The sequence below is a fragment of the Psychrobacter sp. AOP7-A1-24 genome (assembly GCF_052376235.1).
Taxonomy (GTDB): Bacteria; Pseudomonadota; Gammaproteobacteria; order Pseudomonadales; family Moraxellaceae; genus Psychrobacter.
The window spans coordinates 1-43,117 of record NZ_JBQSVM010000027.1 but is presented as its reverse complement, the minus strand read 5'-3'; the positions used below and the strand labels follow the sequence as shown (position 1 = coordinate 43,117).

Here is a 43,117-nt window from a genome sequence, read left to right as displayed (position 1 = left end):
CAAATTTATAGTTTTTTCAATGAGTTATGCATTTGGCTTATTTATCCTTTTAAAAAACTAGCGTGAGATATGATTTAGTTCACTAACTTGTGATAATAGGAAGCTTTGTTTCATTCTTACAATTGGAGCTTGTCATTATGCAATATATAGGCACTTTCTTGAACCAAGTTGTCTCTCATACTTTTAATTGTTGATATTTATATAAGTAGCACTATATAGAGGCTAAGTTACTTAGATTCACATGCTGTCTCCAATATTGTGACTTATCTTATATAGTGCCTTATCTAAGAATACCTCCATTGTGTAACATATCTTTTGCTTGTTACTCGTTATCGCTTAATCCCTTGGTATGTAGTGTTGAGAGATGGTTTTTGTTATAATAGGTATTTTACTGCATTACTTATATATGTTGGCTGTTGTATTACTCTTATAGCGAAATGCACTTTGCTGTGATGCTATGGATTAATTGGCTTTAAGCTCTGTATCAGCTCTAGTATATATAGTTATAGTAAAGCTCTAGGTAATGCGTCCCTTTCACAACATATCACGATGATTAGATATAATTGATGTGGTCTCACGGTTATATGATTGATGGTTGCAGTCATCACTGCCAACGGACCCAATAATAGGCGAATAGATTATGGTAGCGATTACTTTACCCGATGGTAGTGTAAAAGACTTTGAAGGTCATACAACAGTCATGGAAGTGGCTCAAAGTATTGGGACAGGACTCGCTAAGGCGACAGTCGCTGGACGAGTAAATGGTCATCTAGTAGATGCACATGATTCTATTGTCGCTGATGCCAATGTTGAAATCGTGACGCCAAAAGATGATGACGGTGTTGATATTATTCGTCACTCGTGTGCTCACCTATTAGGTCATGCGGTTAAGCAGTTATATCCCGATGTGAAGATGGTCATTGGTCCTGTTATTGATGATGGCTTTTATTATGATATCTTTAGTGAAACACCATTTACGCCTGAGCATATGGAAGCGATCGAAAAGCGCATGATGGCGCTGATCAAGCAAGATTATGACGTTATTAAAAAGATGACGCCGCGTGCTGAAGCGATTGAGATATTTGAATCACGTAATGAAGACTATAAGTTAAAACTTATTAATGATATGCCAGGTGAAGAAGCCTTTGGTTTATATCATCATCAAGAATACGTCGATATGTGCCGTGGCCCGCATGTGCCAAATACTCGCTTTTTGAAAGTATTCAAATTGACCAAAATGTCAGGTGCTTACTGGCGCGGTGATGCGAAAAATGAGCAGTTACAGCGCATTTATGGTACTGCTTGGGCAGACAAAAAACAGCTAAAAGCTTATATTCAACGTATTGAAGAAGCTGAAAAACGCGACCATCGCAAAATAGGTAAAGCGTTAAACCTGTTTCATATGCAAGAGCAAGCGCCAGGCATGGTGTTCTGGCATACAAATGGCTGGACTATTTATCAAGTACTTGAGCAGTATATGCGCAAAGTGCAATACGATAATGGCTACGAAGAGATTAAAACACCTCAAATCGTCGATCGCAGTTTGTGGGAGCGCTCGGGGCATTGGGGTAACTATGCAACCAATATGTTCACGACTTCTAGTGAAAACCGTGATTATGCAGTAAAACCGATGAACTGTCCTTGTCATGTGCAAGTGTTCAATCAAGGCCTAAAGTCTTACCGTGATTTACCATTACGTATGGCTGAGTTTGGCTCTTGTCATCGTAACGAGCCATCAGGTTCATTACATGGTTTGATGCGCGTACGTGGTTTTACTCAAGATGATGCGCATATCTTCTGTACGCAAGCTCAAATTCAACAGGAAGTTGCTGACTTTATTAAGCTAACGCTTGCTGTCTATGAAGATTTTGGTTTTGACAATATTATTATGAAGCTCTCTACTCGTCCTGAAAAACGTGTTGGTAGTGATGAGTCTTGGGATTTTGCAGAAAAAGCGTTAGCAGATGCGCTTGATAGCTCAGGGCTAGACTGGGATTACCTACCTGGCGAAGGTGCATTCTACGGACCAAAAATTGAGTTTAGTCTAAAAGATTCGTTAGGACGCATTTGGCAGTGCGGTACTATTCAGGTTGACCCAAACATGCCTGATCGTCTCGATGCCGAGTTTGTCAATGAGCAAAACGATCGTGAAGTACCTATTATGTTGCACCGTGCAATCTTAGGTTCGTTTGAGCGTTTCATCGGTATTTTGATCGAAAACTACGCGGGTTGGATGCCAGTATGGCTAGCACCGCAGCAAGTTGTGGTTATGAATATCACTGATAAACAAGCGGATGCCTGTGAAAACGTGGTTAGTGAGCTTAGAAATGCAGGTTTGCGTGCTATTAGCGACTTGCGTAACGAAAAGATTGGATTTAAGATACGAGAGAAAACATTAGAACGTATTCCCTATATGCTAGTATTAGGGGATAAAGAAGTTGAATCGGGCAGTGTCAATGTCCGAACTCGCGAAGGTGAAAACCTTGGCGTCATGAGTATTTCTGAATTTATTACATTAGTACAGAACGCTGTCAGTAAAAAAGGCCGACAGACCCCAAAAACAGATGAGGAGTAATACCTATTAAACAGTCCAACCGTTTGAACATCAACGAAGATATCAATGTCAAAGAAGTCCGTCTCGTCAAAGAAGATGGCGAGCAAATGGGCGTGGTTGATATCGCAACCGCGATGAAAGCGGCACGTGATGAAAATCTAGATTTGGTTGAATTAGTTCCTGAAGCTAAACCGCCAGTATGTAAGATCATGGATTACAAACATTTTCTTTATGATCAAAAGCAAAAGGCTAAAGAAGCTAAGAAAAACCAAAAGCAGACTCAGCTCAAAGAGATGAAGCTCCGTCCTAGTACTGAAGAGGCCGATTATCAGGTTAAACTGAGAAAAATCGTAAGCTTCTTGGAAGACCAAGACAAAGTCAAAATCAGTATCCGTTTCCGCGGACGTGAAATGGCGCATCAAGATATCGGTCGCAAACAACTTGATCGTATCATTGAAGATACGGCTGATATCTCAAATGTCGAACAGTACCCTAAGATGGAAGGTCGTCAGATGGGTATGCTGCTTGGGCCCACTAAGAAAAAGTAATCTGAATTATTGGATTCCTTTGAGTGGTCGCTGTTAGTCTATATAGCTGTTTATAACTCTAACCATCAATATGCTGCGGGATATTGATGGTTTTTTATTATTTGGACTCAAAAGTTGCTGTAATGAACATAGCTATACTAAACATAATAGCCTAGCATCATTGACTGACGCTATTTTACAAAATCTACCTTCTCAACTTTCTGATTACACGGTAATCTAAAGGTCTACTTTATATTTGCTAATCAGCATTTAATGATAATGAATGACTGTTTTATAAAAGCCGATATGAGCCAAAGACAATTTATAAGTGTATAAAAACAATATCTACCACGGCTGCTAGAGTCGTTAATAACAAACACTTCCTTTCTCCGATATCAGAGGATATTTCATGCAAGAATTGACGCCGCCAGAAAACGCCACAACTCCTAGTATCTCGCTAACAGCACCTGAACCTGTGAAAGAAATACAGAAAAGTGAAGCAGATCAGATGGTCAAATTGGATGAAAACCAGATTCCTGAGCTCGATGCCAAGGTTGATGCTTTTGTCGATCATGTACTTACTAATTCTGTGCATAGCGATGAATTTCGTCAAAATGTTCAATCTATTCATAATCTAGGTACCAAAGAGATTCGCGAATCTGCACAAGTATCTAATCGAATGTTAGATTTACCAGCAAAAAGTCTTAATGATAGCTTGTTTGACAACTCCCCTATTGCCAAATCGCTGACAGAGCTTCGCGGTATTGTCGAAGACTTAGATCCAAGTAAAAAAGAGCTAACCAGCTCACGCAAACTATTTGGTCTTATTCCGTTTGGTAACAAAGTGCAAGATTATTTCCGTCAATACGAGTCGGCACAGTCACATATCAATGCGGTTGTTACCAGTCTCTATAATGGTAAAGACGAATTACTCAAAGACAATGCAATGATTGAGCAAGAAAAAGTCAATATGTGGGAGCTGATGCAGTCTATCCGTCAATATGTCTATGTTGGCAAAAAGATTGATGAGCAACTAGAGCAAAAAGTTTACGCGATAGAAGCAACAGATCCAGAAAAGGCTCGCATCATTAAAGAAGAGATGTTGTTTTATGTCCGTCAAAAAAACACGGACTTTTTAACTCAGTTAGCAGTGAATGTACAAGGTTATTTGGCACTTGATACCATTCGCCGTAATAACTTAGAGCTGATTAAAGGTGTTGATCGCGCAACCACGACGACTGTATCTGCACTGCGCACGGCTGTTGTTGTTGCCCAAGCAATGACCAATCAAAAATTGGTATTAGATCAAATCACTGCGTTAAATAAAACCACCAGTAGCTTGATTGAATCAACCTCAGCCATGCTCAAGCGTCAGTCGGGTGAGATCCATGAGCAAGCGACTAGCAGTAGCATTGAGCTTGATAAGCTGCAAAATGCCTTCAATAATGTTTATGACACTATGGATATGATTAGTAATTATAAAATTGAAGCGCTAGATAACATGAAGCAAACGGTCAATACTTTGACCACGGAAGTAGATAAAGCACAAAAATACTTGGATAAATCAAATCAGACTACAGTATTAGAAGTCTCAAAAGAGCTGGATAGTAAAAAAATCACTAACCAGTCAAGCAATGTCGATATCGATATTTGATTTGTCTCTATAGCGGTCGTTAGTAAACTGACCACTTTTTGCTATCAGATACACATAAGACAATTGACGCAAGATATTGCAACGTCGTTCGTGTTAAGATAGCCACTATTAATAATTTTAAAAATAGATACGGTAATTTATGAGTTGGAATGATCCAAACGCCTCAAGTGAGGCAAAAAGATATGACAATCCTATCCCTAGTCGTGAGCTGATACTCAGCACGATTACTGAGCATGGTGAAGTCACACATCAACAGTTGGCAAAAGCCTTTAACATTGATGATCCTGATCAGTTTGATGCTTTGGGCAATCGCCTAAAAGCGATGGCGCGTGATGGACAAGTAAACCGAGAAGGTCGTCCTTATCGTTATCGTACGGTGACCAAGCAAGATATCGTTTCAGGTACAGTGTCTGCACATCCAAAAGGTTTTGGATTTGTGGTATTAAGTGATATGCCAGATTTGTTTTTGCATGAAAAACAAATGCGTTGGGTATTCAATGGCGACACGGTAGCAGCTGTCGGCACTTCAACAGACAATCGTGGACGTACCGAAGGCCGCATTGTTGACGTTGTCGAGCGTCGTCAAAATAATTTTATTGGTACACTTGCTCGTGATGAAGACGGCTACTGCGTCGAGCTTGGTAGTCCAAATAGTCATCAACCGATTACGGTTACTGATGACAATGTTCAAGCGTTTGATGTCAAACAAGGCGCGCCTGTTAAAGTAGATATCATTGATTGGCCAAACCAGCATGAATTTGCCACTGGTAAAATCACTGAAGTGCTATCTGATGATAATGATCGCGAACTGATTATTGAAACGACTCTGCTCAACTACGATATTCCATCAGATTTCAGTGAAGCTGCGCTTAAGCAAGCTGATGACTATCAAGAACCAACTGAAAAAGATATAAAAGGTCGTACAGATTTACGTCATCTACCACTTGTCACTATCGATGGTGAAGATGCACGTGACTTTGATGATGCTGTATTTGCTGAAAAACGTTCAGGCGGTAATTATCGCGTGGTCGTTGCGATTGCAGACGTTAGCCATTATGTGACACCAAACTCACCACTTGACCAAGATGCTTATGAGCGAGGTACGTCCGTGTACTTCCCGCATCGCGTGATTCCGATGTTGCCTGAGGTACTATCTAATGGTCTATGTTCACTGAACCCAGACCTAGATCGCTTGTGCATGGTTGCTGATATCAAAATATCGCGCGCAGGTAAAGTGACCGGCTATGAGTTCTATCCATCAGTGATACACTCGCAAGCACGCTTGACCTATAATCAAGTGAACGATTATTTCGTTAATCCAACTGATAAACGCTTGCCTAAGTCGTTGACGGGTAATAAAGACGTTAAAAAATCTATCAATACGCTACATCAATTGTATGAGCTCTTGCTCAAGAAACGTGAAGAACGTCATGCAATGGAATTTGAAACGGTTGAAACGTATATCAAATTCAACGAAAAAGGCGGGATTGAAGCGATTTTGCCGCGTACTCGTGGTGACTCTCAAAAGCTTATCGAAGAATGTATGCTCCTTGCTAACACTTGTGCCGCAAACTTCGCACTTAAACATGAGCTACCAGTCTTATATCGTAACCATGATAAGCCTGATGGTGAGAAGTCAATGCGTATTCATGAATATGCGAAAAACTTTGGCTTACCATTTCCAGAAGAGAATCCAACTCAAGCAGATTATCAGCGGATTATCGAAGCGACCAAAGACAGACCAGATGCGATCAGTATTCATAGCATGCTACTTCGTTCGATGATGCAAGCAAACTATGCACCTGACAATATTGGTCACTTTGGTCTGGCCTATGACGAATATAGCCACTTTACTTCACCTATTCGCCGTTATCCAGATCTCATGCTGCATCGCGGTATTAAAGCCCAAGTAACGAATAGCAAGCAGCCTGTCATGGACTTCTCGCTTGAAGGTGCTGGTACGCAAACGTCAGATACAGAACGCCGTGCAGAAAAAGCGTCACGCTTTGTAGAGTCTTGGCTCAAGTGTCACTATATGAAAGACCACGTCGGTGAAGAGTTCGAAGGCGTGGTAACGACAGTTACTAGCTTTGGGCTGTTTGTGACGCTAACTGACTTATATATCGATGGTTTGGTCCACATTTCAAACGTTGGCGATGATTTCTTTGTCTATGATGAACAGCAACAGCAGCTCATCGGTAAGGACAAAGGCACACTATTCGGGCTTGGCGATTCGGTAAAAGTACAAGTCGCTGGGGTCAACATGGACCTGTTGCAGATTGATTTTGATCTAAAAGAAAAACTTCAGTCTAGCGCTATGAACCAGACCAAAAAACAGCCTGCCAAAAAAGAGCAGCCTAAAAAAACCCCTGCGAAAAGAAGTAGTAATCGCAGAGGGTCTAGTAAAAAAAGTTAAGCGTAGACTGATATCAAAATACCAATATTGCAATACAAAAAAAGGCTAACGTGATCGTTAGCCTTTTTTTTGCTTTGTACTTTTCAAGTATCAATGATATAGCTACTTATAGAGCCTATTGTGCATCGTCTAATTGAGCGACACGCTCTTGCTCAGCTTGTTGTGCTTGGTCAATTTTGCTAGTAGCACTATCTACGATTGCTTTTGGCTGTTGACTAAGTGGCTGGCTAGCAATATCTGTCTCAGCGTTAACTACTGTAGCTTCAGTCTGTTCAGCGGCTACGCTACTGGCTGAAACCTCTCTGTGTTGTTCGTGACTATTACCGTTAATAATATTGAAGCCGAGCAGCGCTACGATACCAATTACTGCAAAAATAATAACGTGTTTCATTTCCATAAAAAGTCCCTTATTTGAATAACCACCAAATATAGACTATGTTGCACTTTTTATGCCTAAATTTTATTTAACGTCTAATACCTATTCTTGCGGGCTATTATTATTCAATAAATCAGTCTCATCTGAGCTTTGAGCAATTTCTTGTTCAACCTTTTTCATCAGCTTGTCATCAGGACGAGCATCGAGTACATCATCAGCATTGTGACCTTGTAAAATAGTCTTAGCTCGAGCCTTTGCCTGCTTTTTATCTTGGTCATCCGACTGATTGTTTTCAGCAGATTCAGGCATAGTCGGAGTAACGGTTAGATCAGATTGAGGGTTATCTGCACTACCTCGTATGTGTTCAAAAGCTTTCTCTAACTTGTTGTTGAAGCGCAGACGATAGATCGGCTCAGGTAAGCTAAAGCCTTCATTTTCTAGTGCATGTTTGGTTTCACGAATAGCGATACTGCGTGCTTTAGCAAAGTCGGTTTCTGATTGATCTACCCAAATCTGAAACTCCAAAACAATATTAGAATCACCCACATTAGTAATGACAGCAATTGCCTTAGGCTCATCTAAAACAAACGTTAGCGTATGTATCGCATCTAATCCCACTTTAATCGCTGCTAACGGATCGTCATTGGCATCAACACCCAATTCAAAAGTAAATCGCCGCTCAGGGTTTTTGGTGTAGTTTAGGATTGTACCTTTAAAAACTTCGGAATTAGGAATACGTAATTGATTGCCATCTAATGTCATCAGTATCGTCGCGCGCGAGGTCAAACGAACCACAATGCCTTCCTGCCCATTAATCACAATATGATCGCGGGCGCGAAAAGGTTGGCGAATACTCAGCATTAATGAGGCAATGTAATTTTCAATCGTATCTTTGACTGCGAAACCAACCGCAATACCGATGACACCTGCCCCACCAAGCAATGTACCTAAAATAGTTTCTGCACCTATCAGACTTAGTCCTAGTATAAGACCAAAAATAATAAAAATGACTTTGACCGTTTGTGATAACAGCTCAGCGACAAATGGATTGGGCGTCAGACGCTGCCACATCTTTTTGCGATTAGACAACCAACTACCAAACCATGCGACCAAACCAAATATAACGATGCCAACTAATAGTAGCGGTAGCGCCTTCACAAGATTGGTCACTTGCGCTTTTAGACCTTGATAGACCGTTGAGACATTCTCTTGAACATCTAGCGTGCGATTAATTCTGTCTTCTACTGTGACCACATCTGTTAGTCGGTTGGTTAAGTTAATCGCTTGCTGTGCTTTTTTTTCGTTAGCCGTCTCTCCCGTTAGGGTAACGACCCCTTGGGTGACACTAATATTGACAGCTTGTAGGCCTTCGATCTCAGAGAAGATACCGCTGATACGTTGACGGATATCATTGTCTTTTTGCGGTGTAGGTGTGGTTTCGATTTGAGCATTATTAGTGCTTTCACCACTGATTACTGGAGGCGGAGCAGGCGTTGGCAATGAGCTGGTGGATTCTATGTTATCACTTGTTGATGTCTCATTTTCTGATGTAGCAGAGTTATCGTTAGATACGCTTTCCTCTGTCGTATCTACACCTTCAGCCGTCTCTAAACCTAATGCTGCTGCAATGCCAGAAGTTTCTTCATCGGCAGCATGCGCTGAAAAAGCAACAAGGATGCTTAGTAGCAACACCATTTGACCCCACGCTTTTATAGAACTGCGTACTATTGGACGGTCAATGTAAGTGGCCATAAGCATCCTTTATTTTTTAAGATTCTTTCTCGCTTATCTTGTTACTGATAATTAGCTGTCTGACTTTGACTATCTACCTTTAATTATCTAAGTAAAGCTGCGCTTCGCTCAAGTTCAGCGTACCTTCATAGATAGCACGGCCAGTGATAATACCTTCAATACAGTCACCATATGGCTTTAACAGCTCAATGTCTTTTATATCGGTAACACCACCTGATGCAATCACAGGTAAACCGCCTTCACGCGCCAAGTTAACAGTTTGCTCAACGTTGACACCTTGCATCATACCGTCACGAGCGATATCCGTATAAACAATTGATGACACGCCTACATCGGCAAAACGCTTGGCAAGCTCGGTCGCTTTGGTATCTGTCACGTTTGCCCAGCCATGAGTGGCTACCATACCGTCTTTGGCATCGATACCAACGATGATATGCCCTGCAAATTCGCGGCAAGCTTCGGCGACAAACTCAGGGTCTTCGACGGCTTTTGTACCGATGATGATGTATGTCAAACCTGCAGTAATATACTGCTCGATAGTGTTCATATTACGTACACCGCCACCTAGCTGGATTGGCAAGTTCGGATAGGCTTTAGTGATGTCATTGACCACTTGTCTATGTACTGGTACGCCATCAAAAGCTCCGTTCAAATCGACCAAATGTAAGCGACGCGCGCCTTCATCTACCCAACGCGCTGCCATGGCAACTGGATCATCAGAGAACACCGTATCATCTTCCATACGGCCTTGTTTTAAACGTACACACTTACCATCTTTTAAATCAATAGCCGGGATAATGACAGGCACAGCACACATATAGCATTCCTTATAAAGCACAAGATTGGCAATAAAGTTAGTAAATTAAAATTTTGAGAATGAAACGTCATCGAAGAATCAAATAACGAGAGAACACGCTGCTTGAAAGTAGCATAAATCATAGACAGATCGAAAACCAAGACATTGCCAGGTTAGCAATCTGTTTGAATACAAATAAAAAAAACAGAAACTAGAAAATCATAACCATAAGTTTTAGTACATAGAATTACTACCAACAATCGTTAAATTGTATTACTGACTGGCAATTTTAGGTCAATTTAGCGTATAATCCTAGGTAAATTTTTATTTGTTTCTATGTGATAGTAACCATGTGTTACGCTTTTTGTTGAGTTGTTACGACTCACTGATACAACATGGTGATCAGGATGGATCGAGCAATCGCTCAATAGACCAATAAAATATTGGCTAAGAAATTGCTAAAAAGGGCTATCTGAAAAATCTCAACCAATAGTCTCTAAACCATCGATTCTGCGGTATTTAACCCCAATTAGATGTCTTGCAAGTCCCTATCACTAGCTAACTATATTAAAACCGTTACGATTAAAACTATAGCAGCTTGTAATAAGTGATGTTTGCTTATCAATTACTTAGCTAGTTTGTCTCTTAATCAGTATATCATCTACCTTAATAGATCGTTATTTGGCCACATTCTTATTATATTGAATATCTTCAAACGGTATTAGTGAACGAGAGACGGTCAAACATACTGGTGTTACAAGTTTTAAATTTCAATGAAACGTGTGATAAAGCCATTTTACTTAAACCAATCTCTTTTAGCCATGCGCTGTAGCGATTGTTTTCGACGAAACGGTTTTAGCATACACCTTGGTAGCCAGTCGCCACTTTGGTAATTCGAATAAGACGTTAACGTGTTGTTAAGGAGTCTAAGGTCAGCGTTAATACTCTTACTAGTAGTTATGATCATGTATTATCTTCACAGAGCTTTCATCCCTATTTTGCTATAAAGAAAATAGACGATTGAAGGCTCTATTGAGTGATACAAATGTTCATGCTACCGATATACCAAACAGGACGTCTGGTATCGTTTTAGACTATGGACTAAGTTTTCGCTTATGATTACCATCAAAAAAGGTTTGGATTTGCCCATCACTGGTGAACCCTCCCGCGAGATATCTGAGCACCAACCGACACATGTAGCACTTGTTGGCTATGATTATGTGGGTATGAAGCCCACTATGAATGTCAAAGAAGGTGACATTGTAGCCAAAGGTCAGCCCGTTTTTGAAGACAAAAAACGTGTTGGCGTGATCTACACTGCCCCTGCTGCCGGTAAGGTCGTCGCTGTTAAACGTGGCGAACGTCGAGTGTTTGAGAGTCTTGTGATTGCGGTCGACCCAAATGGTGAAGAAGTAGACTTTGAGCGCTATGACTCACAGCAGCTTGCTGACCTAGACTCTGAAGTCGTTGAAACCCAACTGATTGCCTCCGGCGAATGGACAGCGTTCCGTACGCGTCCTTATAGCCGCGCACCTGAAATCGGCGCTCGTCCACATGCCATCTTTGTCACAGCGATGGATACCAATCCACTCGCCGCTGACCCGATGCTTGTGATCAATGAGCAGCTACAAGCGTTCAATGATGGACTTGCTGTATTATCTACACTTAGTCCAAAGACCTTTGTATGCCATCATGGCGATACACAATTGACGCCAGTTACAAAAACTGCAGCTAGTAATGTCACTGAGTATCATGGTTTTGCTGGTAAGCATCCAGCTGGTCTTGCTGGTACGCACATTCATTTCTTGCATCCTATCAGCCGCGGTGTGACCGTATGGACGATTGGTTATCAAGACGTGATCGCAATCGGTAAATTGTTTACGACAGGTCGTCTATATACGCGCCGCATGGTGAGCTTAGCAGGACCTGCTGTTACTAACCCGCATTTGGTTATGACTGAACGTGGTGCTGATATTACTGCTTTAACCAAAGGTAAGTTAGCAGCTGGCGAGAACCGTATCATTTCAGGTTCAGTACTGTCTGGTCGCAAAGTGTTTGAAAACATTGCATATATTGGTCGTTTTCACAATCAGATCAGCGTATTAACTGAAGGCCGTGAGCGTCCCGCGTTCCATTTCTTTTCTCCAGGTAAAAACCGCTTCTCAAAACTGCCTATCTACATCTCGCAGTTCTTTGGTGGCAAAAAATATAACTTTACCACCACAAGTAACGGCTCACCACGAGCCATGGTACCAATCGGTGTCTATGAAGAAGTCATGCCACAAGATTACCTACCAACTCAATTACTACGTGCATTGATTGTCGAAGACATCATTAGCGCAGTAGATTTGGGTGTGCTTGAACTGGACGAAGAAGATTTGGCACTATGCACCTTTGTATCTCCTGGCAAATATGAGTTCGGTGATATTTTGCGTGATAACTTAACGCGCATTGAGCTGGAGGGCTAACCACGATGAAATTTTTACACAATATGTTCGATCGTATGGAGCCATCTTTCACCAAAGGCGGCAAACACGAAAAGTACTACGCTATTTTTGAGATGTTTGATACGTTCTTACGTCAACCAAGCTCAACTACCTATGCGTCATCGCATGTACGTGACGGCATTGACTTAAAACGTATTATGATTACCGTATGGCTATGTACCTTCCCAGCGATGTTTTGGGGTATGTACAATATCGGTCATCAAGCACTAACCGCTATCGCTCAGCTTGGCTTACAGCCTGAAGGCTGGCGTACTGTTATCACTAGCATGGCAGGCTATAACCCAGACAGTATTTGGGCAAGCTTCGTCTATGGTGCGATGCAGTTTTTACCTATTTATATCGTGACGTTTGCAGTAGGTATTCTCTGTGAGATTATCTTTGCTGTTGTCCGCGGACACGAAGTCAACGAAGGTTTCTTTGTGACTTCAGTTCTATTTGCATTATGCCTACCACCTGATATTCCTTTATGGCAAGTTGCCCTAGGTATTATCTTCGGTGTAGTCGTTGCAAAAGAAGTGTTCGGTGGTACGGGTAAAAACTTCCTTAACCCTGCCCTATCGGGTCGTGCATTCCTATACTTTGCTTATCCAGCCTATATGTCTGGTGACTCAGTATGGACGGCAGTAGACGGTTTCTCAGGCGCGACGCCGCTAGGCCTCGCAGCTCTTGGTGTGGTTCCTCAGGACTTCGTTGATGTCTATGGTAATGCGATTACTTGGAGTGATGCATTCTTAGGTAACATGCAAGGTAGTATCGGTGAAGTATCGACACTCGCTATCCTTATGGGTGCAGCAGTGTTGCTATGGACGCGTATTGCTTCTTGGCGCATTATGGCAGGTTGTGTGGTCGGTCTGATTGCTACCTCTCTTGTGTTCAACATGATTGGCTCTGAAGACAACATGATGATGAGCTTGCCGTTCTACTGGCACTTAGTTATCGGTGGCTTCGCTTTCGGTGCTGTATTTATGGCAACTGATCCAGTATCAGCTGCACATACAAACAAAGGTCGCTGGGCTTACGGTATCCTAATTGGTTTTATGACTGTATTGATTCGCGTCATCAACCCTGCTTTCCCAGAAGGCATCATGCTGGCCATTCTATTCGCCAACTTATTTGCTCCATTGTTTGATTACTTTGTGACTCAAGCAAATATCAAACGCCAAACCGCTCGGAGGGTTCGCTATGTCCAAGCCCAAAAGTAATAACGCGAAAACCATCAGTGTGGCTTTGACGCTATGCTTGGTGTGTTCAGTATTGGTCTCAGCAGTGGCTGTTGGTCTAAAGCCTGCACAAATTGAAAACGCACGTCTAGACCGTAACAAGAATATCTTGGTTGCTGCTGATCTATACGATGCTGAATCTGATACTGCAGATGATGTCGCTGAACGATTCAAAGATTTTGACGTAGAAATTATTGACTTAAACGAAGGTAGTTATGTCGATGATGCGACACTAGCAGATGCAGGTATTCCTGATCGTAATGCTTATGACGCCAGTCAAGCGACAAAAAACCAAGCATTAAGTGAAGACTTGGGTGATAACGACCCTGCTGGTATTGGTCGTAAGCCAAAATATGCCAAAGTCTATGTCAAAAATGATGACGCAGGTCAGCCAGAAACAGTTGTATTACCAATTCAAGGCTACGGTCTATGGGGTACTATCTATGGTTTCTTAACGCTCGAAAGTGATATGAATACCATCAAAGGTATCAGTTTCTACGAGCATAAAGAAACTCCGGGTCTTGGTGCTCGCATCGAAGAGCCAGAATGGCGTGCAAAGTGGAGCGGTATCGAGTCTTATGACGAGAATGGTAACGTTGCCACTGGTGTAACTAAAGCTGGTAATCCAAAAGAGAACTGGGTTGATGGCATCAGCGGTGCAACATTGACTAGCCGCGGTGTTAGCAACATGATTCAATTTTGGTTAGGCGAGCAAGGTTATAAGCCTTATTTAGACACGCTACGTGAAAAGAGTGGCCAAACGGTTGAAGATGCAGACACACAAGCAAATCAACCAAAGCCGGCAGCTCAACCTGAAACCGAATTGGCAGCCAAGCTACCAGTAGCAAACGGCAAGGAGGCATAACATGGCTGACACTAAAAGCATTTTAACCACGCCTATCTTTGATAATAACCCTATTGCCCTACAGATCCTTGGTATCTGTTCGGCATTGGCTGTCACCACCAGCATGGCTAACGCTATGGTCATGTGTGTGGCATTGACCTTGGTAACGGCATTTTCAAGCTTCTTTATCTCGATCATTCGTAAACAGATTCCATCAAGTATTCGTATCATCGTACAGATGACCATTATTGCTTCGTTGGTTATCTTGGTTGATCAGGTACTAAAAGCAGTCGCTTATGACGTCAGTAAAGGTCTATCTGTCTTTGTTGGTCTGATCATCACTAACTGTATCGTTATGGGCCGTGCTGAAGCATTTGCTATGAGCAATCCACCAATTCCAAGCTTTTTAGATGGTATTGGTAACGGTCTTGGTTATTCAGCAGTATTGCTATTCGTCGCAACTATCCGTGAGCTATTGGGTGCTGGTACTTGGTTCGGTATGACTATCTTGCAGCCAGTCACTGATGGTGGTTGGTACATACCAAACGGTCTATTACTGTTACCACCTTCAGCGTTCTTTATCATTGGTTTGTTCATCGCTATTGTCCGTATCTGGAAGCCAGAACAAGTTGAAGAAGCTGAGTTTGTAATGAAGCCGCAGTCTAAAGGCATGGCACATGGAGGCGGTCACTAATGGGACATTATGTTAGTTTATTTATAACCTCAGTCTTTATTGAGAACATGGCGCTTGCCTACTTCTTAGGCATGTGTACTTTTTTGGCCGTATCCAAAAAAGTCTCTACAGCGATTGGTCTAGGTGTTGCGGTTGTTGTCGTGATGGCAATTACTGTTCCACTAAACAACTTACTATTCCAGTTCATCCTAAAAGATGGTGCGCTGGCATGGGCAGGTTTCCCTGATATCGACTTGAGCTTCTTAGGATTGCTAAGTTATATCGGTTTGATTGCAGCCACCGTACAGATTCTAGAGATGTTCTTGGACAAGTTTGTACCGAGTCTATATAACGCACTTGGGGTATTCTTACCACTAATCACCGTAAACTGTGCCATCTTGGGTGGTGTACTATTTATGGTTGAGCGTGACTATAACTTTGGTGAATCTGTTGTCTATGGTGTGGGTGCAGGCTTCGGTTGGGCACTTGCTATTACAGCATTGGCGGGTATCCGTGAAAAGCTAAAATACTCAGACATTCCAGCTCCGCTGCGTGGTCTTGGTATTACTTTTATCACGGTTGGTCTTATGTCGCTCGGCTTTATGTCGTTCGGTGGTATGTCCATCTAAACCGCTAAGCTCAAAGCTTTCATTAGCTATTTGACTTATTTAATTCATTTATTCGGTAGAGGTTTGGGTACAGCATAGATTATGCTCCCACACCCCTACCCCATAGATTAAGGATACCTACCATGGATTACGCTACGGCGATTGGTGGCGTTGCTATGTTTACCTTGATCATCATGGGCCTTGTCGCTATTATTTTGGCGGCACGCTCAAGACTGGTCAGTTCAGGCGATGTCACTATCCATATTAATGATAATCCCGATAATGATGTGGTGACACCAGCTGGCGGCAAACTACTACAAACACTAGCGGGCGAAGGTATATTTTTATCTTCAGCTTGTGGTGGTGGTGGTACTTGTGCACAGTGTCGTTGCCGCGTTATTGAAGGTGGTGGTTCTATTTTGCCCACCGAAGAAGGCTATTTTACTCAAGGTGAAATTCGCAATCACATGCGCTTGGCTTGTCAGGTAGCTGTTAAGCAAGACATGAAAATTGAGATTGATCCTGAGTTCTTTGATGTACAGAAATGGGAATGTGAAGTTATCTCTAATGATAACGTCGCTACCTTCATTAAAGAGCTGGTACTAAAAATTCCAGAAGGCGAAGAAGTAAACTTCCGCGCTGGTGGTTATGTACAGTTGGAAGCGCCACCGCATGAAGTACACTACAAAGACTTTGTGGTTGATGAAGAATATAGAGAAGACTGGGAGAAATTCGGCATCTTCAACTATGTCTCAAAAGTTGATGAGCCAGTTATCCGTGCTTACTCAATGGCCAACTATCCTGAAGAGAAAGGCCTCATCAAATTTAACATTCGTATCGCAAGTCCACCGCCACGTGGTCCTGACGGTATCCCACCAGGCAAAATGTCTTCATGGGTATTTAGCTTAGTACCTGGTGACAAAGTGACAGTTTCAGGTCCTTATGGTGAATTCTTTGCCAAGAAGACCGAAGCTGAAATGATCTTTGTCGGTGGTGGTGCTGGTATGGCTCCAATGCGTTCACATATCTTTGATCAGCTCAAACGTCTGAATACTGATCGTAAGATTAGCTTCTGGTATGGTGCTCGTTCTATTCGTGAGATGTTCTACGTTGAAGACTATGATCAGCTAGAAGAAGAATTTGATAACTTTGAGTGGCATGTTGCACTGTCTGACCCATTACCAGAAGATAACTGGGAAGGTCCAACAGGCTTTATCCATAACGTATTGCTCGAAAACTATCTGAAAGATCATCCAAACCCAGAAGATTGTGAATACTACATGTGTGGGCCACCGATGATGAACGCTGCCGTCATCGACATGCTACACAGCATGGGCGTGGAAGACGAAAACATTATGCTTGATGATTTCGGTGGTTAAGTTAGATGATTAATCTGACACAACAAATCTAAGAATAAAAAAGAGAGTCTCAATTGAGGCTCTTTTTTTGTGCGATTTCTACACTTAGTCGTGGCTTTAAAGGCTACAAATCTAGCTAGTAGAATAGCTTTATTATCCTATATCATGGACTATCTAAATATTGAGAAAGGACTCTTATGAAAACGAAATACAAAGATCTGACCATTTGGATTACAGGTGCTTCTAGCGGTATTGGACAAGCATTAGCCGTTGCGTTCGCCAAGCGCGGAGCTAGAATTATTCTAAGTGGACGTGACAGCGATAAGTTAGAGGTGGTCAAAAATAGCTGCAAACGTACTAACAAACATATTGTCATTCCTTTTGATATTGCTGATGCCAATCAAACCAAAGAAGCCTACGCTACTGCTAAAGCTCAGACTGGAAAAATCGATTGGCTCATCAACAATGCTGGTATCAGTCAACGCTCACTTATCATGGACACGGCTGAAGAAGTTGAACGCCAACTCATGGAAATAGATTACTTTGCCCAGACGCGTCTTACTAGATTGGCGTTGCCTGATATGATCGCTCAAGGCGGCGGCAAAGTAGTGATGGTTTCAAGTGTGGCAGGTTTATTGGGTACACAATATCGCGGTGCTTATGGGGCAGCCAAGGCAGCACTACATATGTGGGCAAACAGCTTACGAGCTGAACTACATGATCAAGGCATAGAAGTAGCCACGATATTTCCGGGGTTTATCCAGACCAATGTCTCTATTAATGCGTTAACTGGCGACGGTAGCGCACAGGGTACGATGGATGAAGCGACTAATAACGGTCTGACTTCAACTGAATTTGCTAAACAAGTCGTTAAGGCGCTTACCAAGGGAGAGGAATATATCATCGTCGCTGGGCGCAAAGAAAAGCTGGCCACGCGGGTCAACCGAATCTCTCCATCAAAACTCTATAAGCTCATACGTGAGTCACAAGTGAAATAAGCCGCTCAACCGAACGAATTGTCGCTGAATAGTGCGTTCGTTGGTATTTTGGGGTTCAAGGGGTGTAAAATAAGCGTGGCTTGTTTTACACCCTACTCATTTCTACGCCATACCGAAAATATTATGAAAAACACGATATCCAGCTCAACTTCCAAAAAAATTACGCACCTTACCTTAGTAGGCATCGTTGGTCTTGCCAGTACTTTAGGTCTTAGTGCTTGCCAGCAAACCCCAGACTATAATTATCTGATCGGTGAGACAATGGGGACGAGCTATCATATTAGCTATCAGTTACCTGATGATGCAGACGAAGCGGCCATACAAGCTGCGGTAGATGAACGTCTAAAACAAATTAACGATAGTATGTCGACTTATCAAAACGACTCAACGATATCTACCTTTAATCGTTTGGGCAAAGACAAACCTATTACTATCGATGCTGACTTTAGTCGCGTGTTAGATGTGTCACAAACTGTTTATCAACAATCTGGCGGCGCTTTTGATCCTACCGTTATGCCATTAGTAAATACCTGGGGTTTTGGGAGCACCATGACTGTTGAGCGTCTACAGAGTCCACCGACCGCCGTTGAGATTGCACAAGCCGAAGCATTAGTAGATTTTGAGAGCATCATAAAAAAAGACGATACTATCTACAAAACTAAGGACGGCGTTGGTTTAGATTTTTCTGCTGTTGCCAAAGGTTATGGTGTCGATGTCATCGCTGACGTACTGAGAGATGATTATCAGATTCGTAATTATATGGTTGAGATTGGCGGTGAAATTGCTACCTCTGGTGTGAATAATCAGCAGCAGCCATGGCAAATTGCTATTGACGCCCCTATTGAAGGCAGCACTGTCAGCGAGCGACAAACCATATCTGCTATTCGCCAACCAAGAAACACGGCAAGCCAAATGCATTTAGCGACCTCTGGCAATTATCGAAACTCTGTCATATTTGATGGCAAACGCTATAGCCATACTATAGATCCGACAACGGGCAATCCTATTGCAGGCGGCGCACCTTCAGTCACTGTCGCCGCAGATTCTGTTGCGTTGGCGGATGCATGGGCAACCGCGCTTACCGCAATGCCTTACCAAAAAGCGTTAGACCTCGCTAAAACGCAAAATCTAGCGGCCATGTTCGTCGTACTAGCTGATGATATAAAGGAAAGCGGCTCTAACGAAGCACCTGACGACGACATTGATGACTGGCAAGTGGTACAGACCCCAGCGATGCAAGCTTTACGTGCTGACAAAAAGCTCTAAACATATTCTAAGGCTTTAAAGTTACTGGTGAGTGATAGATGTGAAACAAGAGAATACGTTAACGCATAACGAGCTGCACTAAAATTTGTTATACTATTATACAGTTGTTATTAAAGGTGTTTAACTGTCGCTAACTCAAGTAGCACTACTAATGACTGCCCTACTTTTAAAAACGAGGTTTCCTCTATGCTTAGCCAACTGCTTCCTATGCTTGCCATTACCTTTACTGTATTTGTCCTATTCTTCATTTTTATGGGCGTCGGTTATATGGTCAAGAAAAAGCCGCTTAGAGGATCTTGTGGCGGTGTTGCCAAATTGATGGGCGATGAAAATTGCTCGTTCTGTGGTAATGATCCCAATAAGTGCGATTCATTGATTGCTGAGCAACAAGAGAGTGCCTTAAGAGCTGCTCAATTGGGTAAATCAGTTTAAAAGCCCGTTAGTTACCATATGCTGGTAGCATTTACCTAACATATGTTCTTATAATAGCGTCAAGTCATCTAAAAGTGACTTGGCGCTATTTTTGTTGTGCGATAAAACTTCCTATTATCGCAATCTCTTATTATCACTGCTCTGAAGCAGTAATTCGAAGTAACCACACCTACATTTTGACTAACCTGCCTACCAACTTATCAAAGTCAGTTCAGCAAATTGTATGTCTTACGCGCTACACATATTTTTCGGTCTGATTTACGATATGGTTTACCGTCTGGGTAAATGCTCTCTGGTGTTATTTTATAAGCGGCTATTTTTTAGCGCTGATGAATAACGTGTTCTTTTCCGCTGTTATCGTTGTGCTGCTATGTCTACCTCGTCCAATCTATCTTCTACATCTGGTCTACCCTCGTCACGCTTTACCTTTTGGTTGGTGCTGTGTGCCATGGTTCTGCTAGCCATCAATATGCGTGCGCCTATTGTCGCGCTAGGTTCTATTGCCCCAGTGGTCAAAGACGCGCTTGATATCTCTGAGTTTCAGATAGGTTGGTTAGGGGCTATTCCTATGCTGAGCTTTGCCATTGGAGCTTTGATTTCTCCAGCAATTGGTAAACGATTCGGGCTAGAGAATACGCTGATTGCCATGATTGGACTGTTGACGCTAGGGATGATTATTCGTACTGCTATCCCGACATGGGGTGGGTTTCTCATTGGTACCTTGTTGCTTACCCTCGCTATCGGCTTCGCTAATACTTTGGCAGCGCCTGTTATCAAACAGCGTACCCCGCAACATATTCCGCTGATTACTGGTCTGTTAAGTCTCACGATGACCATAGCAGCAGGTATTGTCGCAGGTGTGGTACTCCCGTTATCTGAACAGGTAGGTTGGCAGTGGGCGCTGGGTGGTTGGACGATTTTAAGTATTTTTGCCTTCGTAATTTGGCTATTCTTGCGTGTGCGTTTGGGCTCATCTAACCATCAAGCAGTTATCCCTGCAGCATTAGGCGCTTCTGAAATCTCCATGTGGCGAACCACCTTTGCGTGGCAGATAGCTATTTTTATGGGATTACAGTCTTTGCTGTTTTACACCATCGCCAGTTTTTTACCGTCAATTTGGGTCAGTAAAGGGCTATCGGCTGTCAGTGCAGGACAAATGAATGCCGTGTTCCAGTTTATGGCGCCTATTTCTATTTTAAGCTTAACGTGGCTGGTCAACCGCGGTCGTCCTATTCAAGCGTTAGCAGTGTTTGCCGCTGTGCTAAATGTCGTTGGTATATTGGGCGTCAGTTACCTCTCAACTGACTTAGCGTGGCTATGGTCGGGCATGATGGGCATGGGCTGTGCGGCAATTTTTACTCTATGTATGATGTTGTTCTCTATGCGCACCTATACGACCAATCAAGCAAGTGAGCTGTCAGGTATGGCTCAAGCAGTCGGTTATGTCATTGCGTTTTTTGGACCGTTAGGTACAGGCTGGCTGCATGAAATGACAGATAGCTGGAGTATGCCGCTTTTTATCATGCTGATACTGATGATTGCTAACGTAGTGATTGCTTGGCTTGTTAGTCGTCCAGTGATGGTCGATAGTAAAACTATTTGAGTTGAAGCAGGCTTTTGCAATTAGCCTTTGTTGTCTACAAGACTATGATTGCTAAAGCGCAATAAAGCGGTCTTAAATTAACCTTAGGGCAATATTGGTCGCTGTCTTATTTTGCTACACTGGCTTGATTGCATATAGGACTCAACACTCATGATAAAAATTCCTACTCATTTTGCTCAGCGCTTGCCTGCTATTGCCATACTTGCAGTTGTCATAGCGATCAGTGGCTGCCAAAAAGAGGCTGAAACTACCGCTGCTAATGATACGCAGAGTACCAATACTGAAACGACCAACAGCCAAACTAGCACTGCGCCAGTAGCAACTGAAGCCGCATCGTCAACTGAACAGCAGAGCGATTCGCCTTTGACGATATTGGCGCTTGGTGACTCACTGACTGAAGGACTAGGAGTCGATGGTAACGCCAACTACCCTGCGCAGTTAGAAGCCAGCCTAAAAGAGCTCGGCTATACCAATGCCAAGGTCATCAACTCAGGCTTGAGTGGTGAAACCAGCACTGGCTTGGTCAATCGACTGGATTGGGTGGCGCAGACCGAACCTGATATTACTATCTTGACGATTGGTGCCAATGATGCCATGCGTGGCCTAGATGTAGCGACCATTGAGGAGAATATCCGTACTGCGGTTAAGCGTCTGCAAGACAATGGCAGTGAGGTAATCTTGGGCGGTATGTCGATCTATGACAATCTAGGTAATGACTATGTTTCCGCGTTTTCAGACATCTACCCTCGTGTGGCAGAGGATATGGATGTCCCTCTTATTCCTTTCTTTTTAGAAGGCGTGGGCGGTGATCCTGATCTCAACCAAGCAGATGCCATTCACCCGACTAAAGATGGCTACACGATTATCGTCAATGACAATATCCTACCTATTTTAAAGCCTGAGCTTAAAAAGCTGCAAGCCAGCAATACCTCTGATGCAACAGCGTCAACCACTACTAACGCGCCAACTGAGACCACGCAATGACCTCATCAAATTCAGCTGATACAGCGCCGCCTAGCACAACAGAAAAAGCCTTATTGACCGCCACGCATTTAAACAAAACCGTGCAAGTCGGTGAACAAACACTATCCATTATTAAAGACGTGAACGTTTATATCAATGCAGGCGAGTTTGTGGTCATCATGGGTAAGTCTGGCTCTGGTAAATCGACTTTATTAGGACTATTAGCAGCATTAGATTACCCAGACAATGGCACTGTCGAGCTGGCAGGTCAAATGCTCAGTAGCCTTGATGAAGACGCACTAGCGGCTATCCGTCAGCGTGATATGGGCTTTGTGTTTCAGTCATTTCACCTATTGCCAACCTTGACGGTAGCTGAAAACATTGCCTTTCCGCTAGATATCGCACGGCAGCCAAACCCTGCACGAGTCGATGAATTAATCGAAGCCGTTGGACTCGGTCACAGACGAGACAGTTTGCCCAACCAATTATCTGGCGGTGAGCAGCAACGTACTGCTGTCGCCCGCGCATTGGTGTCGCATCCCAAAATCGTATTCGCTGATGAACCTACGGGCAACTTGGATGAGCAAAACGCCGACCAAGTGATGCAGCTATTGTTGGATTTACGACAGAAAGTTGGCTCGGCATTGGTGGTCGTGACCCATGACCCTGCACTGGCTGAGATGGCAGACCGCGTCATTACGATGCATGATGGCATCATAGATGGATCAGCTGCTAATGGATAAACCTTCTATAGATACCAATGGTAGCACCGACGCTATGACGCAAGACAAAAGTAGCAATCCTTTCAGCGCTCGTACGTTAGGCGCACAGGCTTTGTCTCGCAGTTGGTGGCGACGCTGGGTATACCCGCTGCTGTTTTTGCTCACATTGATGCTATCGCTAGCCACTTATCTGACCTTGGACTCTATCCAACAGTCAGTAAACACCTATGTCAATGACAACCAGCTGGCACTCGTCGGTGGTGACTTAATACTAGAGAGTAAGCAAGACTGGCCTGAGGAAGTCTTGGCGCAAGTCCAGACGTTGCCTGATAGCCAAACGGTCTATGATTATCAGTTCAATGCCATGCTAGTCGCAGCCGACCAGACACTATTGGCGCGTATCAAAGGCGTGAGCGACGCTTATCCTCTATACGGTAACGTCGAGCTGGCGTCAGGCAAGCCATTATCCGAGCAGCTGAGTACCGATAGCGTGGTCGTCGCGCCGGAAGTACTGAGAAGCCTAAACGTCGATATCGGTGACAGTATCACTATTGGTGAGGGAAAATTCACCATCAGTGATGAGTTGATTAGAGAACCAGATCGCCCGCTGACAGCCTTTGGCTTCGGTGGTCGCGTCATGATGCAGCAAGACGCATTAGAATCGACCAACCTCATGGGGCAGCGCAGTCGAGTCAGCTACCAAATCGAGATGGCAGGTACGCCTGAAACGATCGCCACTCAGCGTGAACAGCTGACTCAAATGCTGGTCAATTATCCTGAGATTGAGCTGTCTGACTCTACCTCAGAGGAGACATCTGTCTCACGTATCTCTGACAATGTATTGATGTTCCTAAAATTGCTAGTCATTGCTGTTCTCTTATTGTCTGCGGTTGCCATGTATGGGGTGATTACTGCGTTTGTGTCCAAGCAGCAATCCAACGATGCCATACGCATGGCGCTGGGTGAGACCAATCGTTCGATTAAACGTAGCTATTATTGGCTGCTATTAATCATGGCAGCTTTGGCCTGCGTCGCTGCCGTGTCACTGAGCCTTGTACTGCTCAAGATTGGTCAACCGTATCTGACGGCCATACTGCCAGCAGATTTGGGACTGGCTATCAATCCGATTAGTATCTTCAAAACCATCGTCATCGCCCTTGTCATGACGCTACTGATTACCCAGCGTAGTCTGCGCGCACTTGATGGTACAAAGCCTGCGGTATTGCTAAACCAAGCGTCTGATCAATCATCAAAACGCCTGTCTTGGCAGCAGCGGATACCATTCTTACGCTATGGATTATTACTCATCGGACTCTACGCCTTCCTCGCTTACGAGGTGAACTCTCTAACGTTAGGGGCACAGATACTGGTTGGGTTGATTGTATTTATTGCGGTATTTTGGGCATTGGCACGTGGTTGGCTCAAGCTGCTAGCGCGCATCGCCACTGGCAAAAAAATCAGCTGGATGCAGCGCATTGCGATTCATAATCTGGCGCGCAAAGGCAATCAATCAGCGCTATTCTTTGTGACACTGTCATTATCCGTTGCGGTATTGACCCTTATCACGTCGATCAATCACAGTATCAATGAGCAGTTTATCAACGCCTATCCTGAGGACGCGCCAAATCTGTTTTTATTGGATGTGCAGACCGAGCAGCACGATAAGATCGACAGTATTATCAAAGAACCTGTCACTTATTATCCAGTGATTCGCGCACGTATCGGTACGGCTAATGGCGTGGAGCCCAAAGATATCGACGCGCCAGAAGGCGAAGATGACCCTACTCGCGTGTTCAATCTAAGTTATGCCGATACCATCATGGACACAGAGTTCATTACTGAATCGCTGACTGACGATGCGCTATATACCCCGATTGAAAATCAAGATCCTAGCGCCTCTGCCCTTGAGCAAGTGCAGCCGTTATCTATTTTGGATACGGCAGCCGAGATGCTAAACGTCGGTATGGGCGATCAGATCAGCTTTAATATTCAAGGGATTGAGCTGACTGGAGAGATTACCAGTATTCGCTCGCGTTTCGAGCGTGGTCCGAGTCCGTTTTTCTACTTCTTGTTTGAGCCTAAGATACTGACTAGCGCACCACAAATTCAGTTTGCGACGGCGCATGTCTCTGCTGATGATATTCCTGAGTTGCAAGGTAATCTGGTACGCGAGTTCCCCGCTGTGACCAGTATCGACGGTACGATCATCGCGGAGCAAGTCCAAGGGTTAGTCGCGCAGATGAGCCGCTTGGTGTATATTTTTACCTTGCTTGCCTTGCTGACTGGCATCATGGTGCTCATCAGCTCGCTACTGTCTACGTCACAAGATCGTATGAAAGAGAGTGCGTCGTTTAGACTACTGGGTATGCAAAAGCGTGACTTGTATATGCTCAACATTTTAGAGCTGGGTGTGCTTGGGATTAGTGCAGCGACATTTGCGGTGATTATCGCTACTGGTGGTGCTTGGCTGGCGGTTACTCAGTGGTTTAATCTGCGCTTTAGTGTGCCGTGGGCAAATTTGGGACTTGGCGGTATTGCGTTAGTTGCCTTACTGTTTGCCATTGCCATTATTTATGTGAGATTGGTGATTGGGCGCGGAATTATGGCGCGGGTAAGAGCGATGGTTTAGGGCTGTACCTAACTTTAAAAAGTTGTGCTCAGTTTTGAACTTGCAAAGAAGAACCCCATTAGGGGGTTCTTCCATATTCTATTATCATTCATGTCGGCTAAGCTGAGTGTTATTGTTTGAGCAGTTTCCGTTTCCTTCAAAAGGGTACGCCTGCAACTGGTATAGTCCTTCAAAATAACCGTTCTCATTGGGTTTAAGATGTCTTTCTAATTATACATAAAACTAAAATTTCTTATTTATAAAAAATAAATAGTACATATTTAAATATATTTCATACCTTACTTTAAACATAATAACTTCTAGATATCACACTATAAGGCATAGCACGAAAGTTATTATTTTTTGATTTATTAAATTTCCATTTCCCACTCTTAAGTACTGATTTTTCTAACTTAGTTATTGAAGGTATTAACGTATACCTAATAAATGAATCTAGTTGATACCCACTAATTTTACCTTTTCTTAAAGAAACCTCGGCGTCTAATAAGCAAACCACTGTTTTTAACCAATTTAATTCTTGTGAAAAAAAATATAGACTCGATGTATCATACCTAGACTTAATAGCTTGTATTATTATCTGCCAGTTCTCAGGATGAATATTTAGAAAAGTAGTAACGAAATCTTTAGGTTCAATATATTTTAAAATAGGTATACTGCTATACTTTATATCTTCGCTAGGGTTAGCGACTTTCTGATAAAATATTCTCACCTCCTGTTTCATATAAACCAACAAATTATTAGCTAAATCTGGATATTTTGATATTTTCTGCTCACTTTTTTTAGCTTCGATGTATTTGTACAAATATTCGAATTCAGCTGTATCTCTCTGATGGTAACCAAGTCCCGCCCATGATTCTTTATCAAGAAAACCATCATCATTATCGTCATATAATAGAATATCCTTCTCTATTAAACTGTCAACATACATTTTAGAATCCGCTAATATTTCATCTCTTCCTTTATTAATCAAGTTGATATCAGAAAATAGTAGAAATAAACCAGTTATATGCTTGACGATACCTATTTTCGTATATATTTTTCTATCAAAATCAGACAACACACTTTTTAAAAGTGTATCGAACTCATTATCATTTAGTTCAATATAGTTCCATAGCTTTACCCAATTTTCTCGTGTGTCCTTTTTAAAATACTTAGACTCATGTATAGAATTAATTATTTTATCTTTAGAAATCATCCCCTTGTCGAAAATTTCAATCCATAGTGAAGAATCAAGTAATAATTTCTGATAGTTGAAGTCTAGATATTTTATCCGAATCTCTTTATAAACATTAACAGCCTTATCACCTCCTTCCTCCATAAGACTCATATAATGTAATTTTTGAAAATTCGAAATATCCTTAGGAAAAATATTACCACTCTTTATTTCGAAAGATAATAGTAAAAATATAGATAAAATATGACTAACTACCTCTTTATTTTTTGTTATTTCATCAGGAAATATCTCTATTAATCTCGCAAAATCCATTAACGCTTGTCTCAGATGCCTCAAATTCTGATAGCTTGAAAAACCATAGTATTCCTTTATTAAGGATAAGTTATCTTCAATATATACTTGTATTTTTTCTGGTTTCACTTCTTTCTTGAAGTTATCTATAGCAAGTTCAAATTGCGGTTCAACCTCAAACGTTTTTCCAATTAACTTTTCTTTTATCCTAAAATATTTTTCTTCATTTCCATTTTTTTTGGTCAATATTTCATTTTCGTTAGCTATAAGGATAACTTTATTATCTTTATGTTCAACAAAATAGTTTATATACCCTAGTAAGCTCTCTAAATCTATTGAAGCTCTTTCTAAATCGTCAAATACTAGTATCAATCCTTCTGTTTTAGTCAGATATTCTGACATCTCTATTTCTGGGGCTTTAATCCTAACAAAACCAAGAGCACTCTTGGTTAATTTTCCTGCAATAGCTACACCTTTAGACGATAAAAGAGGGTACAACTCTCTAAAAAACTCATCTTCAATTTCTTTGAAACTAGTAATTCCATATAAACTTACATATAGATATTTCTTTGTGTTAGATTTCGAATCACTAAGACTATTTAGTGCTTTTTTTAGAAACCAAGTTTTACCTACACCCCATGGACCTTTTAAAAGAACCGCGTAATGCGGAGGAGCCTCCAAGTTAAAGTAATAGTTCAAAAAAGACTCAATATGGTCGTTAGGATTGCTTGAATCACTCATATCTGTCAACTCCCGATAGTTTTATTCCATCATACTCTAAAGCCATTATTGGACTTATTTTCATTGTAGCTTTATTATTTATTTACTTCACTATCAATAATTCATTTGATAAGCGATTTAGCTCTGATTGAAGCGTTAGCTCGGTAGACTCTCGCGCTTATACTACCTTTAAATCAAAACGTCTTCCATTTATACAAAGGGCATTTTTTACTTCATAAGCTGTATAGACATATAAACCCATATCAACCTCTCACTTTGCTTATTTTATAGCCCTCATTTGCTATACTAGCCTAACTTTTATCAATCAAATTTTTTCTTATACATTCCTCCAAAACAGCACGGTAGTCTTATGAAATTCTCAAAGTTCGGTCAAAAATTTACCCAGCCCACTGGCATCTCACAATTGATGGACGATCTAGGCGACGCACTAAAGAGCGATCAGCCAGTCAACATGCTGGGCGGTGGTAACCCTGCCAAAATTGATGCCGTCAACGAGCTATTTCTAGAGACTTATAAGGCGCTTGGTAATGACAATGACGCAGGCGTGCCCAATAGTAGCGCCATTATCAGCATGGCGAACTACTCTAATCCGCAAGGGGATGCGGCATTCATCGATGCCTTGGTTGGCTTCTTTAACCGTCATTATGATTGGAATCTGACAGCAGAAAACATCGCCCTGACCAATGGCTCACAGAATGCGTTTTTCTACCTGTTTAACCTATTTGGCGGCGCTTTCACTAATGAGAAGAATGAGTCTATCGACAAATCCATTCTACTGCCATTGACCCCTGAGTATATCGGCTATAGCGACGTGCATGTCGAAGGTCAGCATTTCACAGCCGTACTGCCACATATCGATGAAGTGACTCATGATGGCGAGGACGGCTTCTTTAAATATCGTGTAGATTTTGACGCATTAGAGAACTTGCCAGCACTACAGGAAGGTCGTGTCGGCGCGATTTGCTGCTCACGCCCGACCAACCCGACTGGCAACGTACTGACCGATGACGAAATGGCGCATTTGGCCGAGATTGCCAAACGCTATGACATACCGCTTATCATCGATAATGCCTATGGCATGCCCTTCCCTAACATCATCTACTCTGATGTCAATCTAACATGGGACGACAATACGATTCTATGCTTTAGCCTATCTAAGATTGGCCTGCCCGGCATGCGTACTGGTATTATCGTGGCGGCTCCTGAAGTCATCGCTGCCGTTAGCTCGATGAATGCCGTGGTCAATCTAGCGCCGACGCGTTTTGGTGCCGCGATTGCCACGCCATTAGTAGAAAACGACCGTATCAAGCAGTTGTCAGATGACGATATCAAACCGTTTTATCAACAGCAGGCGAGCCTAGCTGTGAAGCTATTAAAAGAAGCTTTGGGGGATTACCCACTGATGATTCATAAGCCTGAAGGCGCGATATTCTTATGGCTATGGTTTAAAGACTTACCGATTACCACGGTTGATCTATACGAACGTCTTAAAGAAAAAGGTACACTCATCGTACCAAGTCAGTATTTCTTCCCTGGTGTCGATGTCAGCGATTATCAGCACGCGCATGAGTGTATTCGTATGAGTATTGCGGCTGACGAGCAGACGCTGACTGATGGTATTAAAGTGATCGGTGAAGTGGTACGTGAGTTGTATGATGAAGCCAAAAAATAAGATTGGCTGCTAAAATAATAAATTCAAATAGCAAAACAAAAAAACGGACTTTAATAGTCCGTTTTTTTGTGGCGTTTGGTCAATGAAGTCGATTTGTTGGTTGGTCGAAATATGGTCGTCCATTTGTTTAAGCCATACAACACATAAGATAGCATGCAAGTGTTGATCAAATCACGGATACTCGCGAGTATCTGGTCACGGCTTAAGCCTGTCAAGCCTAGCGACTCAATCGTCTCTCGACTGTCCAAATACTCACCCAACAGCGCAATACAAGTCACAACGATCAATGCGATAAACGATCGAATACCTTGGCTTTTTATGATAGGTCGCAGCAGCACTAGACACAGCAAATACACACCGACACCGACATAGATATGTAAGGCATCTTTCGCCAGTCCTGTCGCTTCGATAATACTCATTTTAAAGGCGGTAAAATCCACGATATATTCCAAATATAAGCGAGCATAAAAAAGGCAGATTATACAATTGATAATCTACCTTCTACTACATTAAATAGTCACTTCACGTTTATCAACTGCTTACACATTCCACTCTACAAAGTTCTTAAGCAGTTGCAAGCCCGCAGTATGACTTTTTTCTGGATGGAACTGGGTGGCAAATAGATTGTCTTGGATCACACTGGCACAGAACGGTTGACCGTAATCACATACCGCCGCCACTTGTGAGGGATCGGCAGGCTCACAGTAATAACTGTGTACAAAATAGAAGTGCGCATTGTCTTCGATACCATCCCAGAGCGGATGATCAAAATCCATACCGCTAATGGTGTTCCAGCCCATGTGCGGTACTTTTATCGTCGCGCCTTGCTTGTCTTTCCACGTAGGGTCAAACGCTTCTACCGTGCCGTTTAAGATACCCAAACAGTCCGTGCCACCATTTTCAGCTGACCGATCAAACAACGCCTGCATGCCTACACAGATGGCCATAACGGGCTTGTTAAATACAGCGTCGCGTATGACCTCATCAATGCCTGCCTCGTGCATACCAACGATACAGTCACGCATTGCACCCACACCAGGAAAGACAATCTTGTCTGCCGCCGCGACGACTTTTGGATCATTGGTGATAGAGACTTCTGCTCCGACTACCGATAGGGCTTTGCTAGCAGAGTGCAGGTTGCCCATACCATAATCTAATAGTGCTACTTTAGTGACTTTAGCCATTAAAACGCCTCTTTGGTCGATGGCAAGGTGTTTAGCGCACGCTCATCATATTCACAAGCCATACGTAACGCACGAGCAAAGGCTTTAAAGGTTGATTCGATTTGGTGATGGCTGTTTTTGCCTTTGAGGTTATCCAAATGCACCGTCATCCATGAGTGGTTGACGAACCCATAGAAAAACTCACTAAATAGATCAACATCGAAATTACCCACATGCGAGCGTGTAAAAGGAATGTCCATATGCAGACCTGGACGGCCTGATAGATCAACAACCGCACGGCTAAGCGACTCATCTAGCGGCGCATAAAAATGCCCATAACGACGGATACCTTTTTTGTCGCCCAGCGCCTTGTTGAATGCTTGTCCCAGCGTAATACCAGTGTCTTCCACACTATGGTGATCATCAATAAAGGTGTCGCCATTACATTTAATCTCTAAGTCAAACAAACCGTGACGCTTGATTTGATCAATCATATGGTCCAAAAATGGTACGCCAGTATCGACCACGCCTTTACCCGTACCATCTAAATTGACGGTACAAGTGATTTGCGTTTCGGCTGTATTACGCTCAACGGTCGCGATACGTTCAGGGCGACCATATAGGTTTACGTTTTTTGACTCATTTTGCTCAGGTGTGGCAGCAGTCGTCGTTGCATTGGCTGTCATGGCTACTCTCTATCAGTTTTTTATCAGTGAAAAACGGTCAATGAATAAGGCAAAAATATGCCCAAAATATTTTACTAGTGTCTGGGTCCGCCCCTAGCAAAAATGTATTAGAAAATGATATATACAAAAGATATCAACATATTAGGGTTTATATACCCTACATATTACATAACCTCATCATAGCAAACCCTAACATTTACTGCCACGACCAAGCGGTAAACCACGCACAAAATTACGTCATTCTGCTAAAATAGTGTGTTCAGTATTATCAATCATAACTCGCACTGACTTTAAAGACCTTTACTTGCGGCACTACACGCTATGACACCGTGCTGTGTCATGTCATACTGCTATTTTATGTGATAAAAACCATCTGTTTATAGGAACTGCTATGCCTTTAGAAGCGATCGCCATTAATAGTTTGGATGCGCCACTTATCAGAAAACCTGCTCGCGACAATGAACTGTCAGAGCGCTTGCAGGCGTTATACGATAGCGATGATGCGCAGCCTGATGGTCTAGAAGTACTAGATATCGTTAAGCAAGGGTTTCAACGTGGACAGTATCTCTATGTCGGTATGTTCAATGACAAGCCTATCGCTGCGGTCGCCTGTTTTGATGATGGGCAAACCAATGCTAAGCGTCTGCAATATCTCACCGTGCATCCAGAGAACCGTAAACGTGCTATCGATGCCAAGTTTATTAAACTGGTCTATGATTGCGAAGTTAAAAAAGGCGTACGTGAATTTGTCCCTGCGGACGCTGATATTCATCGCATCATGAGCGAGTACGAACTATTACGTGTAAAGGACTAAATCGAGTGCTAAAACGGTTAATTTTGCCAATATCTGATTATTTATCGTCTTTTATCAGATATTATGCAAAAACAGCTTGACAGAAGCGCGTATATTTAGTTTAATAGCGACCTCAACGAAGACGGCTCGATAGCTCAGTAGGTAGAGCAACGGATTGAAAATCCGTGTGTCGGCAGTTCGATCCTGCCTCGAGCCACCATTCGTTAATAGAATTCTAAAAGCCCTGAACAGCGATGTTCGGGGCTTTTTTTATGAGCAATTTTTACTGTATTCTTTAGCGTTCATTCTATCCATGCACTTCTCTTATTCCTATAGCCGACCACGCAAGAGTAAATCACAGCGCTCACGCGAGTCCAAGTCATAGATAGTCGCGCGGTAATCAATACCATGACGCCCTTCAAAAAATATCACTCGATCACCCACTGCTAAAAAACAAGACGTGCGCGCATCGTAGATAAAGCCATCTATCACAAATGCCAAATCACGATCTATCTCGCGTACCGTATAAGCTTCACCTTGTGGGACTAAACGTTCAAACCACGCGCTATGAGCAGTCGTATTGGCTAGTACGCTTATTGTTAGCGACAGCCATACTGCCGATATATTGCTAGGTAATAAAAAACGGTTCGGCTTCGTGACACTTATCTTATTTCTGAACATAACATTTCTCGTGGCATTGTATTCATCACACTAATAGCTTTCATACGTCTCAAAGCTAACTTTATCATAACCATTTTCACTTATCGCTTTTGATGCCAAACACTTACTGTCACGGTTGTATAACATTTCTATCCTGTTTTCTAAACAGCTTGGCTCAGTATACTCAATAACCATATATGAGTAGATAAAAATAATAGGTCATAGATATGAGAGAGTTTGATTACGACTTGGATTATAAGCATTTAGATTTGCGCGCTCAGCCTGAGTTGTACCGTGTCGGTCGCGGTGAGCAAGGCGTATTACTGGTAGAGCCTTATAAGTCTGAGATTCTACCCCATTGGCGGTTTGCGACTCCTGACATCGCCCGTGAAAGCAGTGAGGCTATCTATCAGATGTTTTTAGATTATTTGGCTGACGATGACTTCGTTGGTGCAGATATGGCGCGCAAGTTTATTCAAATGGGCTATACCCGCGCTCGTCGTTATGCCAATCATAAAGGCGGCAAAAAATATAAAGGCGCGGTACCTGATGATAAAAAAGGTCAAAGCGGTGCACATGGTCGCGAAGAGTTGCCACGACAAAAAGAAGACCCAGTCAAAGCAGAATCAGCACGAATTTTTAAAGTTAAATGGGATGAGTGCCGAGAGAACGAAGATTATCTAAGAATGAAAAAAGAGCATCGTGAACGCTACAAAGATGTTGAGTAGTTTTTAATGCTCAAGAGACTAGATACAACTGATAATTAAATTGACTGGCCTCAGAACGCTACTGTGCTAAGGTATGGCACAGTATGCTCAATATAATAAATATAACAGTATCCAATAGTGAGGAACAATGAATAAGCAGCTTTTAATTTTTGATTTTGATGGAACGCTCATTGATAGCGTGCCTGATTTGGCTGATGCAACCAACGCGATGCTAACCACACTTGGTAAAGAGACTTACCCTATTGGTACGATACGCAACTGGATAGGAAATGGTTCGCGATTACTCGTGGAGCGCGCTTTGGTTGGTAAAGTAGAAGTAGCAGACGGCGAACTCACGATCGAGGAAGCCGATCACGCAGAGCAAATATTTTTTGAAGCTTATAAGAATCTCAGTGGGAGCAAAACGGTTGCCTATCCAGATGTCGATGACGGACTCAAAAAATTGCACGAAGCTGGCTATACACTCGCCTTAGTCACCAATAAACCTATTCGATTTGTACCGAAGATATTGCAGTCATTTTGCTGGCAAGATTTATTTAGTGAGGTAATGGGCGGTGACAGTTTACCTTTCAAAAAACCAGATCCTACGCCCTTGCTACATGTCTGTGAAGTTCTTAACTTTAGTGCCGAGCAGGCAGTTATGATTGGAGATTCTAGAAACGATATGTTGGCTGGTCAAAACGCCAACATGAACACGCTCGGTCTGTCTTATGGTTATAACTACGGGCAAGATATTCGCGAATTAAACCCAACTGAAGCATTTGACCACTTCACTGACTTGGTTGATTGGATTATGAAACATAGAGTCTGATCTATAAACAATCTATCGAATCATCATGATGCAACCTGCTCAAACAAAGGCTATGCTTTACTGCGATAGCTCAGCGCCTCAGATATATGGGCGCTGTTGATATCGGTACTGTTGGCCAAATCTGCGATTGTACGCGCAACCCGCAATACTCTGTGATAGCCACGCGCAGACAAATTCAAACGCTGCTGAGCAAGTTGCAACAACTGCTTTTCATTGTCGCCTAGCTGGATATATTCATCAATTTCGCTAGGGCTAAGCTCATTATTAACCTTTTGCTGGCGCTGCATTTGATGCTGATGCGCAACGACTACGCGAGCCCGTACTTGTTCTGACGTTTCACCTACCTGACTGTTTTGCAAATCAGCAATCGGTAATGCAGGTACGGTAATATGCAAGTCGATACGATCTAAGAGAGGTCCAGATAATTTGTCTTGATAGCGTTTGATTTGCTCAGGCCGACAACGACATCGTCCTGATGTATTGCCGTCATAGCCACATGTGTAATAATCCCAAATTACTGGCACAATACCCTTCAATATCACCTCTTTTCTATTCCAATACCTACCAATTAAATGACAAACATATACCAAATAGCTGTCATAAAATTTAATAAATGCTAAATAAGCGACAAATTATTATGAGACAAATGCGCAAAATAAAACCGACTAGAATGAGCGTATCAGGAAGAATTCCATATAAAGGCAGATCATTACCTTATGAATCAACTTTAGAACGCGATTTAATCACAGTTCATGCCTTTCGAGAAGACGTGGAGGATATAGTTGCTCAACCAATTACTATACCCTTCGTCAAGAATGGTATTACTTATAAGTACACCCCTGACTTTTTTATCAAGTTCGTAGAAGGCTCTGGTAAGCCAAATATGATTATTGAGGTTAAACCACATGATCTATGGCAGGCGAACTGGAGAGACTGGTCAGATAAGTGGAAGACGATGCAGCGCTACTGTAAAGACAATGGTTATGTATTTCATATCTATGATGAGAGTCGTATCAAGAATACAGCTTTAGACAATATCAATCTCTTAATGAAGTTCAAAAACTCTGCAATCGAAGAAGAGGATAAGGAAGCGGTTTTAAAGCAGGTTAGGCTTATGGGTACAACTACCATAGATTACCTATTAACCCGTTTTTACATAGGCTCTTTCTTGCGAAATCACGGATTACGAGTAATTTATCATTTACTTGCTACTAAACGATTAAAATTCAATTTATTCCTTAAAATTAATGACTTAACAGAGGTATGGGTGGATTATGAATAATAGTAGAATTATAGAAGCTGATTCATCTATCTTCGACAGGCATTTAGATGATTTTCAAAAACTAGGTATCGATGTAGATACAATAAATGAGTCAACACCAACAACGAAAGGGTATGGTTTCATGATTGACCATGATGATGAGGGTTTAGATAGATTTGAAATCAGGCGTGGACGTATTGATTTGCGTAAAGGAAAAACCTATCTAAATAAGTCTGATAATAAACACTATGAGCTAGTCGAGTACTTAAACGAGAGTACAGAGGTCGTAGTTCGTAGTGTTGAAACGGGTAAAACCAGTATTGTTAACATACAAAGTTTGTCAAATATTAAAGATCAGAATAATGATCATATCAATGTCGATATCAGTGCTATTGGCGATGAAGAGTGGCAAAAAGCACAGTCGAAGTTTGAGGCGATCAAACCTATTATCAATACTGAGCATAGCCATAATCATCGAAAATTGATAATGAAACGCTCAAAGGAGATTAATGTTTCAATTCGTTCATTATACCGCTGGATTAAGCAGTATCAGGCTGTTGGTTCTATTGCAGGACTGGTAGAGAAAAAGCGAGGTTGGAAGGAAGGTGACTCACGTCTAACCAAGGCTCAGGACGATGTTATTCAAAGAGCTATAAAAGCATTTTATTTGACTAAGCAAAGGGCTAGTTTAGAGCAGACTTATCGTGAAGTTTTTCGACTTTGCTCTATGGAGAAAATCGATAAACCAAGTAAAAAAGCTATTAAATTACGCATTGATCAAATTTCAGAGTATGAACAGCTTAAAAAGCGTGGCCAAATAGAGCAAGCTAGAAAAAAATTCAAACCCACGCCTCATTCTTTTCCTAACGCAGATTACCCATTGAGCGTGATTCAAATAGACCATACACCTGTTGATTTGATGCTAGTCGATAACGAACACCGGAGATCCATTGGTAGACCATATTTGACACTAGCTATCGATGTCTATAGCCGAATGATTACGGGGTATTATTTATCATTAGATCCACCGTCAGCAACCTCAGTTGCAATGTGTGTCGCAAGAAGTATCTTACAAAAAGAAAGCCTTTTACTTGAGCATGGTATTGATCATACAGAATGGCAAGTGTATGGCTATCCCCAAAAAATACACGTTGATAATGGTGCTGACTTTCGATCAAACACCTTGGCTCGTTCGTGCGAAATTCATGGGATTAACCTTGAATTTAGACCAGTAGCAAGACCTCAGTTTGGTGGACATATTGAACGTCTCATTGGTACGTTTATGAAAGAGGTTCATGGCATCAACGGTACAACATTTTCTAATATTAAGGAAAAAGACAATTATGACTCTGAAAAAGAAGCAACACTTACCTTAGATGAATTTGAGGTTTGGCTTCTTACCTTTATAACCAAGGTTTATCACAAGCGAATCCATAGCACTTTAGGGCGAAGTCCTACGGAAAAATGGTATCTAGGTATTCATGGAGATGGTGAAAGCATTGGTACAGGCTTACCATCATTACCAGAAGACTCAAAAACCTTACTATTAGACTTCATGCCAAGTTTTGAGCGAACCATCCAGCATTTTGGCGTGACTATAGACTCCTTACGCTATTACGACCCCTGCTTAAATATTTTTATTAACGCCAAAAATAAAGATGGAAGTAAGAAACACTTCTTATTCAGACGTGATCCAAGAGACATTAGTAAAATTTGGTTCTACGATCCAAGTTTACACCAGTACTTTACAATCCCCTTTGCTAACCAGCAGCTACCAAGTATGAGTCTGTGGGAATATAAACAGATTCGTAAGCAGATTTCTGATAAAGGGAATGAGTATATAAATGAACATCAAATTTATGAAGCTTTAACCGAGATGCGAGACTTAATCGAAGATTCTTCTAAAAAAACGAAGTCTGCTCGTAGACAAGCGCAACGTCAAAAGACACATGCAAAAAGTCAAACTATCGTAGCCAAAACAATAATGGCGAGTAAAAGAAACAATGCCAATACTAGCAGCGATCTAGAACCGACTAACAGTGATGATATTCAAACAAACTTACAGCCATCAATACAAGCTTCTAAAAAACCTGAAAAGAGTGTCGTTGAACAAAATGGTCTACTTCTAGATACGACTGATTTTGATTTTGGAGATATTGAATAATGAATGAAATTATCACTGATAACAAAACGTCTTACCTCCATGTATATAAAGATTTCCGTCATCTTGTAGAATATTCTGATGACGATCGATTAGATTTTATTAACGAAGCTCGCTGGGGCAATTATGAGGTAGCAGACAATATAATTTTAGAGCTAAACGGACTTTTGAGGTTCCCAAAAAGACTAAGAATGCCTAACCTTTTAATAGTCGGTGATTCAAATAACGGCAAAACCAGTATTGCTCATCGTTTTTTTAGAAAACATGGCATGCCAATCGAAGAGAATGGCATTTTAGTCAAGCCTGTTATTTTTGCAAATGCTCCTTCAAGCACTAATGAAAAAGACCTCTATATGTCTATTCTAGAGGCACTTCATATGCCCTATAGAACGAAAGATTCAGCATCTTCATTGCTCTATCAAGTACTTCATTTATGCCGCGAGTATCAAGTCAAAATGATCATGGTTGATGAGCTTCATTCATTACTTACAGGTACACCAAGACAGCAACGTCAGGTAATGAATGCTTTGAAGACATTATGCAATGAATTACAGATACCGATTGTCGGTATTGGAACGCAGGATGCGAAACGTGTACTACACACTGATCCTCAGCACGCTAGTCGATTCGATATCGTAGAAGTCCCTCTTTGGAAATTAGATAAAAGATTTCAAGAATTACTTTTTCGACTCGAAAGTGTTTTTCCGCTTAAGAATCCATCAGAATTGCATCAACCCAAAACTGCTGCCCTTATTCATGCCGTTTCAAAAGGAAATTTAGGCAATATTCATAGGCTTCTGTCAGTTTGCGCCAAAGATGCCATTCTTAGTGGCACAGAACAAATTACCGAAGGCATTCTGACTAAAAATAAAGATGTTCGCTCAACCGAAGGACTCAGGTAATGGTTAGCGTAAAACCATTACCCGTTGCTACGCCTCTTTTAGATGATGAAAGCATAAGCTCATGGTTACTACGGGTATCTTTAAATCAAGGCTGCGACCTTTCTACAATTCTTTTTTATCACTGGTCTAAATACAATTTGCGTCATCATGATTTTGATAAAGGCTTTAATCATATTAATAAGCAAATACATCAAGATATGGCTGTACTTGCTCAAACTGATACTAAATTTTTTGATAATAGAAGCTTGATACAGTTCAATGAAGATATTGGATTAGAGTATCGACCAAATATTAGCCTTACTTGGGTGTTACCTATTCCCAAATTTCATTCTAAAACGATGGTAGGCCATCAATATTGCGCTCAATGTATGCAAGAGGACAAAAGTGCGTATTTGAGATTAAAGTGGCGATTTAGTTGGATTGTTTACTGTGAACAGCACTTAATTTCACTACAAAGTTCGTGTTCTAGCTGCGGATTGCCGTATCAACCACATTTGATCAAAGCGAATCACCGATTTATCAATAGATGTCCTCATTGTCGAGAAAAGCTAAGCGCTGAAGCAGTAAATCAACTTTTATGTACAGATGCTTATGAGTTTCAACTGAAGGCTGAACAAGTATTGAGCGCTAATCAAGCAATAGTTTTTGGACATTCAATAACTTCTGGTGACTGGTTTGAGCTGACATTATTTTTCATCAACCTCATAAGAAAGAGTACTTTAGAAAAAGAATTAATCTATAAAAATTTAGTAGAAACCCTTGGTATATGTGGTATCGATGGTCTTAGGCTAAGCAAAACTAGAACGGGGCTAAAGTTTGATTACTTATCCTACGAGGAAAGAGTAATGCTTATCGCCTACGCCAACCAGATGCTCAAAATAAAATTTGATGACTGGCTATTAGCTTGTAAGAAAAATAATTTAACGCAAAATAGCTTTAGGTTGGGTAAGCGACCTATCATACCAAAAGCCTTTTTACCTATCTACAATGAGCTTCCTTCAGCTGTAAAGCGTCAAATTAAAGCAAACAGGATATCTGCTAAACCTAAGTCAGCAAGGGCAGTTAATAATTCTTGGGAAAGAATGCAATTACGAATTGAGAAGTTGAAAATATATGATAAATCAAAACCCAACAAGAGAGCTAGAAGAGCAACTAAGTCATAGTATATTCCAAAGCTACACTGATTTTAGTAAATTTCTTCGTAGTCGGACGGGCAAAAGAAACTTCGTTGCCCCTGCATACAGGTTTGATGAGTTTTTCAAAGAATGCGACTTACAATGGGGCAAGATACCCTCCTATAAGATTATAACTCACACCTTTGATAATCACTTTGTCCAAAAAAATATGCCTGTACTTGGATGGCTTTTAAAAACTCGTCAAATCTTTGTCGATGATACAACAGAGCAAATTATTATTTCACAAGCAGCTATCCAAGAAATGTTCGTCGCCTTTGATGGTGATCCACCAAGCATACTGCAAGAATACTTACTTTTTTTGAATCAAAGACAGAAGCGTCGTCAGAGTAAGCCAAGTTCTGTTAGAACGGTCTTTCAACCCATAATTAGTTTATACCACCACTATGGCTTACAAGGCTGCCAAAAGCCGTCACAAGCTCAAATAGATAGGTACTTGATCAAGAATAAGGGACATATAACGGCTATGATTTCTTTTGTTCAATATTTAAACAATCATAGCCAGTTTAATCTCGTTTGTAAACGGGCATCTAAGCAAATACCAATTAAGCCAGCTTATAGAATAGTTGGAGATAAGGATCGGCAAAAATTTGAGAAGCGATTTATAGCACTAGCTATGTTAATCAGGCCGTTAAGCGATAAGGAAAAGATTCAGTGGATCAATTATGGTATTAGGTATTTTCATCGATTCCTCATCAGTATAAGAACGCTATCAGATGTAGATATCAAGCCATGTGACGAGTATGAGAATTTAATGCTAGTTCAATACGACAACAAACAATTTGCATTACCTAAATTTTAGTTAATTTTCAATAACTTGAATATGAGAGACTGCATAAAAATGCTTATTCAACGTTCAAGACTAAAGTTTACATATATAATATGTGTTCTTATTGAACAAATATAGAGTTTCTAGTGTAGAAGATAATTCGCCTTCTCTAGAAATTCTTATGGAAGGGTTTTATTTATGAAAAAATTAATTTTAGCAACAGTAATATCTGTCTTTGCAATGTAGTCAAACGGCACTGTTACTACTACTGATAATCCGTTTTATAATGCAGCTGAGGTTAATCATCCTCTGTTTGCTAAGGGCGCTGGTGGATCGCAAGGTAAAGGCTTACCGCGTGTTTGTGGTCAGATGGTTAGTTGTGAACAGGCCAAGCAAGCACTCAAGTGCGGTAATACCAGATTAGACCGCGATAAAGATGGTGTACCTTGTGAATCTATCTGTCCGGGCGGTTAAATATGAACCTACTTATTAAAGGTTTATGTTTAACTATCGCTGCTTCCTTAGTGGGATGCGGTGGTGGTTATGACGAGCTTCCCCCCAATCCTTCTGGCGTCATTGAAAGTAGCTCAGGATCTAATAATAGCGATAGTAGTGGAGATGACGGTGATAACGCCGTTAAGTGCTTTGAGGCTAACGTTCTAAACATCACAGGTATTCGTGTTATTGATGGTGACACTGTTGAGGTCACTCCATTGTCAGAGCAAAGTGAGCGCTGTCACTTCCCATATACCATGTCAATTATCCACCAAAAAATCTTCTCTTCAGAGAAACTTTACCATCAAACTCTGTCACTATTTTACGACTAACCTTGTCAAAAAGGTTTTTCTTATCGATAAACCTTGTCAAAAAAGAACATAATACACTTACTACCAAAGGATTTTTATATGAAACAAGTTCGTAAAATTAAACCCACCTACAGAAGTATATCGGGCCATTTCGCTTTTATGGGTGAGTCAATAGCTTATGAATCTACTTTAGAGCGTGATTTTTTACGCTATCAGACTTTCAGAAAGGAAGTCATAGACATAGTGCCACAGCCAGTCTCTATTCCCTTTAAGAAAAATGGTCGTACTCACTCTTATACGCCAGACTATTTTGTACAACTTTCCGAGGACCACGGTAAATCAGTAATCGTTGAGGTTAAACCCAAATTAGAATGGCAAGAGAATTGGCGTGATTGGTCAGATAAATGGAAGGCAGCTATCAAGTATAGTAAAGATCAAGGCTTTAGATTTGCAATTTATGATGAAGATAGAATTCATCATCTAGCTTTTCACAACATCAACTTCTTGAGAAAGTACAAGAATTTATATGCAGCTCCTGAAGAAGTTAAAGCGGTGTTGGCAGATCTAGAACTAAGAGATAACACGACTGTCGAATACATCTTAGAAAGATACTTCAAAGGTGATATTTATCGCCCTAGAGGTCGTCAGTTTATATGGTATCTGATGGCGAATAAGCTAATTGGATTTGACGTTTGGAACGATATACGTAGTGAAAAAGTGGAGATTTGGCATGCCGAATAACATGAAGAACTTAACCAATATGACTCGTGAAATTTTTTACGAGCGTCAACCTGAACGTAGTTATGTTCAACTTGCTCTAGGTGGTGTTTATACAAATAGGCAAGACAAACAAGACTACCAATTAATTGAATTCATGGATGATATGAATCAGGCTTTATTTAAAAAGCTATCTAATCAGCGCAATAAAGTTATGAGTATCCATGACTTTCAAAATATTGTTGATACTAATAATGTGACTATTAAGTTTGATATCAACGAAGTCAGTGATGATGACTGGAAAAAGGCGCATGAAAGATACATTGCTATTAAGCCACTTTTAAACTCAACCTCTATAACGCTTGATGAACGCGCTAGTGAGGTGGATGTATCTGCTAGAACTTTACGTAGGTGGCGAGACGCATATTTGTCAGCCAACTCGATAGCTTCTCTCATCGATAGAAAAAGTGGCAGAAGAAAAGGGGACAATCAACTGAAACCGCATGTTGAAAAGTTGATTCAAGATGTTATTAACGAACATTTCTTAACGATACAACGCCCTACCGAAGAATCAACTATTCGTGAAGTACTTAAAAGATGTTATGAGCTAGGTATTGATAAACCCAGTAAGAATACTATTCGCAGACGAATTTCACAAATCAGTGAAAAGAATTACTTAAGAGGACGAGGT

General features: G+C 41.6%; 37 protein-coding genes, 1 tRNA gene and 2 pseudogenes. 31 read left to right on the top strand and 9 right to left on the bottom strand.

All coding sequences use genetic code 11. The annotated features are described in order from the left end of the window. The first annotated feature begins 640 nt into the window (after window positions 1–640). The 4 genes from thrS to rnr all read left to right on the top strand — a co-directional run bounded on the left by thrS (window position 641) and on the right by rnr (window position 7,151). Window positions 641–2,575, top strand: coding sequence for a threonine--tRNA ligase (gene thrS, locus ACT3QQ_RS10040; protein WP_444527902.1), 1,935 nt, complete (start codon window positions 641–643; stop codon window positions 2,573–2,575). Window positions 2,576–2,598: 23 nt separating this feature from the next. Beyond that, window positions 2,599–3,102, top strand: coding sequence for a translation initiation factor IF-3 (gene infC, locus ACT3QQ_RS10035; RefSeq protein ID WP_057762155.1), 504 nt, complete (start codon window positions 2,599–2,601; stop codon window positions 3,100–3,102). Between the two features lie 388 nt (window positions 3,103–3,490). Beyond that, window positions 3,491–4,735: a toxic anion resistance protein gene (locus ACT3QQ_RS10030; RefSeq protein ID WP_444527901.1), complete on the top strand. Its 1,245-nt coding sequence runs from the start codon at window positions 3,491–3,493 to the stop codon at window positions 4,733–4,735. A 139-nt stretch (window positions 4,736–4,874) separates the two neighbouring features. Continuing rightward, window positions 4,875–7,151 carry a ribonuclease R gene (rnr, locus tag ACT3QQ_RS10025; protein WP_444527900.1) on the top strand — a complete coding sequence of 759 codons (2,277 nt, stop codon included), beginning with the start codon at window positions 4,875–4,877 and terminating at the stop codon, window positions 7,149–7,151. 115 nt (window positions 7,152–7,266) lie between these two features. Here the strand turns inward: rnr and ACT3QQ_RS10020 are convergent, their stop codons facing one another. The 3 genes from ACT3QQ_RS10020 to hisA all read right to left on the bottom strand — a co-directional run bounded on the left by ACT3QQ_RS10020 (window position 7,267) and on the right by hisA (window position 10,096). Next, window positions 7,267–7,548: a hypothetical protein gene (locus ACT3QQ_RS10020; RefSeq protein WP_444527899.1), complete on the bottom strand. Its 282-nt coding sequence runs from the start codon at window positions 7,546–7,548 to the stop codon at window positions 7,267–7,269. An 81-nt stretch (window positions 7,549–7,629) separates the two neighbouring features. Next, complete coding sequence (locus ACT3QQ_RS10015) at window positions 7,630–9,279, bottom strand: mechanosensitive ion channel domain-containing protein (protein WP_444527898.1); 1,650 nt, start codon at window positions 9,277–9,279, stop codon at window positions 7,630–7,632. Window positions 9,280–9,358: 79 nt separating this feature from the next. Then, window positions 9,359–10,096, bottom strand: a complete 738-nt coding sequence (gene hisA, locus ACT3QQ_RS10010; protein WP_444527897.1) for a 1-(5-phosphoribosyl)-5-[(5-phosphoribosylamino)methylideneamino]imidazole-4-carboxamide isomerase — start codon at window positions 10,094–10,096, stop codon at window positions 9,359–9,361. Between the two features lie 1,094 nt (window positions 10,097–11,190). Here hisA and ACT3QQ_RS10005 point away from each other — a divergent pair. The 13 genes from ACT3QQ_RS10005 (at window position 11,191) to ACT3QQ_RS09945 (ending at window position 25,898) form a co-directional block, all read left to right on the top strand. Next, window positions 11,191–12,543: a Na(+)-translocating NADH-quinone reductase subunit A gene (locus ACT3QQ_RS10005; RefSeq protein WP_444527896.1), complete on the top strand. Its 1,353-nt coding sequence runs from the start codon at window positions 11,191–11,193 to the stop codon at window positions 12,541–12,543. A 5-nt stretch (window positions 12,544–12,548) separates the two neighbouring features. Then, entirely contained in the window at window positions 12,549–13,784 is a 1,236-nt protein-coding gene (locus ACT3QQ_RS10000; protein ID WP_057762164.1) for an NADH:ubiquinone reductase (Na(+)-transporting) subunit B, read from the top strand. Beyond that, window positions 13,765–14,667, top strand: a complete 903-nt coding sequence (locus ACT3QQ_RS09995) for a Na(+)-translocating NADH-quinone reductase subunit C (RefSeq protein WP_444527895.1) — start codon at window positions 13,765–13,767, stop codon at window positions 14,665–14,667. The genes ACT3QQ_RS10000 and ACT3QQ_RS09995 overlap by 20 nt, the downstream gene beginning before the upstream one ends. 1 nt (window position 14,668) lies before the next feature. After that, window positions 14,669–15,340, top strand: coding sequence for an NADH:ubiquinone reductase (Na(+)-transporting) subunit D (locus tag ACT3QQ_RS09990; protein WP_444520089.1), 672 nt, complete (start codon window positions 14,669–14,671; stop codon window positions 15,338–15,340). Beyond that, window positions 15,340–15,948 carry an NADH:ubiquinone reductase (Na(+)-transporting) subunit E gene (gene nqrE / locus ACT3QQ_RS09985; RefSeq protein ID WP_011281361.1) on the top strand — a complete coding sequence of 203 codons (609 nt, stop codon included), beginning with the start codon at window positions 15,340–15,342 and terminating at the stop codon, window positions 15,946–15,948. Before ACT3QQ_RS09990 ends, nqrE begins: the two co-directional genes overlap by 1 nt. 122 nt (window positions 15,949–16,070) lie before the next feature. Next, window positions 16,071–17,306: an NADH:ubiquinone reductase (Na(+)-transporting) subunit F gene (gene nqrF / locus ACT3QQ_RS09980; protein ID WP_102078341.1), complete on the top strand. Its 1,236-nt coding sequence runs from the start codon at window positions 16,071–16,073 to the stop codon at window positions 17,304–17,306. A gap of 176 nt (window positions 17,307–17,482) precedes the next feature. Further along, the gene (locus ACT3QQ_RS09975) at window positions 17,483–18,283 is read left to right on the top strand and encodes an SDR family NAD(P)-dependent oxidoreductase (RefSeq protein ID WP_444527894.1); all 801 of its coding nucleotides are present in this window, start codon (window positions 17,483–17,485) and stop codon (window positions 18,281–18,283) included. A 123-nt stretch (window positions 18,284–18,406) separates the two neighbouring features. Next, a complete protein-coding gene (locus ACT3QQ_RS09970) occupies window positions 18,407–19,549 on the top strand; it encodes an FAD:protein FMN transferase (protein ID WP_444527893.1) in 1,143 nt (380 codons plus the stop codon). A 186-nt stretch (window positions 19,550–19,735) separates the two neighbouring features. After that, window positions 19,736–19,981, top strand: a complete 246-nt coding sequence (gene nqrM / locus ACT3QQ_RS09965; protein WP_444527892.1) for a (Na+)-NQR maturation NqrM — start codon at window positions 19,736–19,738, stop codon at window positions 19,979–19,981. Between the two features lie 370 nt (window positions 19,982–20,351). After that, window positions 20,352–21,584 (top strand): MFS transporter, encoded by a 1,233-nt coding sequence (locus tag ACT3QQ_RS09960; protein WP_444527891.1) that lies wholly within the window; start codon window positions 20,352–20,354, stop codon window positions 21,582–21,584. Window positions 21,585–21,734: 150 nt separating this feature from the next. Further along, on the top strand, window positions 21,735–22,568 hold the full coding sequence (locus ACT3QQ_RS09955) for an arylesterase (RefSeq protein ID WP_444527890.1): 834 nt from the start codon (window positions 21,735–21,737) through the stop codon (window positions 22,566–22,568). Next, a complete protein-coding gene (locus ACT3QQ_RS09950; RefSeq protein ID WP_444527889.1) occupies window positions 22,565–23,290 on the top strand; it encodes an ABC transporter ATP-binding protein in 726 nt (241 codons plus the stop codon). Before ACT3QQ_RS09955 ends, ACT3QQ_RS09950 begins: the two co-directional genes overlap by 4 nt. Window positions 23,291–23,324: 34 nt before the next feature. Next, window positions 23,325–25,898 (top strand): ABC transporter permease, encoded by a 2,574-nt coding sequence (locus ACT3QQ_RS09945; RefSeq protein WP_444527903.1) that lies wholly within the window; start codon window positions 23,325–23,327, stop codon window positions 25,896–25,898. Between the two features lie 283 nt (window positions 25,899–26,181). On the opposite strand, the gene ACT3QQ_RS09940 is transcribed toward ACT3QQ_RS09945, so the two are convergent. Further along, a complete protein-coding gene (locus tag ACT3QQ_RS09940; RefSeq protein WP_444527888.1) occupies window positions 26,182–28,104 on the bottom strand; it encodes a P-loop NTPase fold protein in 1,923 nt (640 codons plus the stop codon). 349 nt (window positions 28,105–28,453) lie between these two features. Between ACT3QQ_RS09940 and ACT3QQ_RS09935 the strand changes: the two genes are divergently transcribed. Continuing rightward, the gene (locus ACT3QQ_RS09935; protein ID WP_444527887.1) at window positions 28,454–29,776 is read left to right on the top strand and encodes a valine--pyruvate transaminase; all 1,323 of its coding nucleotides are present in this window, start codon (window positions 28,454–28,456) and stop codon (window positions 29,774–29,776) included. 50 nt (window positions 29,777–29,826) lie between these two features. Here the strand turns inward: ACT3QQ_RS09935 and ACT3QQ_RS09930 are convergent, their stop codons facing one another. From ACT3QQ_RS09930 to hisB, 3 genes are all read right to left on the bottom strand, one after another. Continuing rightward, complete coding sequence (locus ACT3QQ_RS09930) at window positions 29,827–30,216, bottom strand: hypothetical protein (RefSeq protein WP_444527886.1); 390 nt, start codon at window positions 30,214–30,216, stop codon at window positions 29,827–29,829. A gap of 99 nt (window positions 30,217–30,315) precedes the next feature. Next, a complete protein-coding gene (hisH, locus tag ACT3QQ_RS09925; protein WP_444527885.1) occupies window positions 30,316–30,960 on the bottom strand; it encodes an imidazole glycerol phosphate synthase subunit HisH in 645 nt (214 codons plus the stop codon). Continuing rightward, window positions 30,960–31,625, bottom strand: coding sequence for an imidazoleglycerol-phosphate dehydratase HisB (hisB, locus tag ACT3QQ_RS09920; protein WP_444527884.1), 666 nt, complete (start codon window positions 31,623–31,625; stop codon window positions 30,960–30,962). Before hisB ends, hisH begins: the two co-directional genes overlap by 1 nt. A 391-nt stretch (window positions 31,626–32,016) precedes the next feature. Here hisB and ACT3QQ_RS09915 point away from each other — a divergent pair, with 391 nt between their 5' ends. Beyond that, window positions 32,017–32,439 (top strand): hypothetical protein, encoded by a 423-nt coding sequence (locus tag ACT3QQ_RS09915; protein WP_444527883.1) that lies wholly within the window; start codon window positions 32,017–32,019, stop codon window positions 32,437–32,439. A gap of 123 nt (window positions 32,440–32,562) precedes the next feature. Beyond that, a tRNA-Phe gene (locus ACT3QQ_RS09910) sits at window positions 32,563–32,638 on the top strand. Between the two features lie 110 nt (window positions 32,639–32,748). On the opposite strand, the gene ACT3QQ_RS09905 is transcribed toward ACT3QQ_RS09910, so the two are convergent. Further along, a complete protein-coding gene (locus tag ACT3QQ_RS09905; RefSeq protein ID WP_444527882.1) occupies window positions 32,749–33,099 on the bottom strand; it encodes a hypothetical protein in 351 nt (116 codons plus the stop codon). Between the two features lie 206 nt (window positions 33,100–33,305). Between ACT3QQ_RS09905 and ACT3QQ_RS09900 the strand changes: the two genes are divergently transcribed. Together ACT3QQ_RS09900 and ACT3QQ_RS09895 are read left to right on the top strand one after the other, a co-directional pair. Next, window positions 33,306–33,806: a DUF4385 domain-containing protein gene (locus tag ACT3QQ_RS09900; protein WP_444527881.1), complete on the top strand. Its 501-nt coding sequence runs from the start codon at window positions 33,306–33,308 to the stop codon at window positions 33,804–33,806. A gap of 127 nt (window positions 33,807–33,933) precedes the next feature. After that, window positions 33,934–34,617 carry a phosphoglycolate phosphatase gene (locus tag ACT3QQ_RS09895; protein WP_444527880.1) on the top strand — a complete coding sequence of 228 codons (684 nt, stop codon included), beginning with the start codon at window positions 33,934–33,936 and terminating at the stop codon, window positions 34,615–34,617. A 50-nt stretch (window positions 34,618–34,667) separates the two neighbouring features. Here ACT3QQ_RS09895 and ACT3QQ_RS09890 read toward each other — a convergent pair. Further along, window positions 34,668–35,114 (bottom strand): annotated as a pseudogene (locus tag ACT3QQ_RS09890) (ATP-binding protein); the annotation flags it as partial. A 140-nt stretch (window positions 35,115–35,254) separates the two neighbouring features. Here ACT3QQ_RS09890 and ACT3QQ_RS09885 point away from each other — a divergent pair. The 9 genes and pseudogenes from ACT3QQ_RS09885 to ACT3QQ_RS09845 all read left to right on the top strand — a co-directional run. After that, window positions 35,255–35,899: a TnsA endonuclease N-terminal domain-containing protein gene (locus tag ACT3QQ_RS09885; protein WP_225736915.1), complete on the top strand. Its 645-nt coding sequence runs from the start codon at window positions 35,255–35,257 to the stop codon at window positions 35,897–35,899. Then, the gene (locus tag ACT3QQ_RS09880) at window positions 35,892–38,042 is read left to right on the top strand and encodes a Mu transposase C-terminal domain-containing protein (protein WP_192523537.1); all 2,151 of its coding nucleotides are present in this window, start codon (window positions 35,892–35,894) and stop codon (window positions 38,040–38,042) included. The genes ACT3QQ_RS09885 and ACT3QQ_RS09880 overlap by 8 nt, the downstream gene beginning before the upstream one ends. After that, the gene (locus tag ACT3QQ_RS09875; RefSeq protein WP_444527879.1) at window positions 38,042–38,941 is read left to right on the top strand and encodes a TniB family NTP-binding protein; all 900 of its coding nucleotides are present in this window, start codon (window positions 38,042–38,044) and stop codon (window positions 38,939–38,941) included. The genes ACT3QQ_RS09880 and ACT3QQ_RS09875 overlap by 1 nt, the downstream gene beginning before the upstream one ends. After that, window positions 38,941–40,104: a TniQ family protein gene (locus ACT3QQ_RS09870; protein ID WP_192523539.1), complete on the top strand. Its 1,164-nt coding sequence runs from the start codon at window positions 38,941–38,943 to the stop codon at window positions 40,102–40,104. The genes ACT3QQ_RS09875 and ACT3QQ_RS09870 overlap by 1 nt, the downstream gene beginning before the upstream one ends. Further along, window positions 40,055–40,936, top strand: coding sequence for a hypothetical protein (locus tag ACT3QQ_RS09865; protein WP_192523540.1), 882 nt, complete (start codon window positions 40,055–40,057; stop codon window positions 40,934–40,936). Before ACT3QQ_RS09870 ends, ACT3QQ_RS09865 begins: the two co-directional genes overlap by 50 nt. A gap of 336 nt (window positions 40,937–41,272) precedes the next feature. After that, window positions 41,273–41,377, top strand: a complete 105-nt coding sequence (locus ACT3QQ_RS09860; RefSeq protein WP_192523541.1) for an excalibur calcium-binding domain-containing protein — start codon at window positions 41,273–41,275, stop codon at window positions 41,375–41,377. Window positions 41,378–41,379: 2 nt separating this feature from the next. Further along, window positions 41,380–41,730, top strand: coding sequence for a hypothetical protein (locus tag ACT3QQ_RS09855; protein ID WP_192523542.1), 351 nt, complete (start codon window positions 41,380–41,382; stop codon window positions 41,728–41,730). 78 nt (window positions 41,731–41,808) lie between these two features. After that, window positions 41,809–42,450, top strand: coding sequence for a TnsA endonuclease N-terminal domain-containing protein (locus ACT3QQ_RS09850; protein WP_192520017.1), 642 nt, complete (start codon window positions 41,809–41,811; stop codon window positions 42,448–42,450). Then, a pseudogene (locus ACT3QQ_RS09845) lies at window positions 42,440–43,117 on the top strand (hypothetical protein); the annotation flags it as partial. The gene ACT3QQ_RS09850 and the pseudogene ACT3QQ_RS09845, both read left to right, overlap by 11 nt.

Bases quoted from the DNA above. Each gene is read 5' to 3' on its own strand.
- thrS (WP_444527902.1), top strand. From the start codon at position 641: ATGGTAGCGATTACTTTACCCGATGGTAGTGTAAAAGACTTTGAAGGT.
- ACT3QQ_RS10030 (WP_444527901.1), top strand. From the start codon at position 3,491: ATGCAAGAATTGACGCCGCCAGAAAACGCCACAACTCCTAGTATCTCG.
- rnr (WP_444527900.1), top strand. From the start codon at position 4,875: ATGAGTTGGAATGATCCAAACGCCTCAAGTGAGGCAAAAAGATATGAC.
- ACT3QQ_RS10020 (WP_444527899.1), bottom strand. From the start codon at position 7,548: ATGGAAATGAAACACGTTATTATTTTTGCAGTAATTGGTATCGTAGCG.
- ACT3QQ_RS10015 (WP_444527898.1), bottom strand. From the start codon at position 9,279: ATGGCCACTTACATTGACCGTCCAATAGTACGCAGTTCTATAAAAGCG.
- hisA (WP_444527897.1), bottom strand. From the start codon at position 10,096: ATGTGTGCTGTGCCTGTCATTATCCCGGCTATTGATTTAAAAGATGGT.
- ACT3QQ_RS10005 (WP_444527896.1), top strand. From the start codon at position 11,191: ATGATTACCATCAAAAAAGGTTTGGATTTGCCCATCACTGGTGAACCC.
- ACT3QQ_RS10000 (WP_057762164.1), top strand. From the start codon at position 12,549: ATGAAATTTTTACACAATATGTTCGATCGTATGGAGCCATCTTTCACC.
- ACT3QQ_RS09995 (WP_444527895.1), top strand. From the start codon at position 13,765: ATGTCCAAGCCCAAAAGTAATAACGCGAAAACCATCAGTGTGGCTTTG.
- ACT3QQ_RS09990 (WP_444520089.1), top strand. From the start codon at position 14,669: ATGGCTGACACTAAAAGCATTTTAACCACGCCTATCTTTGATAATAAC.
- nqrE (WP_011281361.1), top strand. From the start codon at position 15,340: ATGGGACATTATGTTAGTTTATTTATAACCTCAGTCTTTATTGAGAAC.
- nqrF (WP_102078341.1), top strand. From the start codon at position 16,071: ATGGATTACGCTACGGCGATTGGTGGCGTTGCTATGTTTACCTTGATC.
- ACT3QQ_RS09975 (WP_444527894.1), top strand. From the start codon at position 17,483: ATGAAAACGAAATACAAAGATCTGACCATTTGGATTACAGGTGCTTCT.
- ACT3QQ_RS09970 (WP_444527893.1), top strand. From the start codon at position 18,407: ATGAAAAACACGATATCCAGCTCAACTTCCAAAAAAATTACGCACCTT.
- nqrM (WP_444527892.1), top strand. From the start codon at position 19,736: ATGCTTAGCCAACTGCTTCCTATGCTTGCCATTACCTTTACTGTATTT.
- ACT3QQ_RS09960 (WP_444527891.1), top strand. From the start codon at position 20,352: ATGTCTACCTCGTCCAATCTATCTTCTACATCTGGTCTACCCTCGTCA.
- ACT3QQ_RS09955 (WP_444527890.1), top strand. From the start codon at position 21,735: ATGATAAAAATTCCTACTCATTTTGCTCAGCGCTTGCCTGCTATTGCC.
- ACT3QQ_RS09950 (WP_444527889.1), top strand. From the start codon at position 22,565: ATGACCTCATCAAATTCAGCTGATACAGCGCCGCCTAGCACAACAGAA.
- ACT3QQ_RS09945 (WP_444527903.1), top strand. From the start codon at position 23,325: ATGACGCAAGACAAAAGTAGCAATCCTTTCAGCGCTCGTACGTTAGGC.
- ACT3QQ_RS09940 (WP_444527888.1), bottom strand. From the start codon at position 28,104: ATGAGTGATTCAAGCAATCCTAACGACCATATTGAGTCTTTTTTGAAC.
- ACT3QQ_RS09935 (WP_444527887.1), top strand. From the start codon at position 28,454: ATGAAATTCTCAAAGTTCGGTCAAAAATTTACCCAGCCCACTGGCATC.
- hisH (WP_444527885.1), bottom strand. From the start codon at position 30,960: ATGGCTAAAGTCACTAAAGTAGCACTATTAGATTATGGTATGGGCAAC.
- hisB (WP_444527884.1), bottom strand. From the start codon at position 31,625: ATGACAGCCAATGCAACGACGACTGCTGCCACACCTGAGCAAAATGAG.
- ACT3QQ_RS09915 (WP_444527883.1), top strand. From the start codon at position 32,017: ATGCCTTTAGAAGCGATCGCCATTAATAGTTTGGATGCGCCACTTATC.
- ACT3QQ_RS09905 (WP_444527882.1), bottom strand. From the start codon at position 33,099: ATGTTCAGAAATAAGATAAGTGTCACGAAGCCGAACCGTTTTTTATTA.
- ACT3QQ_RS09900 (WP_444527881.1), top strand. From the start codon at position 33,306: ATGAGAGAGTTTGATTACGACTTGGATTATAAGCATTTAGATTTGCGC.
- ACT3QQ_RS09895 (WP_444527880.1), top strand. From the start codon at position 33,934: ATGAATAAGCAGCTTTTAATTTTTGATTTTGATGGAACGCTCATTGAT.
- ACT3QQ_RS09885 (WP_225736915.1), top strand. From the start codon at position 35,255: ATGAGACAAATGCGCAAAATAAAACCGACTAGAATGAGCGTATCAGGA.
- ACT3QQ_RS09880 (WP_192523537.1), top strand. From the start codon at position 35,892: ATGAATAATAGTAGAATTATAGAAGCTGATTCATCTATCTTCGACAGG.
- ACT3QQ_RS09875 (WP_444527879.1), top strand. From the start codon at position 38,042: ATGAATGAAATTATCACTGATAACAAAACGTCTTACCTCCATGTATAT.
- ACT3QQ_RS09870 (WP_192523539.1), top strand. From the start codon at position 38,941: ATGGTTAGCGTAAAACCATTACCCGTTGCTACGCCTCTTTTAGATGAT.
- ACT3QQ_RS09865 (WP_192523540.1), top strand. From the start codon at position 40,055: ATGATAAATCAAAACCCAACAAGAGAGCTAGAAGAGCAACTAAGTCAT.
- ACT3QQ_RS09860 (WP_192523541.1), top strand. From the start codon at position 41,273: ATGGTTAGTTGTGAACAGGCCAAGCAAGCACTCAAGTGCGGTAATACC.
- ACT3QQ_RS09855 (WP_192523542.1), top strand. From the start codon at position 41,380: ATGAACCTACTTATTAAAGGTTTATGTTTAACTATCGCTGCTTCCTTA.
- ACT3QQ_RS09850 (WP_192520017.1), top strand. From the start codon at position 41,809: ATGAAACAAGTTCGTAAAATTAAACCCACCTACAGAAGTATATCGGGC.